The sequence below is a fragment of the Lysinibacillus sp. RC46 genome, from assembly GCF_041262385.1.
Taxonomy (GTDB): domain Bacteria; phylum Bacillota; class Bacilli; order Bacillales_A; family Planococcaceae; genus Lysinibacillus.
Map to the genome: position 1 here is coordinate 1 of NZ_JBGCCF010000007.1, position 57,671 is coordinate 57,671.

A 57,671-nucleotide genomic window follows, 5' to 3' on the forward strand; every position below is an offset into this window, starting at 1 on the left:
GCGACTATCTCCTATAGGAAATCCAACAGATTCCCCAGTTGTCCGGATCAACTGGAAATTCTATCGGAAAGAGCTCTTACTACTAATATACGAGGAGGATAACTTTGAAAATAAAAAGGAATCAACTTTTTTATCACTATTATTCTGTCTGATTTTATTTCAAGTGGGGTGTAGCGAGGCGGCAAAATAACACGAACTGAAGCGAAAATGATAGCAAGTAATAACATGGAGTTAACACAATAAAGTTAATATTCTGAAAATTCAGGTAGTAGTGTTGTTTTCGGAGTATAATAAGCGTCTCTGTTCTTATTCAACCTTCTTCTTCAACTAACGGAGTGCTTTAGTTGAAGAAGAACCAGAAGCAACGTTAGGCGAAATGAAAATGTAAAACTCCTTTATTTTCAAGTTATTTCTCGTTTGTGAATGATAAATTGTCTAATCTATCTTTTTTAATGGCTGTTTTCGAAAAGATTGTTGCTATTCAACTCCCATGAAAGAACTTAATCATCTTTCATTTTCTGTGGTGTAGCGCTGGTTTTTGCGCTACATGGATGGCTAACGGGGCAGTTTAGTTGAACAAGGAGGTAATACCTCTGCTGTTTTAAACATATCTTAGTATGAGGGAGACATTTAACCTGAAATGTGGGTTTACGAGGTGTTATTGATCAAAAAACCAATATTATACCTATCAAAGTCTTTTATAATCGAGGGAGTGGTTTGTACTGAAACCTTTAACAGAATCAAAAAGTACCTCAAGAAATCTAAAAGAAATTTTAAAATCTCATCCATTAACTTCATTCTTTGTTATGGCATATTTATTTTCGTGGATTGTATTAATTCCATTTATCTTATCTCAATGGAATATCATCCCCAAAGCTAAAATTTTCGATGTTTTCTTTGGACTTAATGCTTTCGTTGGTCCTATGTTAGCTACATATATTATGATTCGGACTCTCGAAGGAAAAGGAGCTTGGAGAGTTATTACAAAAGGAATATGGAAACTTAAAGTAGGTTTAAAATGGTACTTCTTTGCACTTATCGTCATTCCTACTGTGATATATTTGGGATTTGTAATGTTAAACGGAGGGATTCCAAATTCTAAAGGGCTTACAACGCAATTTTACGCAACATACCCGATTTATCTTGTTGTAGTCTTCTTCTTTGGTGGCCCGTTTCCAGAAGAAATCGGTTGGCGTGGTTTTGCTTTACCTCGAATGCAATCTAAGTTTGGATCATTAAAAGCAACGCTATTGCTCGGAATTCTTTGGGCGTTTTGGCATTTACCTCATTTTTTAACCGCAGCACAAAGAAGAGGTCCGGGTTCAAACATTTCTCTTCTTTATTACGATTTACCTATTTTTATCGTGCTATGCCTAGCTGCTTCCATCATTTTAACTTGGGTGTTCAACTCCAAACAAGGAAATTTGTATATTGTTATTTTGGTTCACGCTAGTTTGAATACTTTTAGTTTTATACAACCTCATTTTACTAACCCGGCTTTGAAAGAATCTGATTTATCTGTTTGTCTAGGATTAGGTCTTTTCGCTTTGATAATTCTTATTTTTACAAAGGGTAAATTGGGATATAAGAAATCTTCTCCTGAAGTGGAATTAGGTAACCAAAAAAATCTTAAACAAACGAGCGCAATTGTTGAATAAACTTTACTTTTCTCTTCAACTATGGTGCTTTAGTTGAACAAAAAAGTAAAGGTAGCCTTGTTAAAACAATCTAACAAGGCTATTTTGGTATCTCAATTAACTTTCTATTTAAACTGCTCAAAATGATTAGCAACCCATCGCTTCTGATTTTCTGCAACATATTGTTCAACTGCTATCAATCTATTTACCAATTCTTCTTTTGTAAGCTGCATATACTTCTTTTTAGCGATGTTTACATCACGTTCAGGGGAAATCTTTCTTAATGTCGCTTCATCAAATATAGGTTCTTCTGTTCCTGACACCGAAGGCATTCTTGGTTTGCCATCTCGAACACCTTTTAATTCTTCTTTATAATTATGCAAGAAAGCTTGACCATCCATTAATGGATTGCTATGTGTATATTGTTTTAAATGAATCATAGACTTATAAAAGGATTTTAACGCTGATAAAAAACGGCTAATTGTGTTTGGGCTTTTATTTGTTAAACTTACCAAACGAAACGAATCTTTATCATGAACCTTACACTTCATTTCATGCCTCAAATATTCCTCAACAACTACTCGTATCTTTTCCTCTGAATCATTCCATTCCACTCGTTGCCCTTGATAATTACTTTCTTCCTCTAACCACTTGAAAAAGGGAAGTAAACATTTCAAATAAGAAGTTGCAGAACTCTTATCGATTCTCCCTACACAATCAAAGTAATAATCCGACAAGGGAAGGAACGGTTGGTTATCTCTAAATACCAATAATTCATATTTGCTTTCAATATGTTTTGGACAATACTCATACCAATACAATTACTAACACCTCCAAAAAAAAGAACGCCTGTTCTATATTAACTTTTTTTCTTGCAATTATAAATGTTAACCCTTTTATTAAATCCTAGTAGAAATGTTAAGCAAAATAAAAATGTACACTACTAAAATTGAATTTAGTAATGTACATTTTTATAACATATTTATATAATGTGCAACATTAAAACAAGTTATGATGTAAGAAATCATCATAACTTGTTTTTAATATTACAGAGTAGAGAAATCGCTTTTTATGAAGATGCAAGAGATTGTTACCAAAGCTTATAGCCTTTAGAGCCAGGAGGGGAATTAGAAATAATATCGATAATTGGAATAGTATAGGCAAATAAAATTAATGCTACTAAAATAACAAGCCATACTTTAAAGTTCTCTAAGATAGCTGGAGTAGTACCACCGTTTTCATGTACTTCACCAACTGGGAATTCCTCTTCGCCTTTTGGTGCAAACCATGCTAATTTCACCACAATATAAAGGATGATTAAGATAGCGATGAATAGTATCGTACCACCAACAGCTTGAGCGATTTGATAAGGAATCCAATCATAAGCTTGTTGAGCACCGCCATACTCAGAGTAATCAGATCGACGAGGTGCACCGATCAGACCAGCGATATGCATAGCGGAAGACATAATTGTCATACCAGTAGCCCATAAAATAGCTGCAAAATTACCAAGATTGTTCAAAGATTTAGTCAATGTACGACCTGTTAAATATGGAATTAACCAAAATGCCGCACCAAAATAAGTTAAAACGGCTGTTGTTGCAATCGTTAAATGGAAGTGCCCTGTAACCCAAATAGTATTATGGATTAATTGGTTCATTTGGTAAGAAGCATTAATGATACCGCCTGCGCCACCAGGAATAAATGCTAACATACCGATAAATGGCACGAAGAAACGAGCATCTTTCCATGGTAATTTTTTAAACCAACCGTAAAGCCCTTTCCCACCTAATTCACGACCACGTAATTCGAACATTGCAAACATCGAGAAGGCTGTCATTAAGGATGGTACGATTACCGCAAATGTTAAAACAACTTGTATGAATTTCCATGTGCCATCAATACCTGGCTCTGTTAATTGGTGATGGATCCCAACTGGTACAGAAAAAATTAAAAACAGCATAAATGACAGTCTTGCTAAAGAATCAGAGAAAATTTTCCCTCCAATAACTTTCGGAATAACGACATACCAAACCATGTATGCTGGTAATAACCAGAAGTATACGAGAGCATGACCGAAATACCAGAACAATGTACGGGATAGTGCTACATCAACACGTTCGATAAAGCCTAAGGACCATGGAAGTAACTGGAATAGAACAGAAACAGCTACACCTAGAGTTGCTACGAACCACATTAAATTATTGACAACAACCATAAATGATAATAATGGGCTTCGTTGTCCGCTACCTTTGTTTTCTTTACGCCACTGTGCATAACGTAAAACTTGACCTGCGCCGCCAACCCAAGAACCAACAACGACTAATGTAAGGCCTAAATAGAATATCCAGTGAGCTTTCAGTGGAGCATAGAACGTATATAAAACAGATGCTTCGTTCAGTAGAACCATTACTGCAGCTGCTGCTGTACCGATAGTCATTAACCAGAAGCCGATCCAGCCAAGGCGACGTTGACCATCTGAAAAAGTCCCTGACGTACGGCTAACACTAGCAATTTGGAAACCAAAAATAAAGAATGTTGTTAAAATAAGACCGAGTAAAACACCATGTACGGTTAAAACTTGATAGTAACCAATGCCTGCTGGTAATGTAAATTGACCAGAACGAACGAAAACTTGTAATAAACCTGCAAGACCCCCTAATAACAATGCGATGAATGCCACGTAAATATGTGCCATCGCTAGCTTCGCATCACGACGATCCACTTTCGTCAAATTATTATTTAGACTCATTTGGCTTCACCACCTTTAGCATAGAGTGCATCATCGTATGTCCTGTACCACAGTATTCATTACATACGATTAAAAACTCTCCTTCTTTATTTACTGTAGTTACATATTCAGAAATGTAACCTGGTTCAAGCATCATATTAATATTTGTACCTGCAACTTCAAAACCGTGCATTACATCTGCACTCGTTGCAATAAATTTCACTTTAGCTCCAAGTGGCACTTCAATTTCTGGAGGATTGTAGTTAAATGCTGAAGCTAAAACAACTACTTCGTAATCCCAATCTTTACCTTCTACTTTATGTACACCCGGGTTATCGAAGGGTGCAAATTCTTTTACTTTCTCATAATCTAGTGTTTTTTTACCATTGTTCGGATGTGAGCCTTGATGGAATGCACCGATGCCTAGAATGATAAGGAATGCTACTAAAGTAGCGACTCCGAACACAAGCCAATACTTCTCATACTTATGTAAGTGCATATGTCTCTGTCCTTTCTTAGTAGAATCAATTATGCCTCGGCATAATTGCGTGTCATCCGCCGGAGGCTTTAATTTCTTTCAGTGGAAACCCGCTGAAAGGAAGTTAAAAACGATTGATGAACAAATCGAAGCAGTACACCCAAAGCAAGATAATGATGATTCCTACTCCAAATACCGCATAGAGTGAACCTTTTAAATTTTCATCTGACTTTTTTTTATTTGCCATTTTTGCTCCTCCTACGCTTTTATTGTGTCTTTCTTATTGCCATGATATATAAATAAATTTCTTTTTGATGTGAAAAAAATCACACATCTTGGCGAAAAATGTGAAAAAAATGTGAAAAATTGAGGAGGGAATAAAAAATAGCTACCTCAATAGTCATTGAGATAGCCACTTATTGGTTAGAATTAGAGGAATTATTATTAAAAACTCTTATTTTTCGAAAAATTTTACTAATTGAAATTTGTACTTGAGCCTAATGGAGCATCCATTGTTAATTATAGAGAATGATAAAGCATGGTCATAAATGTTTAATGTATTGGCATAGGATATATCATTTGGAACAGTTCGATATTCTAGTACTCTATTCTCCTTCAATTGTTAAAAGAACTGTCAGCGGACCAACGTTTGGAATTGTAACAGGGAGTACAAATGCCTTTTCAAAGCCGTATAACTTTGTGTTGCCAACCATCACTGTTGGCGGTGTGATATCAATTTCTAAGCTTTCTTGTCCTACAGTAGTGCATAAATTTCCTGCAATCATATTTCCGAATTCCCCTGTAAAGGATTCCAACATTTCTCCTTCAAGAGGCATACCAAACATTGTATTGCCGATGCCACTAAAAATTTCAGGAGAGGAATCAATGATTACACGGCCCTTTAAATCTCCTATTAAACCAATTAAAACACCCATTTGCTGTTGTTGAAATGGTTCAGAAATAATACTAGGTGTTTTCACCTCTATATCCATAGGTAGGATCGATTTTAAAGCGTGAATTGTCCCGTTTAAAATAGTTTGAAAGTACTTCGAATTACTCATCATTACCGCATCCTTTTTCCGACTTTTCTACATCTTACCATGTTAAATGGGTAAGATGAAAGTATGTCTTGACGAATTAATGGGAAATTTATATTATATTAATGAGAATGATTTTCAAAATCAATAAATGGACGTTAAAGTCTTTTCGAATAAAAATTTTTATATAAAAAGGAGCGGTCAGCGATGACATTTGTATTTATTGGAGCGGCAGTGGTTATCTATATTGGAGTGGGAACACACGTCATGAAACAGACGACTGCACATTTAAAATAATAGAATTTCAATTTTTTATACAGATAGAGCATGGTCCGAGTAATTTTGAGACCATGCTTTTTTTGAATAATATTTATCTTTAATCCTTTCAATGTAATAAAAAGAAAAGGATTATTTGTTTTTTTCTGAAATATATTGTAAATGAGAATAGTATTTTTGTAGAATTAAACAAAACCGTATATCAATACAAATAGGGTAAGTGATTCATTCGTTTAATCAGTAATCATTAAGGTTACAGTATCAGCTACCAGTAAATAAAAATGGATGGACGATACAGCGACGTCCTAGAGAAATTAGGTGAAGACAATGACAAAAATATTATTAACAGGATTTGTACCATTTCTTGAGTATAAAATTAATCCTACAATGCAAATTGTAGAAAATTTACATGGAGAAGTGATGGATGGCTATGAAATTGTAGGACGCATTCTGTCTGTGGATTTTCAGCAATCTGCTCAGCAACTGAAACAATATATTGCCGAGATACAACCACAAATCATTATTTCCTTAGGATTAGCTGGAGGACGTTTTAAAATAACGCCAGAGCGAATTGCGATTAATATTAAAGATGGTGAAGCGGATAACAATGGTTATACACCAGCAGATGAAAGCATTTATGATGGTGGTGAAGACGCGTATATAACGAATTTACCTATTAGAAATATGGTGAATAGATTAGGCAAAGAAGGGTATCCAGCAGAAATATCAAATACCGCGGGTACTTATTTATGCAACAATATTATGTATGAGGGGCTAGTTTACGCAAAGCAACATAAAGGGGTCCGCGCTGGATTTATTCATATTCCTGCATCATTTGATTTGGCGATTCAGCATGGGAAAATACCGGGATGGAATATTCAAGATTTAATAACTTCTATTAGGCTTTGTATCGAGGAGACAATTCGTACAACGAATGTTTGATTTTCCTCATACGATGTGAATTAGCCAACACACAAATCGTTTTGTATTTATGGATGCCCTAAAATATTTTAAGGCATCCATTTTTTTATTTATGAAACAAAGTATCTTTGATTTACTTAAGGCGATTAAAGTGTAGTCACTAATTCAACAGCCTCAACAATAATTGGTGTTCCTGCTGGTAAAGTGCCTGTAACAGTATGGAATGTTAATTCTGTTGCAGAAACTGAGTAAGAACCACCTTCCTGAAGCACCCCATTTATATATAAATTATGGTACCCATTTGTTACGATTGGGAAAGTAGTTGCAGCAGAACCGCTATCATTTAAAAAGGTAGTAGAGGCAACCGTTGTACCATCAGAGATCGTTAAGGGTGCAGCTAAAACATTGAAAAATCTAGCCGAAGTACCTGTAACATTGACATGAATATTAATAATAGAAAGTGCCACTTATTTTCACCCCCTTTCAGGTATGTTACTTACATTGTAGAAAATCCTAATGATTCTATGATGATTGGAGTACCTTTATAAATTGTTGAATTATCAGGACTTAAAGTTAAGGAGGTTGGAGTTATAGTGTAAATTCCACCTTCCTGCATTACGGCATTGATGTAAAGATTAACGTAGCCATTCGGATTAAAAATCTTAAATTCAATTGCTGTGTTCCCATCATCACCCCAAAATTGACTAGCAAATAGAGTCGCCCCATTCGTTAAATTAATATCTGATGTAGCAATATAGAAATATCTATTTACTGTTGGAATGATATTCCCATTAGGTTCAATGACTGGAGGAGGGTCTACCGGAGGAAGAGTACTAGCTTTTATACGAGGCCAAATAAACCGATCTTCACACCCACATTTTTGCTCGAGTTTTTGGTGATTCCTAAAGTTCACCATTTTTTTATCACCCCATTTAATTATTTTTTCCCCAAGTTCACTTTGTAATTTTCACTATTATTAGTACTGCAATCACACATTAAACTTTTTTAAAACTTAATTTGCCTTAACTTAAAATATGAAGAAAATTATAAATTGCTTAGTTGTGCAACCATTTTGAAATAGAAATTAGTAGTTTTTTTAAAAATATTGGCCCATCACTACAAATTGAGAATGACATTTTGTTAAAACGTATGAAATCAACCCCACGTTTTGATAGTGAGCCTGGATAAAGCATTTTTTTGGTTAAACAGGGCGATATGGATGAATATGGCGTCTGAAACCTTTATATATATGCTTTTCAAAGTAAATTAGTGTTATACTTTGTTTGTCGAATAAGGTAGAATACTATTTATGACTATCTTCATTCAGAAAAACTACCACCTCTAAAGTGGTAAGATGAATCAGGATATAGTTCCTTTCTAAACAGTACTGAATGAAGATTAAGCCTCCGGCGGATGTCACGGATTTTTAAAGGAGTGAATTGTGCTCGCACAATTCAAAATCCGGACGCATTGTTTATCTGTGCGACAGCGGCAATTACGCCAAGGCGAAATTGATTAATATAAATAAAGGGGTTACTGGTTTTATGAATGATTTTGAACAACAGTTGGAGGCGCTATTAAAGCAAGCGTCGTTACAATACATAATTTATCAGCATAATGGTGATACAGAGCGTATGGATAAGACATCACTTTTTGCACGTAAAATACAGCAAAAAGAATATGTTATCGGCTTTGCTGGTCATTTCTCTGCTGGTAAGTCGAGTATGATTAACGCGCTATCAGGTGAAGATTTACTTGCGTCAAGTCCTATTCCAACGAGTGCCAATATCGTCAAAGTCCATAAATCAGATGAAGACTTTGCGATTGTCTATATGCACAATGAAAAACCTGTAAAATTTGAAGCAGGTTATGATTTTAAAACAGTGAAAGAGCTTAGTAAAAATGGGGATCTAGTGTCTCAAATTGAAATTGGTCATAGTACATCGACATTACCATTAGGCGTCACAGTTATGGATACGCCAGGTGTCGACTCAACAGATGATGCACACCGTATGTCAACAGAGTCAGCCCTTCATATTGCTGATATCGTATTTTATACAATGGACTACAATCACGTGCAATCAGAATTGAATTTTCAATTTACAAAGCAATTAATGAAGTACAATCCAAACGTTTATTTAATTGTAAACATGATTGATAAGCATAATGAAAATGAATTAAGCTTTGAGGAATTTAAGGCAACAGTTCACAATTCCTTTGCGGCTTGGGGTGTAGTACCAAAAGGTGTATTTTTCACTTCATTAAGAGAGCCTGAGCACCCTTATAACGATTTTAAAGCTGTTAAGAAAATTGTTATGGATAGTATGAATGATTGGCAGGATCAACTTGTAAAGACAGCATCAAATACGCTGCGTTTATTACAAAGTGAGCACGACACTTATTTAACAGAAGAAAGAGAAGATCGTTTAGACATCGATGAAGATGTATTAAGTGCCGATGACTGGGCAAACCATAAAGATATTTTAGAGCAATACAATAAGCTAAATCGTCAAGTTGAATTGTTCTCGATTGAAGCATGGAATGAAACGTTCGAGGACCAACGTAAAGAACTTCTTGCGAATGCTGCCATTATGCCAGCTGATTTACGCGATAAATTACGTCTGTATTTAGAGAGTCAGCAGGATGGTTTCAAGGTAGGGGGCTTATTTACTGCTAAGAAAAAAACAGAGGAAGAGCGTAACCGCCGTAAAGAGGATGCCTATAGTGCCTATCAAAATGTTGTGCATGCACAGATTACTGGACATTTAAAAGGGCTAATGAAAAAGGTGTTAAAGGATGTTAGTGCATTAAATGAAGAACGTGCTACCGCTATTGATGCCTACGCCTTTGAATTACCATTCTCTCTTATTGAGCAGCAGGTACAAGCTGGTGCCATATTAACTGGAGATGCCGTATTAAACTTCGCTAACCGTGTAGCAGAGGCAACAAAACGCTACTTCATCCAGGAAACAGATAATTGGAAGGATGCACAAGCAACAACTTTAGAAGCAGTGGCTACTGAAACAGCTGCTCCATCTAAATTAAAAATGGCTGGGATGCAAGCGAAAGTTGATGCTATTCAGGCAGTGCTTGAAATCGAGGGCTATCAGCAATATAGTGCAAGTATTATGCACCAGGCAAGCAATGAAATACGTCAGCTAGCAAATCAACAGCTTACAAATTGGGATCAAGCCTTTAAGCGAGATTTAGCAGATATTCGATTGTTTGATGAATCGATGTTAAAGCCAAAAGAAGAAGCATTACAACAGGAAGAGGCACAGCAAGCAGTTAGCGCAACTAGCCTTCCTATTGAAGGTGTAGTGAAGCGTGCACTTCATACGGCAAACTCGGTAAAAGATGTACAAGGCTTTGCGGAAGTAGCAACTTACTTAGAAAATAAAGTAGAACGATTACAGAAAAAAGATTTCACAATCGCGCTTTTCGGTGCATTTAGTGCAGGGAAATCTTCGTTCTCTAATGCGTTAATGGGTGCTAAAGTTTTACCTGTATCACCAAACCCTACAACAGCGGCTATTAATAAAATTCGTCCTGTGACACCAGAGCATCCGCATGAAACAGCAGATGTACTATTAAAAACAGCTGACCAAATGCTAGAGGATATTCAAGCTTCATATGCAGCAGTTGGATTATCAGTTTCTTCTTTAGAAGAGGCATTTAATCGTGCAGATGAAGGACTTGCGGTACAGCTATCGGACGAACGCCTAAATGTGCATAAATCATTTATTCGTGCATATAAAGAAGGGTTCCCAACATTTAAGTCTGAGCTTGGAAAAGTATTACGTGTTAACCGTGAAGAGTTCGAAAAATTTGTTGCGCAAGAAAATAAATCATGCTTTGTCGATAATATTGATTTCTATTATGATAGTCCGTTAACACGCATGGGTGTGACACTTGTTGACACACCAGGAGCAGATTCTATTAATGCGCGTCATACAGGTGTTGCGTTTGAATATATTCGTAATGCTGATGCAATCTTGTTTATTACTTATTATAATCATGCTTTTGCTAAAGCTGACCGTGAGTTTTTAATTCAGCTAGGGCGTGTGAAGGATGCCTTCGAACTTGATAAAATGTTCTTTATCGTCAATGCGATTGATTTAGCGACAACAGAAGAAGAGCAGGAAGATGTAAAAGGTTATGTGCGTTCAGAGCTACAACGCTTTGGCATTCGCTTCCCTCGACTTTACGGTGTGTCGAGCTTATTGGCATTAAAGGAAAAAGTAGAGGGTGCTGATTTAACATCAGGTATGCCACCTTTCGAAGATGCCTTCCACACATTCTTAAATGATGAATTAAGTGCATTGGCTGTTCAGGCACTTGCAGAGGAAGTCGATAAAACGGAACAACGTTTAGGTGACTTAATAGCGCAGACAGAAGAGAACTTAAAGCGTAAGGATGAGCGTTTAGAGGAATTAACAACTCTTGAACAGCATATAACATCGAAGTTTAATACGCTTAATACAAGCATGTTAGAAAGTGAAACGAAGCAAGAGCTTGATGAATTATTGTATTATGTTCTTCAGCGTGTGTATTATCGTTACCCAGAGTTCTTTAAGGAAGGCTACAATCCTTCAACATTTTCAGCAATGCCAGCTCAGCAAGCATTAGAGCATGCTTTAAAAGAAGTAATGCAAAGTTTACGTTTTGACTTTACACAAGAAATGCGTGTAACAAACTTCCGTTTATCACAGTTTATTAGTAAGAAGATGCAATTACGCTTTAAAGATGAAGTACGTGAGCTGAAAGAATTAAACCGTAGCTTCTCATTCTTAGCGTTTGAATCTTCTGAGCCAGATTTACTTGATTTTGAAGGACCATTTACAGATATTGTGAAATATTCAGGTGTTAAATCACACTTCCGCAATCAAAAGGCATTCTTTGAGAAGAATGAAAAAGTGAAGCTAAGTGAGGCGCTTGAAGTATTAACAAAACCAGATGCGCAAAACTATTTAGATTCACAGAAAGTATCCCTCATGACATGGGCTATTACCTATATTGCTGAGGAAGCAGAGAAATTACGTCTGCATATTTACCATCAGGCACTTGAACAAATTGCAACAGAAAGACTTGCACTTCAGGAAGAAAGTCGTTTAGCTTCTTGGAAAGCTATTTACGAACAATTACAATACGCATGAGGTGATTCATTTGGGAAAAGTATTCAAATCAGTTGAGGAAATTCAGTTAGATGGAGTCCGTTTCTTAGATGCCCGCTTTGATTTACAAAACAAAGAGGCGGGGAATAAAATATTTGAAGAGGGACACGCACCAGGAGCGATTTATATCGATCTAGAGCAGGATCTATCAGATATGGGGTCTAGCGATGGCCGCCATCCTATGCCAAGTAAGGAAAAGCTATCGGCAGTATTTCAAGGATTAGGATTAAATTATGAAGATCAAATTGTCGTTTACGATCAAGGGGCAGCGCCATTTGCACCACGTGCTTGGTGGATGCTGACATATGCAGGCTTTCCAAATGTAGTGATTGTGAATGGTGGTGCACCTGCGCTCGAGGAAAAAATATCTTTCACAAAAGACATTATAAAATATCCACCGACTACGATTGAATTTGTTTGGCGAGATGAGCTATATGCTCCACGTGAAGCAGTTAAAGCTATTGTAGATGGAGAAGTCAATGCGACGTTGCTAGATGCACGTGCCGCAGCTCGCTACCGTGGTGACGTGGAGCCTCTTGATATGGTAGCTGGGCATATTCCAACAGCAAAAAACTTTGACTGGGAACAATTAAAGTCAGATGGTCGTCTACAAGCCAATGATGAGTTACGCAGCAAGGTTGCACAAGACGAGCACGTTGTTGTATATTGTGGCAGCGGTGTTACAGCATCACCATTGTATGCAGTACTAGCAGATGAAGGTTATGAAAATATTCAACTGTATGTAGGCAGCTTTAGTGACTGGATTACACAATATGATGTAGAAAAAGGAACAAATGAATAAATGATTGAGGAAGAAACGCTCACTTTGGTGGGCGTTTTTTTCTTGGAGTGAGGGCAAGAGAAGGTTTAATTGCTTTAAATGTAAGCAGACTCAAACATTTCAGAGAGAGCTTGTTTGAATAACAAATCCTAAATTCGAAATTAGAGAAAAAATATAGGGAAAATTTGAGAGGAAATGCAATTTTTATCGTTATAGTAGTAGGGAGGTGAAACAAATGGAGATGGATGAAGTAATCACACGAGTAAAGAACGGTGAAAGTCATCATTTTGCACATATTGTAAAACATTATGAGCAGAAAGTTTTTATCACTGTCATAAGAATAGTAAAAAATCAGTCGGTAGCTGAAGATATCGTACAAGATATTTTTATAAAAGTATTTTATAGCTTACATAAGTATAAAAAAACGGGCTCATTTAATGCGTGGCTATACCGAATTGTAGTCAATAATTGTTTCGATTATTTACGGGTTCATAAGTTACAAACGATACGAATCGACAGTGATGTAATGGATAATCGTTTTCCTGAAAAAATATTGTTGTTACATGAAAGAAATGAGCAGTTAGAAAAGCTTCTTCAACAGTTGGATGAAACAGAGTACATGGTATTGTTACTGAAATATGTAAATGAGCTAAGCTACGATGAAATAAGCGAAGTGCTTCAAATTTCTTTAAATGATGTTCGAAATAAGTTACACCGAAGTAAAAGAAAGCTTAGGTCAATCACAATGACAAAAGGAGGTTATTTTTATGAAATGTGATTCGAATTTGCTGGAAGATTATGTAGAAGGTTTTTTAGATGAGATTGAACAAAAGAAAATGGAAGCTCATTTGCAATTCTGTGAAAATTGTCAACGTGAATATGAGCAATTAGTAAATGAACAAAAAACATTATTTGCACAGCTCAATAAGCCAATGATGACACATAGCCAAGGTGATGCTATTATGCAACGTATTCAAACGAATACAAAGCGTAAAAAATCTTGGTATTCTTTAAAAATTACTGTAATCAGTGCAGCTATTATTATGCTAAGTTTTGCGTTTTATTATTGGAATCGTCCACCGATTGAAGTGGCACAGCCGATTGATGAGCCAACACATTTAGTAGAAACGAATAGTAGCGAGCAGGAAGAACATTTAGATGGTGAACAAGTCTTAAATTATAATGAGCCATTCTTGGATGTTTCTATTGATAAAGTTGTCGGAAATGGGGAAAACATTGATATTCAATATCGAGTTAAATTTAAAGAACAATACCAGCGAGATCAAGATAATATATATAAACATCATTTAAATAAATACCAATATATAGAAGTGGCGAACATGCCGAAATTTGACAATGCACAAGATGACTTTTTCGGTAAAGTAACAACAGACGTCCGATTTGAAATCCGAGATGAAGCAGGAAAATTAATTTTAACTACTAGACGTGATGGACGTACTGGCGAACAACCAATGATTACAGACTTTTCAGGTCCTAGTGGTTTCGACACAGATGTATTGGGCGAAATGGTATACACGATATCCGTCCCAAAGTATACTAACCCAGCAACGTTTGAAGTGTTTCAAATGGAAGCATCTGCGTTCGATTTATTTGAGACGGAAGTGAATACAAAACAATTACAGCCATTCAAATTGAATAACGTAACATATACAATTGATTCATTAGAAATCAAACAAGGTACATTACATTTACAAATTTCTACGGAAGGTGATCAAAAAGTTCGTGCAGCTGGTTGGGAGATGGTCATTAACGATCGTTTAATTATTTCTAACCGGACAAATGTAAATTATTCTGAGCGAACAAATAATCGTACCGTTTACAAATTACAGTTTGAGAATTTCGAACAAATCCCAGCTAATTTAAAATTAGTGCCGTCTACTGTAAGGATTAAAAAACAAATTGATCCAATTGTTTTGGATTTACACTAACAAAAAAGCCCTCGAGTGTTTAAACGACAGTCTAGTAATTTGATAAGATTTTAAAAATGTAATTGTGATTGTACTTATATCTAGCTAAGAATATGTGTATAAAACCATGCATTTTTTGAATTCGGGCTTCCCTTTAAAATTATAATCTCTCTATTAATAAAAGGGGCTGTTTTGATAGTAATCGTCAACTTACGATTCCTTTTCCATTTGCGTAGCATTTATTCATAAAATGACTGATTATTCATTTTATGCTACACTCTTTTTACAAAGGGGGGGGAAAGGATGTTTGAACGAGAGAAAAGTATAGAGATTCAACAAAATCGTGATGTGAAATGCGCTCACGGTAAAGTGACAGTTCAGGGGATAGGAATGAGTGTTTATAGCTTTTTTGTAGATGGCTTACTAATTGATACAGGCTCATATTCACTTTCACAGGAGTTCCAATCCTTTTTTAACGAAATACCGATTGAACAATTGGCGCTCACTCATTCGCATGAGGATCACTCAGGAAATGCAGCATGGATTCAGCAACATAAGGGTGTACCTATCTATGTTCACCGTGATTCGGTAAGTCTTTGTGCAAAGGATGGAGAGTATCCATTTTATCGACAGGCATTATGGGGGGAGCGACCAGCGTTTATTGCCCAACCAATAAGCAATACATTGCAAACGAAATCAGCTACATTGGACGTTATCGAAACACCAGGGCATACGACAGATCATGTATCATTTTACAATCGAGAAACTGGTGCTATGTTTACAGGAGATTTGTATATACAGACGAAAACTAAGGTTGTCCTTGATGAAGAAAATATCGTACATACCTTGGCGTCTTTGAAGAAAATATTAAACTATGATTTCGAAGAAGTTTATTGCTGTCATGCAGGCTTTATAGCGGATGGTCGAACGAAAATACAAGAAAAAATTGCTTATTTAGAAGATATGGAGAGTAATATAAGGCAGTTGTTTCTTAAAGGTTATTTAGTTGATGAAATTACAAAAGCTATCTTTTCTCGTGATTATCCGATTACAAAAGTATCAGGAGAACAGTGGTCTTCCAAACATATTATCACTGCTTTTATAAATCAATTTACGCATGAGTCCTTAAAATAAGGGCTCTTTTTTTGCTAATCGAGGGATTCAGTAAGGAAAAAAAGAATACTTGAGGATGCATAATAAAAAACTTTGTGAAAAAATGTGAAGAAAATGTGACGGAACCAGATGGAACAATGGATACGCTTACATTAGTTTGTGAAAAATTTCTCATTTACACAAGAAAAATACTATGTGAAAAGTTGAACAGGCTTAATGGCGGTATTTGTACATTTTTAATAAAGCTAATCGATGCGAATATTATATTATAATAATTGATTGTGAAGTTAAGAACAAAGCATAAAATTAGCGGAGATGAGAATAGATAGCGCTATTTAGATGAAAAACTAAAATTGACAGAAAATTCGTTGACTTTACTTTCACAAAGTATTATGATTCTGAAATATATAATAATTTGAAAAGAAAAGGATGGGATTGAATGGACATTATGAAAAAGGCTTTAGAAATGCACGAGTATTATAGCGGGAAATTAGAGGTGATTTCTAAGGTGCCTGTGCAAGATTCATATGATTTAAGTCTTGCGTATTCGCCAGGGGTAGCTGCGCCTTGTGTAGAGATTGAGAGAAATCCATCACTTGTTTACGACTATACAATGAAAGGTAACATGGTGGCAGTTGTTTCAGATGGAACGGCGGTATTAGGGTTAGGGGATATTGGTCCGAAGGCAGCATTACCAGTAATGGAGGGGAAGGCTATTTTATTAAAGCGTTTTGCCAATGTTGATGCTTTTCCTATTTGTTTAGATACGAAGAATACGGATGAAATCGTCAGCATTGTGAAGGCGCTTGCTCCTACTTTTGGTGCTGTAAATTTAGAAGATATTTCAGCCCCAAGATGCTTTGAAATTGAAGATCGTCTGCGCCAAGAATGTGATATTCCCGTATTCCATGATGATCAGCATGGAACGGCGATTGTAGTAGGTGCAGGGATGATTAATGCCAATCGTATTGTGAAGAAAGATGTGGCAACGATGAAGGTCGTAATTAATGGTGCAGGAGCAGCGGGTATTGCTATTTTACGTATTCTTGTGCAAATGGGCTATAAAAATATTTATATGTGCGATACAAAAGGCCTCATTTATGAAGGTCGCGCTGAAGGTATGAATCCAATTAAAGAAACAGTGGCACATTTAACAAATCCTGGAAAAATACATGGGACATTGGAAGATGCCATTAAAGGTGCTGATGTCTTTATCGGCGTATCGGTTGCTAATTTATTAACAGAAGCACATATTGCTTCAATGAATGATGATCCAGTCGTGTTTGCACTAGCAAATCCAAATCCTGAAATTACGTATGAAAATGCTAAAGCATGGGGTGTACGTATTATGGGAACAGGACGCTCCGATTATCCAAATCAAATTAACAATGTGCTTGCTTTCCCTGGTATTTTCCGTGGGGCATTGGATGTTCGAGCAACAGATATTAATGAGGCTATGAAAATAGCTGCAGTGGAAGCGATAGCCGCTCTTGTAAGTGATGAGGAATTAACGGAGGAATATATTGTACCTAAATCATTAGATGAGCGGGTTGTTGAAATTGTTTCCCAAGCTGTAAGTGGAGCAGCTGTTGAGTCTGGTGTGTCGGAGCTATTCCAACAAAATACAGTGCTTTCAGTTTAATGTGAAAAAATCTCCCACTCTCATAGAGAGAGGGGAGATTTTTTACATTGTTCCGGCTAAAATGCCGATAACTGCAAAGAGAACAATCACCAGAATAATGAGGGCAATGAGAATAATGCATGGAATATAGAGTGTAAAGAACGCTCTCCAATTGGTTATTTGGTGTGCTTCTGCAACAATTCCTACTGTAATAATGAGGTTCCAAATTGCAACCACAATCGATAATAAAATTGCAATCCAAAAAACCCAAGGGTAAGGCCCGGCGAAGTTAGGATCCATTAAAGATTCAGGTGATGTAAATAACCAAATTAAATAAAAAGGAATAAGGACTATAGATGGAATAGCCGTTAAACTTAGCCCTTTGAATAAGTGTGAGTACGTACCTGTTCCTTTAAAAAGTTTACCGAATAGCCAAGCGATGAGTGCAACAAAAGCTGTACCGATTATTCCTGAAATCGGTGATGCAATAACACAAAATAGTAAGATAAGCCAAGGAGAAAAGTCTATCACGGATATCTTATCAATAAGGTCTGAAAGTGTAACACCAATATAACCAATTGACAAAAGAAGAAGAGCAAAACCTATTGATTTTTCTTCTATCATGTAACGGGTTGTTTGCTTTGGATGCAACCAAATAGACAAAAATGGATTAATCTTTAGCCTTTCTTGTGATGTTTCATTAAAGTCATCCATTAAATTACCTCCAAAATAATAGTATAAATGCATTATGCGTATAATTAGTATACGAGTGAACGAATGAAAAGTTTCGAAGAAACATCTTACCAACAAAAAGAGCCGCAAGAAAGCGACTCTTTTTGATTACTCGTATTTAGTCAGGCATAGCATTTTAATAGAATGGTTTTTTATTCAGCTAACATAATTTTTTCAAGTTCTAATGGTTCTATGTATTGTTCGCCTTTGTAAGCACGCATATTACCACCTGAAATTTCATCGATTAATAAAATTTCATTTGTTTTAGCATCGCGGCCAAACTCAAGTTTAATATCGTAAAGTGTTAACCCTTTTTTGTCAAGCTTTGTAGCAATAAATTTAGCGATTTCAATTGTACGTTGCTTTAAAATTGCGTATTCTTCGTGTGTTAACAGGTTTAACATGGCTAAAGCATCTTCAGAAATGGGAGGATCTAGTCGATCATCATCTTTGATAGTAACTTCTACAAAAGAATCTAAGTCTTGTCCTTCTTTTACGTATGCACCATAGCGACGTAGGAAAGAGCCTACTGCCTTGAAGCGGCAAATGACCTCTAAACCTTTACCGAAAACAGTTGCAGGCTTTACTGTCATTGTTGCATCGTTGAAGTTTGCATCAACATAGTGAGTAGGAACACCTTGTTCGTTTAGTTTTGAGTAGAAATAAGAAGTTAAGCGAAGTCCAGCTAAACCAGCACCGTCGATTGTTAATCCAACAGTATTAGCACCTGGGTCGAATACGCCGTTCTCTCCAGTTACATCATCTTTAAATTTTAATAAGTAATGACCATCTTCTAATTGAAACACATTTTTCGTTTTACCTGTATACAATAATTCCACAAAAAACCCTCCAATATTTCGTAGTACTTCATTATTATAACACGAATGTTTTGAAAGTTTAATAGTAAAAATGTTCGTTTTAAACGATATTTTTCGTGTTTTTCAACTTCTTATCTAATGAAAAATAAGGTGATAACGAATGTTTGTTATCACCTTAAGTGGATTGAAAGGATTCTGAAATTATTATTAATAAACGCCTTCAGCTAGCATACCATCAGCAACTTTTATGAAGCCAGCGATGTTCGCGCCAACTACAAGGTTCCCAGGGTAACCATATTTTTCGGCAGCTGCTTTACTGTCCGCATAAATATTTTTCATAATTTCATGTAATTTAGCATCTACTTTTTCAAATGACCAGAAAACACGACTTGAATCTTGCGCCATTTCAAGAGCAGATACAGCAACACCTCCGGCATTAGCAGCTTTAGCAGGACCAAATAATACGCCAGCATTTAAGAATTCGTTAATTGCTTCAAGATCTGATGGCATGTTTGCACCTTCACCAATAGCTTTCACGCCGTTAGAGATTAAAATACGAGCTGAATCGCCATTAATTTCATTTTGTGTAGCACATGGAAGCGCGATGTCACAAGGGATCGTCCAGATACCAGTGCAGCCTTCTGTAAATGTAGCATTTGGACGATAGTTTAAGTAAGTGGAGATACGATCGCCTTTTACTTCTTTAATTTCTTTAATTGCATCAAGATCTAAACCTTCTGGGTCGTAAACATAGCCTGAAGAGTCAGAGCAAGCAATAACTTTTGCGCCATAAGCTTGTGCTTTTTCAATAGCATATGTTGAAACGTTACCAGAACCAGAAACTACAACTGTTGTACCTTCGAATGAATCGTTGACATCTTTTAGCATTTCATTTACAAAATATACAGTACCATAACCAGTTGCCTCTTTGCGGGCTAAAGAACCACCGTAGCCAGGAGTTTTACCAGTTAATACACCAGATTCGCTTGCTTTTGTTAAACGCTTATATTGGCCCCATAAAAAACCTACTTCACGAGCGCCAACACCGATATCACCTGCTGGAACATCGACATCTGGACCAATATGGCTGTATAATTCAGTCATGAATGCTTGACAGAAACGCATGATTTCCGAATCTGATTTACCTTTAGGATCGAAGTTTGAACCACCTTTACCACCACCGATTGGTTGACCTGTTAAAGCATTTTTAAAGATTTGTTCAAAGCCTAAGAATTTGATAATTGATTCATTTACCGAAGGGTGGAAGCGAAGACCGCCTTTGTATGGCCCCATTACGTTGCTGTATTGCACACGGTAACCACGGTTTACTTGAACTTCATTGTTATCATCTTGCCAAGCTACACGGAAAGAAATGATACGATCTGGCTCAACGATACGAGATAAGATATTGGCTTTAATATATTCAGGGTGTTGTGCAAATACAGGCACTAATGAAATGAAAATTTCTTCAGCTGCTTGTAAGAACTCCGCTTGATAACTATTTTGTTGTTTTAGTTGCTCGAATACGCCATCAACGTATTCTTTTGCTAATTGTTCGTTGCTTACAGTTGTAGTTGTCATAGTAAAAAACCTCCAGTTATTTGATATTTTTATCGTATATCTATTTTTCACACTATTCAATAAAATACTTTTTCCAACAGTCTAAAGTTTGTGAAAAACTGAACAAATAGGGGTGAAAATTTATTATATCGAAATAATGATGAGTTGAGTGATCTATCTAATTATGAGAAAGGAATGATGCTTTATTGTGAAGGTTTTAATTGACGCTGATGCCTGTCCAGTCGTGGATTTAGCACTATCTATATCATCTGAGTTTGAGATTGAAACAATCTTGTTTTGCGATACATCCCACCGTATCGAACGTGATAATGTAATAACAATTATGGTTCCGAAAGGTCCAGATTCGGTTGATTTTACGCTAGTGAATGCGCTTTCAAAACACGATATTGTCATTACACAGGATTACGGTTTAGCAGCTATGGTTTTGGCGAGAGGCGGTTATCCAATCGATCAAAATGGACGAGAGATGTCTAATGAAAATATCGAACGTTTGCTCGACATGCGCCATGTTGGACAAAAAATTAGACGTGCTGGGGGACGTACGAGAGGACCTAAAAAACGAACACAAGAAAACAATATTTCGTTCGAATTGAAATTTCGACAAATTTGTGAACGAGCAATTATAACTCAAAAAATGGAGGAATCTGAAGGTGGAAAATGAGCGTAAACACGAACTATTTAATCAATTTCCGAGACTAAATAAGTTAGCAAATCATAATACTGTACTTTGGGAAAATACAAATCGAGAAAAAAAGGCGCAAACAATTCTTTTTTCAATAGAGGAAGTTGAGGAGGCAGAAGAAACACTTAAACGCTTTTCTTCCTATTTAATTTTAGCATTTCCAGAGCTTTTGGAAAGCAAAGGGCTTATTGAATCATCTTTACTAGATATACCTTTCATGAAGAAAGCTCTTGAAAAGGAATTTGATGTTTTAATACCAGGTCAATTTATCTTAAAGTGCGATCATGCCTTGCCAATTTCCGGCTCTATTAAAGCCCGTGGTGGTATTTTTGAAGTATTAAGGCATGCAGAACGGCTTGCAATCGCTAGTGGCAAGCTAACAAAAGAGGATAGTTATGCCGTGTTGGCAACAGAGGACTTTCAATCGTTCTTTCAGCAATATACAATTGCCGTAGGTTCTACAGGTAATTTAGGATTGAGTATCGGCATTATGGGCAAAAAACTCGGCTTTAATGTCGTTGTACATATGTCGAGTGATGCAAAAGAGTGGAAAAAAGCATTGCTGCGTGAAAAAGGTGCGACAGTTATTGAATATGAAGCAGATTATAGCGTTGCTGTAGAACAAGGTCGTCGAGAGGCTGAACAAGATCCTATGTGTCATTTTATTGATGACGAAAATTCGAAGGACCTATTTGCCGGCTATGCAGTAGCGGCGAAGCGTTTAAAAGCACAGTTTGAAAAGACGAATATTACTGTAGATGCTGCCCATCCATTGTTCGTGTATTTACCATGTGGTGTAGGTGGAGGACCGGGGGGAGTTGCGTACGGGATACGTGAAATTTTTGGAGAACATGCCCACATCTTCTTCGCTGAGCCCGTAGCATCCCCTTGTATGACAATCGGCTTGATGACAGGTTTACATGATGAGATCAGTGTAGAAGATATTGGATTAGACAATAAAACAGAAGCAGATGGTCTAGCAGTCGGGCGTGCTTCTAAATTCGTTGGTAAAGTAATGGAGACGTATATTAGTGGTTGTTATACAGTGAAAGATGAAGAATTATTTACGTCGCTCGGTTTAGCGATGGAATCGGAAGGTCTATTTTTAGAGCCATCTGCGCATGCAGGGATGTTCGGACCAATTCATTTAATGAAAAATGGTCAAAGTTATTTAGAAAAGTATGATTTAGTTGATAAGATGGAGCAAGCTACCCATCTTGTATGGGCAACAGGTGGAAGTATGGTGCCGATGGAAATGCGTGAGGAATACATGGCAAAGGTAGTGCAAGTAGCAAGAACTAATGATTAAGGTAGTTAGTTAATAAGAAAACGCAAGAATGCTATTTGGAATTAACATTCTTGCGTTTATTACTTTTAAAGTTATTTATATAAATAGTCCAACGCTTGATAATCTTGCTGATAGCGTCCACCGTCTGCTACTTCAGCGTGATATAGAGCTTTTAAAGCATAATTTTTTTGCAAATCCATTTCGGACATTAACTCTTTTAGGCGATCATGTAATTCACGGTTTTCTTTCACAAGTTGCTGCATTTGTGGTTTAAAATATTTCATTCTTTCTAACTCCTCAATTTATAACGTGCTTATTAGTATAACACTTTTAGCTATTGAAAATGCACTCATATTCATAATTCTGGCTTTAAAAGATTATTCGGTCGATCATGCCGTGACTTATTATGCCATGATATATATTAATTGGTGTGAAAGCTGTGCGACTCCTGGCCCTCGTGAATGTAATCATAAAACCTCCAAATCATACATAGATTTGGAGGTTTTCCATTAGTTAAAGCTTTACAACTGCAATTGTTTTCGCTGAGCGGTTAAAAATACTTCCTGTGCTGCCCGTACACCTGCACCTGGCTCAAAGTCATATTCAAAGTCTTGAAGTGCAGCTTCCATTAAAGAAACGGCCTGTAAAATATCACTTGGGAAGCAGTAACCCATATGGCCGAATCTGAAAATTTTCCCTTGCAAATGACCGAGTCCTCCAGCGAAATCTAAATGATATTGTTGCTTTAAATGCGACAAGAAGTCACCGAGTGCAATCCCTTTTGGTGCCATAATCGCTGTAATGGTCGGAGAAGCATGCTCATCCGTAGTGAGAAGTTCAATATTAAGGGCATTCATAGCATGACGCACCATGTTTTTCATTAGTTCATGGCGGGCAACTGTATGTTCAAAGCCTCCTTCTTCCTCTATAAGTTTACAAACCTCATGCAGTCCAGAAATAAGTGTCACAGTAGGCGTGTTTGGAGTCATCCCTTTTTCTGCCCAGCTACGATAGCTTAATAAGTTTAAATAATAGGAAGGCGTATTATTTTCTTCAATAACTTTCCAAGCTCTATCACTAACGCTGACAAGAGAAAGTCCTGGAGGTAGCATCATCGCTTTTTGAGATCCAGTAACAAGAATATCGATTCCCCAGGCATCCATTTCTGCAGGAGCTCCACCTAGGCAACTTACACCATCGACAATACATAATGCATCCGTTTCCTCACGTACAACTTGTGCTAATTCAGCAATTGGGTTTAAGATACCAGTGGAAGTTTCATTGTATGTGACAAAAACAGCTTTAATATCTTTCAACGGCTGCAAGAATTCTCGTAACTCCTTAGCTGTGCAAGCTTGCCCCCATTCTTTTTCAAGCTTATGTACATGAAAGCCGTATTTCTCACAAATCGAAATGAAATAGTCTCCGAATGCTCCAACAGTGATGACAACTACATTTTCACCAGCAGAGACAGTGTTAACCGCCGCAGCCTCTAAAGCAGCTGTACCACCTGATGGAAGGAGTAAAATATCCTGCTTTGTCCCAAAAACAGGTTTTACTAATTCAATTGTTTCACGGTAAAGCTCTACAAATTCATTGCTTCGATGACTTATAATATCGCGACTCATCGCAAGCTGAACCTTTTTCGGAATTGGCGTAGGTCCTGGATGTCTTAAAATATTTTCATACACAATCATCAAACCCCTTTGTATTAAAAATTAGAAATTCGAAATTTTCTAACTATAATATAGCATATTTTTTCTGTTATCTAACTTCTTTTTCAAAATTTGATAGATCAAGTGTCGTAAGAGAGTAGAAAATACAACGAATAGTTCTCAATTTTTTAATATGGTAAAATTTTTATATAAGGGGGCTGAGTTATGGAATCGAAAGTAAATTATCCATATATTTATTTTTTATTGGAATCAAATATGGTTTTTGTCTATCGAATTAAAACACATCATTATCTGAACGCATCGGATTTGATAGATAGGAGTGAATGGGAGGCTTATGAATTACAGCATCATGATCAATTTGAAGCATTCAACCATGAAGAAAGTGAAGCAATTGAGGGGTGTGGGTTCTGGCTTGAGCAACATAAATTAAGCGACATAGTAGAAATTATCAATGACTGTATTCAAAAACGTCGTTTTGTGGACCATCGAATAACAACGCAGGCAGTTCATATTGTGAGCTCTGAATCTGCTGCTGGTTCAGTGAGAGTAGCACTACCACCACCTAAACATGTGATTGGATTCCCTGATTGCTTTTCAATTGGACCATTGTGGAAGCTAGAGGAGAAACGAGGTCAAACATTCCGAAATAATTGGTTATTTGAAAATATTAATGATGGACAGGAAGATGTTTATCAAAATAAGTTTATAAATACTTTGCGTGAAATAGAAGATATTTCTAATCATGTTCCAATCTATATTTGGTATGGTAATAATGCCGATGAACAATGTGGGCTTCGTTTTTTCCTCTATTTATTGCGAGATAAATCAAATGAGATTTTTCTCATTAATACAACAGAACATAGTAAGGCTAATTGTGCGACAAGTCATCTTAGTTCACAGCAATTAGCACAGCTTTTTATCAACATAGAAGAAAAAAAGCCATTAACTATCCAGGACCGTCTTATTTTCCAAAATGAATGGGAAACATTATCGCAAACTAACGATATTCTGCGCTTATGGATTAATAATGAAATAAAAGGGGTTCCAGAAAATTATTTTGATCCACTTATTATAGAGAGGATAGAAAGGCTACATAACGAACAAGCAACAAAAGATTTTATAAAGACGGGGACAGTGATTGCGGAACTATTACCTTTAATAGAAGAGCTTCCTAGTGTCTTCTTTTTAGAATGTAGAATAAGATTTTTAGTCTATAGTGGGGTACTTGCATTAAAAGGTATCCCTAAGTCCATGAGACACTATAGTGTAAAATTACGTGAATAACTAGAAAACCTCTTTACACCTTTGAAAAGTGTAAAGAGGTTTTTGTACTTGCATATGTATTATGCAACGAAAGGTTTATTCATTTTTATTAAGCCGTAAATAGCATAGAATAGTCCTAATGTGATGAACGATAAAATCGTATAAAGTACAGCTTTCCCAGTTCCGCCAGTCCAACGATAGAAGAGGCGATATGTGAAGTGGAAAATAAAGCCAAGAAGACCTATTGAAGCAATTATATCCAGAAACAGATACGGAATTAATGAAACAATTGTTAATACAGCGTAAATAATAACATTCTTTATTGCTGCTGAACGAATTGTTGCGTCATCATCACCCTTTGCTGTTAATAAGAAAAGGCTATAAACACCAGCAATTGGAATCCAAGCAATATAAGCTTGTTTGCTAAAGCCATTTGCTTTAGATGCCTGGTAATAAATAAGTGAATTAATTACATAGCTTGCGATACTTATCAATGCAATACAAATTAACATAATAAAGAGGAATGCCAAATCTAAATCATCGAAATCATTGTAATATGAAGAATCGTACATATAAAAACCTCCTTTCCAAAAAAATACTTCACAATAATAACAATACTAAAGTCATAAATCTACAGTTAATTATATCCGGAATTTAATGTTAATGATGTATTTGCACTATTTGAATAGATGTAAATATTGCATTAATGTTCATTTTTTGATAAATGATTGTTGGATCAAAAAAAGAGGTTGGCAAACTAGTAGCCAATTGTTGTAGACGTCACAAAAAATCAGTGCTTGAACAAGACAGCTTACAAATAAATTTAAATTCTACAAGAAACTATCTTGATGAATATTTGAGCACTAATGTAAAAAATGCTAAAAATATCCTCATAAGTATTGGTATAATAGTTTTAGGATTTTTGGCTTATATGAAGTAAAAGAAATAAGAGAGAGGAGAGTAAGTGATGCTAATTATAATTTTTATATTGATAGTGATAAGCTTTTACCTTATGGAAAAAAATTATCGGAAAAGTGTCTATTATAAACTGACAAAAAATAATTTCTTTGCAGTTAAACTCGATAAAGGGAGAAATGGTGAGTACTTAACATCGAAAATTATTGAGAGGCATGCCTTACAAAGTCATAGACAATTATTAAATGTATATATTCCCAAGAGAAATTCAGATGAATTAACGGAAATTGATTTGCTTTATATTGATCGAACTGGTCTATATGTGATTGAATCAAAAAACTATAGTGGCTGGATTTTTGGTAATGAAACACAACAGCAATGGACACAAACGATGCCGAATAAGAAAAAATATAAATTTTTCAATCCGATCCGGCAAAATGCTACGCATATCCGTGCAATTCAAGATTTTTTAGACCTTCCGAAAGAAGCAATTCATTCAGTCATTGTCTTTAGCGAACGCTGTACATTGAAAAAAGTGGGAGTAACTTCCCAAAATGTACATGTTATAAAACGAGAGGATTTAAGGCGTTTTATCCAAACGCAAAAGCAAACTGCAAAACAGTTTTTCTCACAAGAAGATATTCAAGCAATTTACAATAAGCTTGTACCTCAAATGCAAGTATCTAATGAAATCAAAAAACAACATATTCAAACGATTCAGCAGAAATATGGAAAATAATCGTGTGTTAAAAGGGGACTATAAGCATGCCAATATACAATAAATTAGTACGTGATTTAACTTCTTTCAGCAGAAGTCACCTACCTTTATAGGCGGTGAGATGAATGCGGTTTTAATTCACTTTTTAGCGGGTGTCCAAACATCCGCTGAAAGAAGTTAAAGCCTCTGGCGGATGTCACGGAATCGGGAAGGAGTTCTTTGTGCAAGCACAAAGCCGATTCCGGACGCAATTATGCCGAGGCATAATTGATTTCCTCAAGTAATTGAAGAAGAGGGTAAAACATGTAGCATAAGAGTATTAGAACAAGGAGAACACTTAGAGGAAATAAAAGTGAAAATGCAAGAAGAAGCATTAGAATTTCTAGAGGCAGCCTCACCAAAAGAGGCCGTTGAGGAACTTGCGGATATTTTAGAATTAGTACATACAGCTATACAAATGTACGACGTGTCCTACGAACAATTAGAACAAATACGTACTCAGAAGAAGAGCCAACGCGGAGGATTTTCGAAAGGTATATATTTAATTGAGGTGAAGGAGTAGGGGGAAGCAGTATGTCGCATGATTTAAAGGTCGGTGAAATACGTGAACAATATGTAACTGAGGATCAGATTTGGCAACATCTGAATAATTTTTACTATCGTTCATCAGTCGCAACTTCTTATAAATATGTGTTTTTTAAAGCATTGCTTGAAAATTTATACAATGTAGACGAGAAGTTAGTACTCAGTTATGATCAAATATTTTATTCTTTCACAAATATATATTGGAATCTGGTAATTCATCACAAGTTAGCACAATCACCTAATAAAAATAAACCTGCTCGTGCCCAAACCATCTTACAGAAATATGCTAATGACAATGCTATCCCTCCAGAATGGCAATTCGATCAGCTTTTAGATTCGTTGCAACTAAAAATCGTCAATGAGGTGAAGCGTGATTGTAAGCAGAACGTTATCGGCGCATTTTACGGAGATACAGCAGGGGTATTCTATGAATTTGACATCAAACATGCACATTTTCGTTTCAACAATCCTGTCTATCAATTCATGAAAAAATACCAGCGGGTTTTAATAAATCTAACAAATTATCATTTAGCCAAATATCTTGAAAAAGTGAATGAAGTCACAAGTACAATGGCGTTGCTTTCGAAAGTAGAAGTCATTTCAAAGCGCAGTTCTTTAGAAACATTTTACAAGGTTCTTACACAATTTGAACAAAATCGATGCTTCTATTGTAATTGTGATTTATCAACTAATCGTCGAAAAACACACGTCGATCACTTCATTCCGTGGAGCTTTATTCAAAATGATAATTTATGGAATTTAGTGTTGGCGTGTAATGATTGTAACTTGCATAAAAGTGACAAAATCACAACTAGATTTTATTTAGAGTCCATGTTCGAAAGAAACTATAATTTAGTGTCAATTGTTAGAGAACCAACTTATTTTTATACATATGAAAATAGCAAACTTGTGGATTTATATGATTACTCAATAATGAACGGATATACGACGTTATGGGAGCCGAGGAAGGTACATAAGTTAAAAAATTAATTTGATTTTATTATGGAAGAACATAGAATAACTCTGACGGATTTTACGTTTCTTAGGAAGTGTAATTATTTCAAGTGTTGTCACGTTTGATTATCCTATTATTTCAATATATAGTTCTTATTACAGATAAAATAAGGAGGAATAAATATGGCAGAAGTTAAATACGAAATTGTTGAAACAGTTGCGGTATTATCGGAAGGCAATAAAGGCTGGAAAAAAGAATTGAATTTAATTAGCTGGAATGGTCGTGAACCGAAATACGATATTAGAGATTGGTCGGAGGATCATACAAAGATGGGGAAGGGTGTTACGTTGTCACTGTCTGAGCTACAGCTTTTGAAAGAGTCATTAGCTAAATTGTCAGGCTTAGATTAATGTACAAAACTATTCTTTAGAGTTGTTTTAGAATAATTACGCAAATGAGTAGCAATATTAAATTTTCTGAGGATTTTTCATAGAATATATTTCGTAAAATTGTTAGACTAACAATAGCAACAATTCATAATGCAGGTGGCGGCTGAACTCCCTTTTGAAAGGGGGTGAGGCGGATGACAGTATTTGAAGCATTCAGTTTGATTGTGCAGTGTAGCCTTTTGCTAATTGCGGTACTGACACTGATGGTTAGCATTATTGTCTCTCAAAATAAAAAGAAATAGCCACCCTGCCGGCTAAGTAAGGTGGCGATAGCTACAACTTTAACTTGGTCAGCCGCTATGATTGCGGCATGATTGTTGCTTTGACTGGATGTTGACGCATCCAGTCTTTTTTATTCTATATATAGTGTATCATATTTATTCGAAAAAGAACATTTTTCTTCATTCAGTGGGCATTTCAAGCCAAGCGTAATTGATACAGTCTTTCTCTCTCGATTAAATGAATTTTGCAATGTCATTTAGCGCTAAACGAGAAGAGCCATAAGCTGGTGATGCTGCTTTTCCGATGGCGATTAAGACGATCGGCACTAGATTATCTGTTAATTCAAAGTGCTTCGCAAAAGCCTCTTTATTGAAGCCACCCATTGTAACCGTATCATAGCCCATTTCTTTTGCTAAAAGCATGATTTGCATAGAAATTAAGCCTGCATCAAATGTAGCTATATTTTTTAGAACTTCTTTAGGAAGATTAGAATAAATCTTTAATGAATTTTCGATCATCATGTTTTTTGTTGCTTCATCCATATAGCCAAGCTCGAAGTTTTTTGTATAGACTTCTTCAACATTATTGTACATTGCTGTATCGCCTAATACCGCAATGATGGCAGACGCAGTTTCTACTTGCTCCTGGTTATTAGCAATTAAACGTAGTTCTTTTTTTACTGCCTCATCTTGGATCACTAAAAAGCGCCAAGGTTGTAAATTACTTGATGAAGGAGCGGTTGTTGCCTCGACAAGTAATTCCTCTATATCTGATTGAGGAATTTTATAATTTGCCTCATACTTACGCACAGATTTACGATCGTGCATTACTTTATTTATATAACTTTTAGTTGTAGTCATCGTTAAAAAATCTCCTTTATATTTATGATATTTTACTATACGATATTCTTTTTAGAATTCCAAGTAAATCGCTCGCCTTAGAGAGTTTTGATTAACTTCTTTCAGCGGATGTCGCGGAATTATGCCGAGGCATAATTGATAATCCGAGGCATAATTGATTATTATTACTTAAATTTAAATGCCTCGAAGTCAACGCTTATATCTTTATTGCGGGATTTCAATTGCTTGGCAAAATGTTTTAGCATTTTTTCAGGGCCACACATAAAAATACTTGTTTGCGGGGGCACTGCAAAATTTTTAAATGAAAGCCTGTCCATTTGGGTAGTATCAATAAAGTTCACTTTGAATTGTTGATTAGTTTCTGCATACTCCTGTAAAAAATCTTTATAGATAGCATCATTTTGACCATGATAAGTGTAAAATAACTCAATATCACGATTTACGGGCTGTGATTGCAAATAAGATAAAAATGGAGTAATGCCTATACCACCAGCTATCCAAACTTGTTGTTGTGTTCCGTTTTCAAAGTTTAAATGACCATAAGGACCATCAAGTGTAACTGGTGTATTCAGCTGAACTGAATCATATACTTTTTTTGTGAAATCACCAATCGCCTTTATAGTGACAAATAATATTTTTCCATCGCCACCTGAAATTGAAAAGGGATGAGGCGCCTTTTCTATGCCATCTTGCAAAATCTTGATAAAAATAAATTGTCCATGACGAAATGGTAATTTTTTATCAAGTGTTAGCTCCAGTTCAATAACATTGGAGCCCAATTTTTTAATCCCCGTAATGTTGCCTTTATATTTAAAAAACATATCCTGATACATCGTCAGCATATATAATGCTGACATAAATCCAATAGTTGCAGTTATTGCTGTAAAAATTCCTAAAGGTGTAGGCTGTAATAAATCGTATCTGCTTGAAAAATAGGCATGATAAATTCCAAATGTATAAGGGATAAGCATTAACCGATGAAAGATCCGCCAGTGCTCATATTTTAGAAATTTAGCAAAAAGCGCAATTACAATTAGCGCTATGAAACCATATTGCCCAAGTGATCCTAGCTCTTTCGCAAATTCGCTGAGTGAAGTTCTTTGTACTTTATCCCAGTGGGGGACCAGACCTTGTAATTGACCATGAATAACCACTAATACTAGTGAAAGTATTGCTACATATTTATGATAAAAATAAACATTTTCTAGTCCATGAAACCAACGTTCAAAAATTTTCATTCTTGTTGCTAACAAAAAGACAAGAAAGAAGCCTGTGATGGCCATGCCTCCAATGATGTGGCTGAGCCTGTTAACTGCCTGGATAGGCTCTATAGGTGTAGCAAAATACCACAGTAAAGCACTACTACTCATTATTAGTATGATAAACAAAATTCCTTTGATAGATTTCATAAATAACCTCCACTATTCATTTTTATCTCTAAGTATCCTATATATACAATAAGAACCTGAAATGTTTCTGATATTTTTAATTTGATATGAAAGTTAATTTCGTCAATAAAAAAGGGATTATACGTTCGGAATATATGTTCCCTTTTGCGCTGAGGTGTGTTAAATTAAGAAGGGTAAAAATATAGAGATATAAGGAGCAGAAGTAAATAATGCAAGGGAATACACATATTATCGGGGGCATCACTGCAAGTCTTGCTTTTGCACAAATTTCTAATGATAATCCGCTTGTTTTAGTAGGGGCGGGCGTTATCGGTGCATTACTTCCAGATATTTGCCATGGAGGCAGCAAAATCGGGAGGAAGTTTCCCATCATATCAAAAACTGTGAATTCGCTGTTTGGACATCGTTCCTTTACACATAGTTTGCTTTTTTTATTTTTGATTTGGATGCTACTACATACATTTATACCTTACGAATCCATTTCGCTAGGTATTTTATTAGGGATGGCAAGTCATATTTTCCTTGATATGGGGACGAAGAAGGGTGTTAAGCTGTTCTTCCCAGTATCCATCTCAGTACGTCTACCCATTACTACAAAAACGGGCAGTAAAGCTGAAAAGGTAGTGTTTATGTTGTTAACGATGCTTTCAGTCTTTTTTAGTTATGAAATGATTGTTAATCTAGTCCAGTCCGTATAACTAAAACAGCCCCAGGATGAGAGTTTCTCATACTGAGGCTGTTTTTAAATGGTGAAAGTTTTAGTCAGCCTGTACTTCTTCGACTGTTTGTTCTACTTCTGCTCGTGACATTTTTTCACGACCTTCTTGCATGGCCTTCAATGTTTTATGGGCTAATGCAAGTGGTAAACGACAGAATAATAATACCGTACGTTTATTAATATCTTTCATATAAAGATCAGCTTTTGCGAGATTTTCCTCCGCATATGCAAATAAATCTTCACGAGTCCAACCATCAGGAACGAAACTTACTCCGCGCTCATCCATATCCTCATGCTGATTGCGTAAAATATTGACTGCTTGGAGACCGCGGCCATAGCCAATAGCTAAATCGCGATCTGTTTGAATGTCAGCACCCCACGCCCAAAGCTCGGACAGCATTGTCCCAACAAGCCCTGCAACGTAGTATGTATAATCATCTAAATCCTCTCGCGTATGCACCTGCCAGTTTGCTTTTGCCCATTTTGCCATCCCAAACGCCATTTCACTTGTTGAAGCTTGGACAATTTTACGTGAGCCTTCAGGACAAAACGTTAGCCAATCTGCTAAACGAAGAGATACTTCAGGTAGCTGATCTGCATATGGCGCTAATAATGCTTCATAAGCTTCAGCATTAAATGATTCCTTTAATAACTCGCTTGTTGCATTAAGTAAATCGAATTTCACGTCATTAGATAGGTTTTCATGATCCTCAATTTCGTCTATAGCACGCATTGCTAAATATGCGGCTGCCACAGACAATTTTAAATCATTTTTTAAAAAAGTAATCGGTATATAAAAAGTGCGACTAGTTTCCTTTAAAACCTGCATCGCTTCTTTATAAAGTTTTTTTTGATCTTTCACTTGTATTCCTCCGTTCAAATGGTAACACATCTATAGTATATCGTATCGTAAAAGTGATGAAAGATAAAACAGATTGTTCAATTTATATTCAACTATTTTCAATTGGTAAAGATTAAGACAAAGAGAGGGGAGATAATCGGGTTGCAATTTCACATGACATTTATCGGAACACTTTCAGCAATTATCGCCCAACTTTTAATTTTTAACGACACCCACTTGCTAGAATCGATGATGCATCGAGTATCATTGCATTTTCACTTCTTTTGTGTTTTTATAGTAGAATAATGTTAAAGTTATAAAAATGCGACGAAAATCGTGTGATTATATAGAAAAAAATTGATATTTTTCGTCTTTTTTTCATGAAAGTTTGCTAAGTTATTGCACATTTATTTCAACAGCGTTAAAGTTTAGGAAGGACAGAGATACAACTTCACTTTTCGAGTAATTGCTGCTGACGCTTCGCTTTCGCGCAGAAGACATTTGTTGCTGCCGCTGCGCTTTCGCACAGAAAACATTTGCTGCTGACGCTTCGCTTTCGCACAGAAGACATTTGTAGCTGTTGATTTGCTTTCGGTATTGAAATACAATACATCGGATTTTGGCACAATAACTCCTTGCAAAATCCGTGACATTTGTGGAGGCATGAACGTTATTCAACTGGCTTTTAAACGCCTCTTGAATACAAGCAAAATCTAGTATATATCTCACCATCTGAAATAGAGATTGTACGTAAAGTCAAAGGAGAATGGTATGCCAAAGGCTATAGGTATTGACGCAGGCGGAACATTGACAAAAGTTGCTTATTTAGATGAGCATAATGAGCTCGTTTTAATAACTTTCCCGTCAAATGATTTGCTAGCAGTGCAGAATTGGATTATTAATCATCCAGATATTGAGGATATTGGTGTTACGGGAGGGCGTACAGAACAATTACTGGATGTCATCAAAACAATGAAATCGATTCATTATATAGTAGAGTTTGAAGCCACATTGAAGGGCGTTCGATTTTTATTGCATAAAGAGGGCTACTTCTTCGAAAGAAGTATGATTACTAATATTGGTACTGGTACTTCAATTCATTATATGGAAGATAATACGCATATTCGTGTTGGTGGAACAGGTGTAGGTGGTGGAACATTGATTGGATTGTCAGCGCTTACAACTGGCATCACGGATTATAATGAAATAAGAGAACTGGCCACTAAAGGTAATCGAGAAGAAATTGATTTACTAGTAAAGGATATTTATCAAGGGATGGACACACCTATTGATGGGCAATTGACAGCTAGTAATTTTGGGAAAGTTGGTATTACTGAATCTGTCAAACATCCAAAAGAAGATATTATTGCAACTGTACAAGGGCTTGTAGGTGAGGTTATTACAACACTTAGTATTCAATATGCTGAAGAAAAAAATGCTCAACATATCGTTTATATCGGTTCAACTTTAAGTAATAACGATCAACTTACACGTGTTATTGCCAATTACACACGTACGAAAAAACATACACCAGTCTTTATAAATGACCACGGTTTTTCAGGTGCAGTCGGTGCATTATTAAATATAACTGAATATACAATTGTCTAACTATAATGTAGATTAACGCTCTTTTGAGAAATTTGTGAGCGATTAGAAGCTAAAGGATTTGCATCAACAAATGTAGTTTATGGTATCGGTTCTTATACATTCCAATACAATACACGAGATTCTTTTGGATTTGCAATGAAGGCTACTTATGCAGTTATTAATGGTGAAGAAAAGTTATTATTCAAAGATCCTAAGACAGATGATGGAACTAAACGTAGTCTGCGCGGCAAAGTTAAAGTTTATGAATCAAACGGAAGTATTTCTTACGTTGATGGATTATACAATGAATCAATCTACGATGATGATTTATTAGAAGATGTATTCGTAAATGGTAAATTGGTTCGTGATCAGTCATTATCTGAAATTAGAGCAATATTAAACAAATAGAATCAAATTGAGAGAGTCTTGTTGACTCTCTTTTTTTAATTACCATAAGTACCTTGTATTTCTTATGTTTTTGAACGTTCAATCATGAGATAATTATAGATAAGGAGATGATACAATGTTGTTTACTCCAATAAAACCTATGTTGCTCTCGATGGGTAACAATAATGAAATAATGGATGATCCTGAATGGATTTACGATATAAAATGGGATGGTTGGCGCATCCTTTTGCATAAACAAAATGATCGAATAGAAGCGTATACTCGTCATGGAAATAATGTAACTGCTAATTACAAGCTGCAGGACAATCAATTCAGGAACATGAAGCAATCATTGATTGTGAAGGTGTAGTTTTACGAAATGGGGTATCTGTATTTGATGATTTTGCATATCGAGGTAGACTTTCTAATAAAGAAAAAATTGAACAAGCTGCGATAACTCATCCTACTACGTTTATCGCATTCGACATATTATCGACTGATAAATCCGTTATGAATAAACCATTGGCAGAACGGAAAGAAATGCTTTCATCGATAATTGCACCTTCAAATAATTTGTTGATTACACCTTCAGTTATGGGTAACGGTAATGATATCTTTCAGTTGACCAAAGAAAAGGGTATGGAAGGTATCGTAGGAAAGCGAAGCAATTCTACCTACAAAGCTAAGCATCGTTCGCATAGTTGGTTAAAATATAAACACTTTAAAGTAATGGACACTATTATATTAGGCTATAAAGAAAATCCATTTACAATGATAGTAGGTACGCAATTAAGAAATGGTAATTATAGACCTGTTGCGAATGTGGAGTTTGGCTTTAAACCTGATGAAAAAAGAGCATTTAGAGAAATAGCTAAACAGATAATAGGTAGCGTGGAACGAGATGTAATGTGGCTAGAACCAAGATTATTCTGTAAGGTACAGTATCTTGAGAAAACAAGCACAGGATCATTAAGAATCGTTTCATTTAAAGGATTTAATTTTGAAGTTAATGAGCTTTAAAATACAAAATTAAATAACCACTTAAAAAAGTAGAGAAAAAGCGTATTATAAAAAAAGTTTTGGAACACGCTTTTTCTCTATTTAAATGAATTGAAGATTTAACATATTTTATTTAGTTATTGAATTCTATTCTAGCATCATTAAAAATACTTTCAATTAATTTCAGTTCTGAATCATCTAAGTTTTCTTCATAAATTTCTAATTCATTAGAGTCCAATGGGACTTTACCAACTGTAACACCACTTGTAGCAAATACTTCATCTTGTTCGTCTGTTAGAAATAGTAAATATTCATCACCTTTATTCATTTTTTCATACCCATTAACGCTGTAAATAGTACCTTCTGATTCAAAATTTAATTCTGCAATAGGAATAGTTTGCTCTAGATTAATTTTATCATTGGTAGTCGCATTTTTTACAACTTCAGTAATTTCAAAATCTGCAACTGTATATCCACCAATTACGGCTTCATCTATTTTAGATTTAAATACTTCTGTTCGCACATCCTCTAGTTTAGTTCCTTTAACAATAATAGGTGATTTTTCCGCTAATTCATTCAAATCAATGAAGCCATTCGTTTTAGCTTCGCCATCAATTCTTTTAGGCTTTGAAGGAGAATCTTCTGAAATAATTTTATTTTCATTAGTATCTTCTATAGAAAATCCTTCTGAAATAAGAAAACTACCACTAAATAAAACTATTAATCCGGCACTAATCATGAAAAAATTTTTCTTCATTTTTTAACCTTCCTTTCAATATTTTTTTGCGATTCCAGCTTTGTCATCTTTTAAAGGATAAGCTTTGTTATTAAAGCCTAATTTTCTCATAACTGCTATTTCATCATTTTTTTCTTGTGTGTGACCTAATCCTGCCTCATGACCAACTTCATGAACTACAGTTTCAATTCTTTGAGTTGAATTTAACTCTTCACGCCATTTTTTATAAATAGTGATTCGCCCACTACCAAAACTTTGACCATAAGTATCTCCATTATATTTATCCAAGTATTCAACACTTGCTTCTACACCAGATGCAGTAGCTACTTTTTTTGTAAAATTGATTTCAGGGAGCGCATTCCACGCTAAAATTCCACTTTTAACTTCACCACCTAATTTGTAACTATCAAAAGTAGGGTCTATCCAATAAAATGCATCTTTTGGATTACTAAATTTTTTGCTATTTAATTCATAAGCTTGTCCTTCAGGTACTTGAAAACAAAAAAAGATTCCAAAACATAAAGCTAAAAACGAAAATTTCCTCTTCATACAATCATCTCCTGTTTACATAATATAACAACAATACCATATTAATGTAAATTGAGAATAAAAGTCAATAGTGTTAAAATTTAATAAGAAATACAATTAGAAGGGGGGGATTTTTGTGTTAAAAAAAATAATTATTATTTCATTTGCATTGATTTTTTTATGTGTTGGATGTTCTAATGATGCAAAGAAAATTATTTTAGAGATAGCTAATGAAAATGGGGATTTTAAAGAGAGTTTAGAAATCCTAGATAAAGATCAAGTTTCGATAATAAATAAAATTCTAAATAAAGTTAAATGGAAAGAAAAAAGTGAAGAATCATTTGGACTATTAAAGTACAGAATGTCTTTTGATTTTATAGACTCTGATAAGGAATTGAAGTCTTCTTATTATTTAATCTATGTAAATTCAAATGAACAAGTGATTCTGGTAGAAAATGATGTGAAATATACTAAATTATCAAAAGGAGAATCAAAAGAATTACTTGATATACTACCAAATAAATAACAAAAAGGAAAATATTACAATTTAATGACGACTTAACAAGCTTCATAGATAGAAAAATCAAAACATTTTTAATTAAGAACTTATATTGAAGAAATACTTGAATAAAAGAAATACTAGGTTTTCAAAACTAAATATTCACAACTATTGAGAGAGTCTTAAAGACTCTTTTATGTGCGCCCGGCATGCGTATGAACTATAGGGTGCAAGTCCCGAACCCCGAAGACAGAAGTAGAGGTTAGCCAAGAGCAAGGGTGTCCGTGGCGAAGCGGAATCTGGAGGCAAAACACCGGTCCGAGGAACACGAATCTCATATAAGGCTAGGTATGATTGGATGAGTGTGCATAACAACACAAAGTCCATTCTGTCGAAGGTCATATCGAGTAAATGAGGCGGATAGATGGTGTGAAAGTGCATACGCTTACCCGGGGAGTTCTGATGGAAATGCAAAGTACACTTTGTAACCTACTTAGCGATAAGTAGCTGAACCATCAGAAGTCAGCAGAGGTCATAGTACCGTTTACATGGGAAGGACCGAACTATGAAGAAGTGTGGAATAAACTCGAATTTCACTTGTTCGATGAAGCAGACAATCCAAAGAAGGACTTACTTAGTGGAAGAAATGGTGAATCCCATAGGAGACACTAAGAGGGCTGAGAATACAAGTGGCAAGGAGAGACAGAAAAGCATAACGGACAGGGAGATACAAAATCGCTGTCCGTCAGACTTCATGGAACAAGTGACCCGTTTAAGGGAATTGGCAAAAGATGCCCAGTATTATCGAGTTGTAGTTGAAATCTTGTATACTACAGGCATACGAATTAGTGAATTATCTGCCATGAAAAAGGAAGACATTAACTGGTCCGAACGGTCAATTGTAATTACAAAAGGTAAACGTAAAAAGTCTCGAATTGTTCTTTTTACACGAGAATGTGGGGAACAACTATCCAGGTATCTAAAAGGGAGAGAAGACGATATGCCCAATGTATTCGTGAATACAACTGGAAAAGGACCAATCTGCCATAGGACTGTCCAAAAAAAATTAGCCGAGTATGGAGACCAGTTAGGTATGAAAATTACCCCCCACACATTGCGACATACCTTTGCATCTCATTTAGCTATGAAGGGAATGCTGCTCTCATGCATCGAGGTTCTCCTCGGCCATGAGGAAATGCAGCATACGCAACTATATGCAAGGCTCTATGATCATGCTCGTAAGGAAACCTATGATCAATTTATGTGAAAAAGGGAGAATATGATTGTTCACAAAATATAAATTAACGCAAATAATCCACTTCTCTAAACCACCCGAAACCCTTGATATATATAGGTTTCGGGTTTATTTCTTTTTCTAGGAAGTTAATGAAATGTACATTACTAATTAATATTAGTGATGTACATTTTTTTATACTGTAAAAGTTTTAGCAATGTCTGTAGTAATCCCCAAAGCATAAAACCTTCTATCCTGAGCACATTACATGTAGGAGGTGAAGATCCGTGGCCAATAGAAACACCAATGAAAACAACAAAAACAACAATAAAACAATGAATGTTAGAACGCAAAATCCCTTTGATACCTACAAAAAAATAGACCTCGATAAATCAAATAGTAATAACAATAACCCGAATGACAATCTCAATGAAGAATTCGCTGCAGAATTTGATGCGAAAGCAAAAAATAAAGATAATAAAACGAACCATAAGAAAAATCAGCAGTCCAACAAAAACAAATAACCAAAGTATGGAGGCTTAAATAATGGCAAAGAAGAATAAAACGAGCTTTAAAAAGAAAAAGAAAGAAGATACACATAAAAGAAATGATCGTGAAGAATATTCAGCAGAATTTAATCAAGTAATTCATAACAATCCTCAACAACCAAAACAATCCAGTAAAAAATAACAAAAACTGCTCCTTAAGGTTGAGAATACTTAAGGAGCACTTATTTTTTGCAGTTTTGGCTACTTTATACCAAAAGAATATGAAAGGTTGATTAACTTGTGGAAATTTTGTGTGAAACTTGGCATTTTTCTTGTATTGTTTGCTGCATTCATAAACACCCCAACAATTACTTATGCTCAACAGGGGATACCAGCTCATGCTCAATGGGGAAAAGTAGCGATAAAAGAGACACATGCAAAGTACCCTCAAGCAAAAATCCTCGATTATTTGCATGAGGGAAGCGAGGTTGTTGAAGACTCCACTATTGAAAAATTTAAACTTTGGCTAAAACAAAGTGACAAGGAATTCGGTGTACATGTTCGAATCAAATATGTAACCAATACAAATAAAGTAGTGAAAATTGAATTCCAAGAAACCACTCCATAAAATACGAGGATGCCTACTTTCGGGCATCCTCATTCCGTTAGCTTTCTAGCTTTTTAATAAATTCTCGCATTAATCCAGGTAAATCTGGCCATGCATGACCACTAATTAAATTGCCGTCTGTGTGAAGATTAGTATCGATATACGTCGCTCCAGCTACTTGAACTTCGGGCTTGCATGCAATATAGGCTGTTAGTTCACGTCCTTTCAGAACTTCTGGAATGGTCGCGAAAATTTGAGCTGCGTGACATACAGCAGCGATTGGTTTATTTGTTTCAAAGAAATGGCTCACTAGTGCTGGAACATGTTCATTTAAACGAATGTACTCTGGCGCTCGTCCACCAGGAATGATGAGCCCGTCAAATTGTGCTGGATCTACTTCTGCAAAGGATGCGTGTGCTTCTAAGCCATATGCTGTACGCTCGATGTATGTATCGACACCATCAACAAAATCGTGCAATACAGTCTGTAATTTCTTCGCGGATGGTGCTGCAATCGTTACATCATAGCCAGCCTCAAGACAACGGTAATAAGGATAAAAAATTTCTAAAGCTTCAACTGCGTCTCCTGCAAGTATTAATACCTTTTTCCCCATGCTTCCATCTCCTTTTATTTGTAATCTATTAGCTTAATTCGACACTTTCAAAAAATTCCCTTCTGATATTTAGTACATCGGAGAGAATCGCTGATAATAATGAATCATACGACAGTCGGCTGGGGATCATTGCTCCTACAATGCACCTTCAAACAACTTGCTTTACAACGAAAAAAATGAAGAGTATAGTATTTATTTAGCTAGGTAAATAAATTAGGAGGTTGCTAACATGAATCCTATCTTTCATGCTTTATTCCAAAAAAGTCGTTATTTAACGAATTGTTTAAATGAAGTACTGAAACAGCATAACTTGTATAGCTCACAATGGGCTATTTTATATTGCTTACATAATCATGGGCCAATGACATTAACACAAATTTGGAAGTATTTAAACGTTGAGGCACCGAGTATAACTAGAGCAATTACTCGACTCGAGACTTTAGGTTGGGTGCTTAGAATTGAAGGTGAAGATAAACGTGAAAAAATCGTTACTTTATCACCATTTGCAGAGGAACATTTGCCTGCTATCACTAAAACCATCTTAGTTTTTGAGGAAGAAATGGTAGGGGCATTGACTGTCGAGGAACAACAGCAATTTATAATTTTATTGGAAAAAATGAAAGGTTGATAGACGTGCAGCAAGAGGGGAATACAAAAATATGGACGAAGCGGTTTATTAGTCTCTTTTTAACAAATATCTCGGTCTTTTTTGTTTTTTATGGATTGGTAACGACTTTGCCGCTATATGCGATTGGTGAGTTGCACCAGACAGACAAGGAAGCGGGATTGTTAATATCAGGATTTTTATTATCAGCCATTTTCGTTCGTCCTTTTTCGGGTAAACTATTAGATGTTTTTGGGAAGAAAAAGCTTTTAGTTATTTCAATTATAGGGTATTTTTTATGTACAGTTTTATATTTATTTATTCATCCTTTTGGACTTTTACTAGGACTACGTTTTATTCAAGGGATTTTCTTTAGTATTATTACAACAGCTGCTGGCTCTTTAGCTGCAGATATAGTGCCAGCCAATCGAAAAGGTACAGGTCTAGGCTATTTCGCAATGTCTACTAACTTAGCAGTAGTTATTGGACCATTTATCGGTTTGCTACTTATTCAATATAGTAGCTTCAATGTATTATTTATTGTGATGAGTATTTGTATATTAGCAGGGGGCATCCTAGCTGTAACGATAAAAACTGATGATTTATCCAAGCCTGAACATCAGGGTAAATTGACATTTAAATTTGATGATTTATTTGAACGTCGTGCACTTCCAGTTGCGGCGATTGCTAGTTTAGTAGCTTTTTCATATTCGAGTATTTTATCGTTTTTATCAGTCTACGCACAGCAAAAAGATTTAATGGCTGTAGCGAGTCTATTTTATGCAGTATTTGCAGCAGCAATGCTTATTACACGTCCATATACAGGTAAACTTTATGATACAAAAGGGCCGCAGTTTGTTATTATACCTGGTATTATACTCTTTGCTATCGGTCTTGTTATGCTCGCATTTGTCTCAGGACCAGCATTATTTTTATTTGCAGCCATCTTTATTGGATTAGGCTATGGGGCAGTAACTACAAGCTTACAAGCATTAGCTATACAATCTACATCACATACACGCAGTGGTTATGCAACAGCAACGTTCTTTACGATGTTTGACCTTGGCATTGCGCTTGGCTCATACATTTTAGGAATGGTGGCCGTGCAAGCAGGCTATTCTTCTGTTTATCTAACTGGAGCAGGCTTGCTAGTTGTAGTCTTTATCATTTATTTACTACGTTTAGCAAAAATAAAATCGAAAAAAGTAGCACATGTATAAAGAAAAAACAGTTGGGGAATCCCAACTGTTTTTTTTATTCACTATATACGACCATATCCAGCAAAGTGTGTTTTCCAATAAGAGCTATTAATGTTAGCAATAGAAACACCACCGTCACTTGCGCTAATCATTTGACCATTTCCAATATAAATGCCTACATGTGAAATACCAGCTTTATATGTATTAGCGAAGAATACTAGATCACCTACTTGAGGTGAACTTACTTTTTTAGCTGTACTGTAAAAACCTGCTGCAGACTTACGAGCTGTCGAAATACCAGCATTATTATATACGTAAGTGACGTAGCCTGAGCAATCAAAACCTGTACTCGGTTTACTTCCACCAAATGTATATTTTACGCCTAATTGTTTTTTAGCAACTTGCACTAGGTTAGTTGTTGGTTTAGGTGTAACTGTTGGTTTAGCTGCAGCTGTTGGTTTAGGTGTAGGTGTTGATATTGTTGCTGATGTGAGTGGGGTATTGAGGTTTAACTTTTGTCCAACGCGAATTGTCGTAGAAGATAAGTTATTCCATTTCATCAATGTTTGATAAGTAACACCATACTGATTGGCAATCTTCCATAAAGAATCACCAGATTTTACTGTATAAGTTGCCGCTGATGCTGTGTCAATTGTTGAAAAAAGTACAGATGAACTTAAAGCCAATGTAGCTAATTTCAATCCCCATCTATACTTTTTATTCTTTTTCATAATATGTATCCTCCTAATAACTTTAAAAACTTAATACATATATGATATTAACATTGTAATATTACAATAGTATGTCAATAAAATAACATTGAGGATACAAATTATACTAATAATAATTGGAAAATATATTGATTTATGGCTTATCATCAAAAATCAGGGGAGATATTTATATATATATGCCAAGTATGTAAGTTAATTGGATGAGGACTTGGCGATTCCTTATGAGCATGGCATATATTTTGTTTATATATGAAAATGAAGATGATAAAAATTAAAATATTGGGGGATATTAAGTATCTGAATGAAGTGAAAGGAGGAGACCGACTCTTGGTAAGACAAGAGGCAGTCCCTATAAATTAATTTTTTTCATTTTGAATCGCTTTACGTGCAAGTGCATCTGCTGCTTTGTTTTGCGTATCTGGAATCCATTTGATGAAAAATAAATCGAAGCTACTCACAAGTGTAAGTGCCTGCTCAAGATAAGGTTTAAATTCCTCATTTTTCACATATTCTTTTTCCATAGAGGCAACAACAATTTTTGAATCTGAGCGCACTGAGACTAGGTTTGAACCAAGCTTTCGTGCTTCCTCAAGACCGCGAACTAAGGCAGTAAACTCGGCAATGTGGTTATTAGTTTGCCCTATATACTCACTGATTTGTATATGATGGCCTTCTCCTTTAATAAATATCCCAATACCACTTGGGCCAGGATTACCTGCACTAGCAGCATCTATATATACTTCTAACATAAAATCCCTACTTTTTGATTTAGATTATACATTAATTGTACATCAATAGTGCTTTTTCACAATATCTTAGTTGATGATCAATTATGCCTCGGCATAATTGCGTCCGGAATCGGCTTTGTCTTGCCTGCACGAGGGCCGACACGATGTCGGTCATTTCGGTAATGCCACAAGACGTGGCGTTTTTACCGATGCAGGTCAGTTAGCCGTTATCGCATGGATGCGATGGTTTTAGGCTAACATCCTCTAAGAACTCCTTTCCGATTCCGTGACATCCGCCGGAGGCTTTGGATCACCTGCTGAAAAGAAAAGTAGCTCAAATCCGCTTTTATCTCACTACCTATAGAGGTGGGGAACTTATTTACCTGTCGCTACAAAAGAGATTTGCTAAATGGTTAAACAAAATAGTTGCTTGTTCAAAATGTTCACTTCATAATAGTAAGAAGCGAAATTTGGACGTGAAAGGAGCGAGAGTTCAATTTGGATAAAGTGACGGTTATGAAAGATATTGATGAACTACATGATACGTATTGTGCTGATTGCTTAGTCATAAAGCAATTACGAAAAGATCGTGGTAAACCTGGAGCTCACCGTTTCTGTATTGAAGCTTGCACTGTAGGAGAGCGACTACAATTTCTCGGAGAAGAGCTCTTGAAGGTGTATAGTAAATAATGTTTTAAACCATTACAGAAATGTTTTACAACTATGGCAAAGTAATCATAGGAACTAAACAGACTATGTTTAAATAAAATAAAGCTTATTTCATTTTTGCTCAATAAATAATCATATTTACTAAATTCGATGCATAAATAACAATATGTTCGGAAATGATAGTGATGGTTGGTTACCGTGGAAAAAGCTACCTTTATTGTTGGCTCATTGCCGATAATAAAGGTAGCTTTTTTCTATGTAAACTAAAATGCGCAACACACTCTAAAATTGCATAGAGTGTGTTGCGCTATTTTAAGCATTATTTAGTTGCAGCATAGCTACTTAAGTCTTGGTAGTATTTTGTGAGAGAGGAAGCTGAAATATCGAACGTCGCCGCAATTTCTTTTACAGTCAGTGATAACGGCTCGAATAGCTCTTTTTCTTGACCATATCGAATTGCGCCGGCAGCAATGGCCGCCTCTTTGCGCGCAGATGGTTGTCCTTCAATTAAATAGTCCTCTAAAAGCTCTAACATAGGAGCTGTTTCACGCTCATTTTGCTCAAGGAAATCTTTTACCTGTGTGATTACATTGCTCTCAAAGTTCGTGAACTCCTCGCCTTTATAACCGTTTGACACAAGTAATTCCCAGAAGGATAAATGCTCTTCTTTTAAGAATGCTCCAGCCTTTTTCTCAGAAGCCTCAAAATTTTTCTTGAATTGCTCAAATACTTTAGCATGATCTTCTGGGAAGAAGATAAGCGTTGAGACAGCTAAATAATGCTCTGATTTTTTTGTACCATCTGGTAAGATGAATGCAAAGACATGCATACCTTCAGGGATTGGTTTGTCATTTTCACGACGAATATTAATCTCTTCATTTGTTAACACATGTGTAGCCTTGAAATATTTTTCTTCTACAACTGACACGGAACCAACAAATAGACGAGGTTGTGACCAGCCTTCTAACACTTTTACCGTAGAAGGTCTTACCGTTTTTTTCTTTGTTTTCTTTAAGTAACCTTTCCAAATAGAGGGGTCTTGGTGGAAGAAGAAGTCGTCTAACGCGATCGCCTCAATCAGCTCTCTTTGCAGTACGCTCTCTAATTTAGGTTGCCATGTACCTACATGCTCTATATAGGCACGAACATCTTTACGTTCAGGATATTCTAAGTAAAATGTTTGTAGTACACGCTCTAATTCTTCGATTGCTACAGCTTCTACGGTAACCTGTTGTTTACCTTCACAACATTTTTTATATTTTTTGCCGCTACCGCATGGGCATGGATCATTACGTTTTACCATAATTAGAAACACTTCCTTTGAAAATTGTTAGTAGAATTTTGCTAAATAAATTGCATACAATTAATAATAACGGTACATTTGTACGAAGAAAAATGATTGTCTATTTAGAAATATCAAAAAACATAGAAGGACGGCCTGATTCTAGTATATGTATGTATTTTCCTGCTTAGAACCTAAAAAAAAGAAAACCATCTACGCTTTAGAAATAGCGTAGATGGTTCTCGCTTTGTTTAGCCTTTGACAGCTTCCATTTCAGTCGTCAATCGTTCTAGTTCATCAATAAGTTGACCAATATAAGCAATCGTATCTCGTAGCGGCTGGTCTGTTGTAACATCGACACCTGCCATTTGAGCTAGCTCTACAGGTGATTTCGTACCTCCAGCTTGAAGGACTGCTAGCCATTCATCTACAGCAGTCTTACCTTCTTTTAAGATACGCTTAGATACTTGTGTAGAAATTGTTAAGCCAGCGCTATATGTGTATGGATATAGGCCCATATAATAGTGCGGTTGACGCATCCAAGTAAGCTCTGCACCCTCAGTAATATCGACAGTGTCACCCCAGAAATCTTCTAATACAGAGCGTTTTAATTGATTTAAAACAGTAGCATTCACAGCTTCTCCAGCGTCGATTAATTCATATACTTTTCGTTGATAAGCTGCCTCAAGTAAATGTGTGACGAAGTTATGATAATACGTTTTGGATACAATATTTGAAATTACCCAACGTTTGAAGCGAAGATCATCGTTATGGGTTAATAAATAATTAGCTAGTAGCATTTCATTCATTGTTGATGGTGCCTCGATAAAGTATAACGAAGGACGACTGTTAAAATAAGATTGATTGGCATGTGCATTCACAAAATGCCCTGCGTGCCCAAGCTCATGAATTAAAGTAAATACCTCATTCATACGTTCATTCCAAGACATTAAAATATACGGATGACTACCATATGGACTTGAACAGAATGCCCCAGTCGATTTACCTTTGTTAGGTGCATAATCAATCCAGCGTTCGTTAAACGCCTTTTCGAGCATCTCTTTGTAATCTTCACCCAAAACGTCTAATGCTTTTTCAACATATTCTTTTGCTTCAGCCATTGTTAATTTCGGATCATAGTCTGAATCAAGGGCAATCTTTAAATCAGCAAATGTCATTTTTTCAATGCCGTTTGCTTGTTGAATAAGCTTTGCGTAGCGGCGCATATGCGGAGAAAGCTCTTTCGTAATCAGATCTATTTGACGATTATAAAGCGTACGATCAACATCTTGATCAAATAATAAATAGTCAATGACAGAATCAAAACCTCGTAAATCAGCCATAGTTTTTTCTTGTTGAATGTGAGTGTTATAAATTTTTGCAGTTGTGTGCTGATAATCGCGCAACTTATTCGAAAATGCTTGGAAAGCTGCACGGCGAACATTTGTATCAGCGTCAAACTCCCAATCATTTTCGTATAATACAAAACTAAGTGGATGTTTTTCGCCATTGGCCTCAAACTCTCCAAAATGCATATCTACAAGCTTTGTCGTATTATACGTTTCATATGGTGCATCAAAAGTAGAGCTAAATGCAGCTAGTGCTTTTTCTACCTCTGGATGTAGCTGATGAGGCTTTTGTTTTAATAATTCCTCTATATAGACTTTATATTTAGGGCTTAATGTAGCAGCTTCTTCTAAAATAGACTCATCTAGTGCTAGTAATTCACTGCGTACAAAAGAAATTGTACTACTTATTTTTCCGACTGCTGTACCATATTTTGCAGCACGCATTTGGGCTTCATTATCTGTATGATCAGCTTGATTATTTAAGCTTGCATAAGTACCAATAGGAACTATGCTTTCATATAGTGCTTCATAAGCTGTTAAAACATCAATTACCTTTTGAGCATCCGTAATTGTACCTTGATGCGTGCTTTCGAAATTTTTTGCATCTTCCACAAGCTTCGCTAGAGCAGGTTCAAAATCCGCGTCATTTTCAAGTAAAACTGTTAAATCCCATGTTTGTTCTACTGGTACATCTTTTCGTAATGGCAATACCTCCATTAATTAACACCCCTTTTTAGTAAGTGATTCCATTATAACGAAACTATTTCGGAAAGTGAAATAATTATAGAAAATAGTTTCAATGTTCTTAAAAATATAACAATAGAGTGGAAACTTTGTTCGTAATAGCTATAATAGATTTAAAGTTAAAGGGGGGATGTAGTTATAATGCAGCTAGTTTGGGAGAAACCAGATGTATATAAGCTTAGTCAAGTGAATCAAGATAATCTATGGAAGAAGTTAATTGCGGATTTGTTTGAAGATTTTTTGTTGTTCTTTTTGCCAGACTTACATGCAGAAGTTGATTTTTCTAAGCAAGTGGAGTTTTTACAGCAAGAGCTTTTCAAAGAAATAATTGAACATCGTCAAGGGCGCAAGGTAGCTGATCAAATTGCGAAGGTTCATCTAAAGAGTGGGGCAGAGCAATGGATTCTTGTCCATACAGAGATACAAGCAGTAGATGAAGTGCATTTTGCGAAGCGAATGTTTGAGTATTTTTATCGTATCAGTGATCGTTATGGTAAGAAGATTGTGGCCATTGCAATCTTTACAGATACGAGTACCAAAAGCACGAATCAGTATCATGAAAGATATTATGGTACAGAAATAACTTATACATTTAACAAGTTTGTCGTGTCAGATTTTGATGAAGAAGAATTGAAAAAATCACCGAAGCTGTTTAGTAAAGCTTTACTAGCATCAATTTATTTAAATCAAACAAAAAACGAAATGAGCCATCGTAGTGCTTACAAAAGAGCATTACTAAGAGAAGTATGGTTATTAAGTAATGTTGAACGGACAGAGATACGTGCGCTTCTTTACTTCATTGATTATTTATTAAAGCTACCAAAATCTATGTCTGAGCAGCTTTTAAGAGATGTAAAAGACGAAATTAAAGGGGAGGAAGAAATTTTGCATCTAAATAAAGAAGGTTTACCGCCGACACTTGCTGGAGTTTTGGAATTAGAAAGACAGGAAGGAATTGAACAAGGAATTGAACAAGCCATTAAACAAATAATCAGCGGTTTGATTGAAACGGGTGCTGACGATGAATGGATTGCTGAAGTTTCAAAGCTTCCAGTGACAAAGATAAAAGAAATTCGTAAGGAACTGAAATAATTAAAAAGTATTAGATCTAGACACTAATGTTGAAAGACAAATGAAACTACAAAAAATATGTTTGGGTAGCTTGGAAGAGATATGAAAGGTAAAAGAGGGGGAGGAAGAGATTTTGCATCTATTTAAAGAAGATCTACCGCCGACACTTGCTGGAGTATTGGAAATAGTCAGGCAAGAAGGATTTGAGCAAGGTTTCAAAGAAGGTTTCAAGCAAGGATTTGAGCAAGGGAGGAAACAAATAATTACTGGTTTGATTGAAACAGGTGCTGACGATGAGTGGATTGCAAAAGTTTCAAAGCTTTCAATAACAAAGATAAAAGAAATTCGTAAGGAACTGAAGTAGTCAAATTGTATGATAATCTCTTATAGGTTTGTTGTGATTTTTAAACGTCCAATTAATGTAATCCATCTGTTTTTTAGGGCTGGCTATGTAGTGGAAAATGTTTTGGTTTTGTATTTTTTGTATCTACAGATGACCTTAGAATTTTTTTCAATGAAAAAATGTGTGTATAGCAAGCATACTTTGCAACGCATACTAAAGGCTAGAACAACTGGCACATTGGAGGAGAAATAATGTCACAAAACTTAAACAAACAATTGAATAAACTTGTAGCTACATGGTCTGTACTTTATACGAAATTGCACAATTATCATTGGTATGTAACGGGGAATGCTTTCTTTACACTACATGCAAAATTTGAAGAATTATATAATGAAACAACGTTAAATCTAGATGAAATTGCAGAACGTATTCTTTCGAAAGATGGAAAACCAGTTGCTACGTTAAAAGAACATCTTGAGCTGTCCTTTGTAGAGGAAGCAAAAGGGAATGAGACGACAGAGGAAATGGTGGCTACAACCATTGCCGATTTCCAAACACTTATGAAAGCTTTAAATTCAACAATGGAGCTTGCGGCAGAAGAAGGGGACGATCGAACAGAGGATATACTAAATGCTATGTATCAGTCCCTAGAAAAGCATACATGGATGCTGAAAGCCTTCCTCGGACATTAATAACCACAAGTAAATGATAGGCGATGGGACTTCTTAATTCACTTCCGTTGCCTATTTTTTGATATTTGAAAGTTTAAGACCATTGTTTCAAAAGGTGAATATGTATTACAGAGATATTACAAATATTACAGTTCGTTAAAAGAATAGGTAAAAAGGTTTTTTTCTTGAATAGGAAGGGTAGATACCAAGTAAGCCATACAAATTAGGAGGAATTGAGCATGATAAATGAACAAAACCAAAAAATTGAAGTGGCCCATACAAGGGAAGAAATGCTTCATATTTTAGAAAGTATGCAATTAGATGCATATCAAATAGAGGATATTTACGTTATTGCAAAGGATCCAAGTAAATTTGAAGGTGTGAAATGGGATGCTAATGTTAAAACACATGAGGTTGGGAATTGGGTTGATCAAATTAAGTCTTGGTTTACCGGTGAATCGGCTGTAAAAGAAGGATTTAAGCGATTTGATCTTACGGAAGGTCAAACAGCTTACTATGCTCATCTCGTTGAACAGGGTGTCATCGTATTATTTGCTGAGCATTCAACTGAACCTATGACGACATAATGTATAGTAAGATGATTGTTATTCGTCTTGATTCACGTGTGACAGGGAGAGTTTCCTTTTGAACAATAAGTAAGTTATAAAATAAACAGAGTGAGTGCACATGCATCACTCTGTTTATTTTTGTTGTAAGAATTAATTTATAGCTTTTTCATGTTCATGTTTTTTAATAAAGCGTAAAACATGGAGATGCTCTAATTGGGCAACAAGATTACCAATTAGAATAAAGCTACCACCAATTACTATTTTTACCGTTATTCCTTCACCAATAAACATCATGGCAAACATCGCTGCGAAAATTGGCTCTAAGGAAAATATTAGTCCTGTATGTGTAGCAGAGGTAAACTGTTGTGCAACAGTTTGACCTACGAAGCAAAATGCACTACAAATGACACCAAGTCCTATAATAGCAATCCAAGAAGTCGTTGTATTTGGAAGTGTTGGCGTTTCGAAAATGAATGTTAATACAAGTGCATAAAGTCCAGCAAAACCAAGCTGGTAAATGCCATAAGAAATTGATTCAACGCTCCGTGTAAATGAACTGTTTAACAGTAAATAAAACGAATAACATAGTGCGGCGATGGCTATTAAAATATCCCCTTTTTGAAAGGTAAATGAACCATGTGCCGTTAAAACTGTAATCCCAATCATTGTGCAAATAATCGCAAAGCTAACTGCTCTTGAAGGTAATTTCTTTTCAATAAAACTGCTGAAAATAGGCACTAAGATAACTGTTAGACTTAAAATAAAACCAGCATTTGATACCGATGTAGTTTCTAGTCCGAATAAACTTAGAACGAACACAATGAATAATAGAAACCCTTGTATAGCTGCATATTTTAATGTTTTAACATCGACTTTAATCATACGTTTATAAAAGATAATACCAGCTACGAAAAATGCGATGATACAACGCAATGCCACCACATTATAAACAGCCAATGTTTCAAGCCCCATTACCATAAAAGTATAAGATAAGCCCCAGAACATTGTCACTATAACCATCAATAAATTTGCTTTTCCTTGGATACTCATTATGCTCACCTACAATCTGTGTACTAAAACAGTTTTTATACTAAAATTTACTATATATCTTGTGTTGTGATTAGTAAAACGAATGTTTATAATGGTTAGTATTAAAAAAATTCATGTATATAGAGGACAAGGCGATGAGTTTAGTCAAATATGAGATTTTGAATAAAGTGGCTGAGGTAGCTAGCTTTACAAAAGCAGCGGAAGCATTGGGATTAACCCAATCTGCTGTAAGTCATGCTGTTTCAAGCTTAGAAAAGGATTTCGGCTTTCCACTCATTCACAGAAGTCGAGCAGGTGTCACGTTAACAAGTGAAGGTAATGTAATGCTAAGAGCAATGAGACATGTCCTCGATGCACAAGAACTGTTACAGCAAGAAGCTGCACATATACTTGGCGTTACTCGAGGGAAAGTGAGAATTGGTGTAATTTCAAGTATTTCTTCAAACTGGATGCCGGAAATTGTTCGTATTATGGACAATCAATTTCCTGGTATCCAAGTCGAATTGCGCGAGGGAGATTATTATGAAATTGAACAATGGCTATTGAGTGGAGAGGTTGATGCGGGATTTTTAAATGGTCAAAAATCTAAGCAGTTTCAGTTTACCGAACTTCAGCAGGATCCATTGCTGTGTATTGTCTCCGATAAAAGTCCACTTTATAATAAAGCCGAAATTGATATTGTTGAACTAGAAGACATGCCATTTATCATGACTTCATATAAAGGCACTAATGATGTAAAAGAACTGTTAGAGCAATATCACGTAAAGCCAAATATTCGCTTTGAACTATCAGAAGAGGTAGGGATCATTTCGATGATTGCTCACCAGCTTGGAATTAGTATTTTACCGAAATTAGTGACGTATAACTTGCCTCCTACGATAAAAGCTATACCTTTAAAACAAGGTGGCTATCGCACAATAGGAATAGCTATGAAAAATCAGGCATCACCAGTGACCAAGAAATTTGCTGAGATATTAAGTTCCTGGTTAAAAGAGCAAAATATGAAATAGTATTAATTTAACTCCAACCTTATAAAAACAACATTGAAGCATAACATAGCATTACGTTAAAATAGTATTTGTATATTTATCTTCAGCAGATCTTTTTTGTACCGAAAGCGTAGCGACAGGTACAGAAGATTCCCACCTCTAAAGGTGGTGAGATGAATGCAATTTTGATTACTTTTTCAGTGTGTGTCCAAACACTTACTGAAATAGAGGAACTTAGCCTAAGAGAGCCACGTCCTGTGGCAATTTATCTGTGCGAAAGCGAAGCGTCAGCAACAACACACGACTGATTGACCAACATTACGCTGCTGATGCTGCGTTAGTACTACGCTTTCGCGCGAAAAACATGTTGGCCCAAAGCCTCCGGCGGATGTCACGGATTTTCAAAGGAATGAATATAAGGATGTTAGCCTAAAATCTTCGCATCCTGCGAAAACGGCTAACTGACCTGCATCGGTAAAAACGCCACGTCCTGTGGCATTACCGAAATGACCGACATCGTGTCGGCCCTCGTGCAGGCCTAGGCACAATTCAAAATCCGGTCGCATTGTTTATCTGTAGCGAAAGCAAAGCGACAGCTACAATTACGCCAAGGTGAAATTGATTAGAAAAAAGGTGAGTGTATGGGGACATTACGAGGTAAGACCGTACTCATTACAAGTGGGGGAACACTTGAAAAATGGGATCGTGTGCGTGGGCATACGAATTTATCGAAAGGGTCGATGGGCTGTTATTTAGCTGAAGCAGCACTAGAGGCTGGGGCAAACGTATTGTATATGCATGGTTATTTTGCACAGCTTCCTGAGAACAAAGATAAAATGCGTAACATTCGATTTGAAGGTATTGAAGATTTAGGTGAGAAAATTCGACATGCTGTTCAGGAAGAACAAGTAGATATCGTTATTATGGCAGCTGCAGGTTCTGATTGGCTCATTGACAAAGTGTATGATCAATCTGGGAATTTAATGGAGGAAGTAGGTAAAATGCCATCTGATGAGCCACCTATCATTCACTTTAAAAAGGCACCTAAAGTATTAGGTCAAATTAAAGGGTGGCAGCCAAAAGTTACATTAGTGGGCTTTAAACTTGAGGCAACAGATGACGAGGAATTTTTACTGTCCCGTGCACGCCTACGAATGGAATCGGCCAACGCTCAGTTTATGGTAGCAAATAGCTCACAGTCTTTATATGGTGGAGATGAGCCACACTGGATTGTACCGGCTAAAGGCGAACCGATAAAGGTTATGGGCAAGCAAAAGACAGCGAAAGCATTAATGGATCTTTTATAAAATGATTAAAACAAAAACTGTGTAGAGGCAAATTGATCTGCGCAGTTTTTATTTTTTCCCCCGTAAAGTCTATAGTGATACTTACTGGCATAACTATAGACATACTTCATATTCCTTTATTTCTTAGTAAACAACTAAGTTTTGTAATATTTATATTGACAATGGGTTTTCTGAATTATAGAATTATTTGCATGAAACGAAATACCGACAACTAGGCCTAAAAAGAAGCTTTGACAACAAATATTGTAGGTCAAATCCAACAGAGCTATCTAAGGGATAAGTGGGCTATGATTGATGAGTTGGCCTCAAAATATGTTAAAAGAAGGGGTGTATCGGATGACTCAACAGGTAAAGGTAGATGACAAAAAACTAGAGGCAATTGCAAAGGCGATTCAAAATTTGGAGTTTGGAGAAGTACACATTACGATTCAAGATGGTGTCATTGTGCAAATTAACAGACTTGAAAAGCAAAGATTTCCACAGAAAAAGTAAACTGTATAGAAGGCCACAAAAATTATTTCCTTCGTTTTATGTGGCCATTTTCGCAACAGCATAGGTTATTTTATAGAGTTAGCTATTTTAATTAATGTGTAAGGTGTATCGGTATTAGATATTTCTTTATAAATACCGAGTAAATATTGCAAATTATTTATTTCGAAAACAAAAAAGTTAAATAGTTGGTTTTCAAAATAAATAGCTTTTGTACCATCTTGAAGAGTATATTCTTTACCTTTAAAGTTCAATTTGTCTTTGAAGTTTATTTTATTTTCTATTGATCGAATCTCAATTTTGTAAATATTTCCTTTTATTTCTTTATTAACAAACATAAGACTCAATGCATCATTCATATTATATTTTTTATCTTCGTAAAATTTCCCAAATTGATGTGTGAAGGAAATCGGTGGCATAATTTGGGGTAACTTTACCGCACATTTACAATGATTTTCAAATTCCTTAACGGACTCTTCTACGGATTTATATCCACCTTCAGCGAATTTTTCCTCAAAGGAAGGAGGAGGGTTTTCGAAATTTGCAGTTACCCATTCATTTGTAGAAAATAAAAAAATAATAGATATCATGAAAAGGATTTTTTTAAACATTTGTAATACACCTCATCTCTTACTTTTTCATCAATCAAACTTATTATTTCGATAAAGAGCGGAAAGATACGTCAAAAAAACAGGATGATTACGACCAATCATCCTGTTTTTTGCGTATATATTTTTGCCAAAGCCTAATCATAAAAACTATTTGGGATTTCACCAATATGTCTGCGATGGTAAAGTAAGGGTTCCTTCTGTGCATTCTCAATTTCTAGGACCTGCCCGATAAATATCGTATGATCTCCAGCATCGATTTGCTGAGATGTTTTGCATTGTAAAATGGCCGCAGTATCATGTAAAACCGGTAGACCTAAAGCTGAGTTTGACCATTTAGCCTGGGCGAAACGATCTGGGATTTTACTTGAAAATAGCGTACATAATTGTTCTTGATTGCTCGCTAAAATATTTACAGCAAACTTTTGAGCCACTGTAAAATATGGATGTAGCTGTGATTTTTTATCGAGCGACCATAAAATAAGGAGTGGATCTATGGAAACTGACGCAAAGGAATTGACAGTTAAGCCAATAGGTTCACCTATGTCATTACAAGCAGTGACAACCGTAACACCTGTTGGATAATTACCTAATGCTAGTTTAAAAGCAGCTACTTTGTCTGTCATTCTAATCACCTCTTCATTGATTTACGAAAATAAAAAATCTTTTTTGATGAACTACTAGCATTGAAATCCTTTTGTTGCCGGGCATTTTAAAAAAGATATCATAAAATATAGTAAGTTCTAATAATTATAATATTCTAAATTTTATTTTAAACCAACAAAACTAACAGGTAAAGTATATAATAGAGAAAAAAGGGGGTTCAGTCATGACTTTATATTTTGACCATCTAGTTCATCAAGTTCAATCACCAGAAAATACAAAGATTTTCTTAAATAAACGTAATATCCATACAGTTAACGGTGGTCAACATACAATGTGGGGGACATACAATACGTTAAGCTATTTTGGATTAAACTATATTGAGCAAATAGCAATTTATGATCGTAATTTATTTGAAAATGCAGTGAAATCACCTTATTCCTTACATTATACGTTTAAACGTGCTAACGAGCGCTATGGTTTTTCAAGAATTGCATTACGTACAAAAAATATTGAAGAAGAGGCACAACGTTTACGTTCACTTGGATTTGAAGTATATGGACCAGATGCTTGTAGTCGTACAAGACCAGATGGCTCTGTAGTAGAATGGAAGCTATTGCATTTTGGGAAGCCAGAGCAGGCAATTGATTTTCCATTTTTGATTGAGTGGACTGATACAGATGAGGAACGTATTGCACAATTAAAAGCAAATGGAGCCATTGATACGAATCAAACTATATCGATGGAATCTGTCCAATTTTATGTGAAAGATGTGCAAGCAACAGTGAATTTATGGAGGAAAGTATTACAACTACCAGAGCCTGAACAACAAGAACAGTTTATCTCCTTACATTTACCAAATATTCGCCTGGATTTTTATGACAAAGTCGCTGCAGCTACTATGACACTAGGTCATTTAAATGAAGGGGCGTTTGGGGTAACACTTATGGATACTGACAGAACGAAGGAAACGCTAGTTTTTCCCGGAGCTTTTTATTGGATCAATCGCTGAAGTTATAGTGTTTATAGCGATAGTACATTTAAGAGCATTTGAAAAAAGGAGCCGTTCATCCATCGAACAGCTCCTTTGAGTTTATACTTTTACAACATTTGACGCCTGTGGCCCTCGATTGCCTTCCACCACTTCAAATGATACCTTTTGACCTTCTTCAAGTGTACGGAAGCCTTCCTCTTGGATTCCCGTAAAATGTACAAATACATCTTCTCCATCATCACATTCTATAAAGCCATAACCTTTTTCATTATTGAACCACTTTACGATTCCCTGTTGCATAAGCATTCGCCTCCCATGCGCTTGAATGTAGAATAAAATCAATTAAGTCGTGACATAAATTGTGAAAATGTGAAAAAATGCATTTTCATTTAGAACATACATGAATTGAGCAATGTTGTCAATTGATTGTCGAAATACTTGAATAACTTACTATGATTTTTTTTACAATAAAGTCTATAATGGAATTAACTTCTTTCAGCAAGAAGTTAAGGCCTCCGGCGGATGTCACAGAATCGGAAAGGAATTCTTTGTGTACGCACAAAGCCGATTCCGGACGCAATTAT

The 57,671-nt window shown here is 35.8% G+C and carries 65 protein-coding genes; 38 read left to right on the forward strand and 27 right to left on the reverse strand.

What is annotated here, in order from left to right; genetic code table 11:
* The coding region (locus ABH966_RS08030; protein WP_370077363.1) for a hypothetical protein at positions 1-190 on the forward strand (190 nt) is incomplete at its 5' end.
* 616 nt (positions 191-806) lie between these two features.
* Entirely contained in the window at positions 807-1,658 is an 852-nt protein-coding gene (locus ABH966_RS08035; RefSeq protein ID WP_370077364.1) for a CPBP family intramembrane glutamic endopeptidase, read from the forward strand.
* Positions 1,659-1,762: 104 nt separating this feature from the next.
* Here ABH966_RS08035 and ABH966_RS08040 read toward each other — a convergent pair whose 3' ends face one another.
* The 5 genes from ABH966_RS08040 to ABH966_RS08060 form a co-directional block, all read right to left on the reverse strand.
* A complete protein-coding gene (locus ABH966_RS08040) occupies positions 1,763-2,458 on the reverse strand; it encodes a hypothetical protein (RefSeq protein WP_370077365.1) in 696 nt (231 codons plus the stop codon).
* Positions 2,459-2,727: 269 nt separating this feature from the next.
* Positions 2,728-4,389, reverse strand: a complete 1,662-nt coding sequence (locus ABH966_RS08045; protein ID WP_370077366.1) for a b(o/a)3-type cytochrome-c oxidase subunit 1 — start codon at positions 4,387-4,389, stop codon at positions 2,728-2,730.
* Positions 4,376-4,867 carry a cytochrome c oxidase subunit II gene (locus ABH966_RS08050; RefSeq protein ID WP_370077367.1) on the reverse strand — a complete coding sequence of 164 codons (492 nt, stop codon included), beginning with the start codon at positions 4,865-4,867 and terminating at the stop codon, positions 4,376-4,378. The genes ABH966_RS08045 and ABH966_RS08050 overlap by 14 nt, the downstream gene beginning before the upstream one ends.
* Before the next feature lie 103 nt (positions 4,868-4,970).
* Entirely contained in the window at positions 4,971-5,093 is a 123-nt protein-coding gene (locus ABH966_RS08055; RefSeq protein ID WP_255505077.1) for a hypothetical protein, read from the reverse strand.
* A gap of 358 nt (positions 5,094-5,451) precedes the next feature.
* Positions 5,452-5,907 carry a chemotaxis protein CheX gene (locus ABH966_RS08060; protein ID WP_370077368.1) on the reverse strand — a complete coding sequence of 152 codons (456 nt, stop codon included), beginning with the start codon at positions 5,905-5,907 and terminating at the stop codon, positions 5,452-5,454.
* Between the two features lie 579 nt (positions 5,908-6,486).
* Here ABH966_RS08060 and ABH966_RS08065 point away from each other — a divergent pair.
* Positions 6,487-7,101, forward strand: coding sequence for a pyroglutamyl-peptidase I (locus tag ABH966_RS08065; protein WP_370077369.1), 615 nt, complete (start codon positions 6,487-6,489; stop codon positions 7,099-7,101).
* A gap of 125 nt (positions 7,102-7,226) precedes the next feature.
* Here ABH966_RS08065 and ABH966_RS08070 read toward each other — a convergent pair whose 3' ends face one another.
* Together ABH966_RS08070 and ABH966_RS08075 are read right to left on the reverse strand one after the other, a co-directional pair.
* Positions 7,227-7,547 carry a DUF4183 domain-containing protein gene (locus tag ABH966_RS08070; RefSeq protein ID WP_370077370.1) on the reverse strand — a complete coding sequence of 107 codons (321 nt, stop codon included), beginning with the start codon at positions 7,545-7,547 and terminating at the stop codon, positions 7,227-7,229.
* A gap of 29 nt (positions 7,548-7,576) precedes the next feature.
* Entirely contained in the window at positions 7,577-7,996 is a 420-nt protein-coding gene (locus tag ABH966_RS08075; RefSeq protein ID WP_370077371.1) for a DUF4183 domain-containing protein, read from the reverse strand.
* Between the two features lie 628 nt (positions 7,997-8,624).
* Here ABH966_RS08075 and ABH966_RS08080 point away from each other — a divergent pair.
* The 6 genes from ABH966_RS08080 (at position 8,625) to ABH966_RS08105 (ending at position 17,718) form a co-directional block, all read left to right on the forward strand.
* The gene (locus ABH966_RS08080; protein WP_370077372.1) at positions 8,625-12,236 is read left to right on the forward strand and encodes a dynamin family protein; all 3,612 of its coding nucleotides are present in this window, start codon (positions 8,625-8,627) and stop codon (positions 12,234-12,236) included.
* A 10-nt stretch (positions 12,237-12,246) separates the two neighbouring features.
* A complete protein-coding gene (locus tag ABH966_RS08085) occupies positions 12,247-13,056 on the forward strand; it encodes a sulfurtransferase (RefSeq protein WP_370077373.1) in 810 nt (269 codons plus the stop codon).
* A gap of 214 nt (positions 13,057-13,270) precedes the next feature.
* On the forward strand, positions 13,271-13,813 hold the full coding sequence (locus ABH966_RS08090; RefSeq protein WP_370077374.1) for an RNA polymerase sigma factor: 543 nt from the start codon (positions 13,271-13,273) through the stop codon (positions 13,811-13,813).
* The gene (locus ABH966_RS08095; RefSeq protein ID WP_370077375.1) at positions 13,803-14,984 is read left to right on the forward strand and encodes an anti-sigma factor family protein; all 1,182 of its coding nucleotides are present in this window, start codon (positions 13,803-13,805) and stop codon (positions 14,982-14,984) included. The genes ABH966_RS08090 and ABH966_RS08095 overlap by 11 nt, the downstream gene beginning before the upstream one ends.
* 282 nt (positions 14,985-15,266) lie before the next feature.
* Complete coding sequence (locus tag ABH966_RS08100; protein WP_370077376.1) at positions 15,267-16,097, forward strand: MBL fold metallo-hydrolase; 831 nt, start codon at positions 15,267-15,269, stop codon at positions 16,095-16,097.
* A gap of 418 nt (positions 16,098-16,515) precedes the next feature.
* Positions 16,516-17,718 (forward strand): NAD(P)-dependent malic enzyme, encoded by a 1,203-nt coding sequence (locus ABH966_RS08105; RefSeq protein WP_370077377.1) that lies wholly within the window; start codon positions 16,516-16,518, stop codon positions 17,716-17,718.
* Positions 17,719-17,760: 42 nt separating this feature from the next.
* Here the strand turns inward: ABH966_RS08105 and ABH966_RS08110 are convergent, their stop codons facing one another.
* The 3 genes from ABH966_RS08110 to gdhA all read right to left on the reverse strand — a co-directional run bounded on the left by ABH966_RS08110 (position 17,761) and on the right by gdhA (position 20,828).
* Complete coding sequence (locus ABH966_RS08110) at positions 17,761-18,411, reverse strand: YIP1 family protein (protein WP_370077378.1); 651 nt, start codon at positions 18,409-18,411, stop codon at positions 17,761-17,763.
* Positions 18,412-18,581: 170 nt separating this feature from the next.
* Positions 18,582-19,268, reverse strand: coding sequence for a phosphoribosylaminoimidazolesuccinocarboxamide synthase (locus tag ABH966_RS08115; protein ID WP_370077379.1), 687 nt, complete (start codon positions 19,266-19,268; stop codon positions 18,582-18,584).
* Between the two features lie 186 nt (positions 19,269-19,454).
* On the reverse strand, positions 19,455-20,828 hold the full coding sequence (gdhA, locus tag ABH966_RS08120) for an NADP-specific glutamate dehydrogenase (protein ID WP_370077380.1): 1,374 nt from the start codon (positions 20,826-20,828) through the stop codon (positions 19,455-19,457).
* 187 nt (positions 20,829-21,015) lie between these two features.
* Between gdhA and ABH966_RS08125 the strand changes: the two genes are divergently transcribed.
* Both ABH966_RS08125 and ABH966_RS08130 read left to right on the forward strand, forming a co-directional pair.
* Positions 21,016-21,489, forward strand: a complete 474-nt coding sequence (locus tag ABH966_RS08125; RefSeq protein ID WP_370077381.1) for a YaiI/YqxD family protein — start codon at positions 21,016-21,018, stop codon at positions 21,487-21,489.
* Positions 21,479-22,819: a D-serine ammonia-lyase gene (locus ABH966_RS08130; protein ID WP_370077382.1), complete on the forward strand. Its 1,341-nt coding sequence runs from the start codon at positions 21,479-21,481 to the stop codon at positions 22,817-22,819. Before ABH966_RS08125 ends, ABH966_RS08130 begins: the two co-directional genes overlap by 11 nt.
* A 71-nt stretch (positions 22,820-22,890) precedes the next feature.
* On the opposite strand, the gene ABH966_RS08135 is transcribed toward ABH966_RS08130, so the two are convergent.
* Positions 22,891-23,082, reverse strand: coding sequence for a hypothetical protein (locus tag ABH966_RS08135; RefSeq protein WP_049666523.1), 192 nt, complete (start codon positions 23,080-23,082; stop codon positions 22,891-22,893).
* Positions 23,083-23,319: 237 nt separating this feature from the next.
* Positions 23,320-24,489 (reverse strand): pyridoxal-phosphate-dependent aminotransferase family protein, encoded by a 1,170-nt coding sequence (locus ABH966_RS08140; RefSeq protein ID WP_370077383.1) that lies wholly within the window; start codon positions 24,487-24,489, stop codon positions 23,320-23,322.
* Between the two features lie 189 nt (positions 24,490-24,678).
* Between ABH966_RS08140 and ABH966_RS08145 the strand changes: the two genes are divergently transcribed.
* Positions 24,679-25,758, forward strand: a complete 1,080-nt coding sequence (locus ABH966_RS08145; RefSeq protein WP_370077384.1) for a DUF1835 domain-containing protein — start codon at positions 24,679-24,681, stop codon at positions 25,756-25,758.
* A gap of 59 nt (positions 25,759-25,817) precedes the next feature.
* On the opposite strand, the gene ABH966_RS08150 is transcribed toward ABH966_RS08145, so the two are convergent.
* On the reverse strand, positions 25,818-26,309 hold the full coding sequence (locus ABH966_RS08150; protein ID WP_370077385.1) for a hypothetical protein: 492 nt from the start codon (positions 26,307-26,309) through the stop codon (positions 25,818-25,820).
* 395 nt (positions 26,310-26,704) lie between these two features.
* Between ABH966_RS08150 and ABH966_RS08155 the strand changes: the two genes are divergently transcribed.
* From ABH966_RS08155 to ABH966_RS08175, 5 genes are all read left to right on the forward strand, one after another.
* Entirely contained in the window at positions 26,705-27,391 is a 687-nt protein-coding gene (locus ABH966_RS08155) for an NERD domain-containing protein (protein WP_370077386.1), read from the forward strand.
* Positions 27,392-27,722: 331 nt separating this feature from the next.
* A complete protein-coding gene (locus tag ABH966_RS08160) occupies positions 27,723-27,932 on the forward strand; it encodes a pyrophosphohydrolase domain-containing protein (RefSeq protein WP_427445990.1) in 210 nt (69 codons plus the stop codon).
* 11 nt (positions 27,933-27,943) lie between these two features.
* On the forward strand, positions 27,944-28,945 hold the full coding sequence (locus tag ABH966_RS08165; protein ID WP_370077387.1) for an HNH endonuclease: 1,002 nt from the start codon (positions 27,944-27,946) through the stop codon (positions 28,943-28,945).
* A gap of 147 nt (positions 28,946-29,092) precedes the next feature.
* On the forward strand, positions 29,093-29,320 hold the full coding sequence (locus ABH966_RS08170; RefSeq protein WP_370077388.1) for a YdbC family protein: 228 nt from the start codon (positions 29,093-29,095) through the stop codon (positions 29,318-29,320).
* 173 nt (positions 29,321-29,493) lie between these two features.
* Positions 29,494-29,601: a putative holin-like toxin gene (locus tag ABH966_RS08175; protein ID WP_370077389.1), complete on the forward strand. Its 108-nt coding sequence runs from the start codon at positions 29,494-29,496 to the stop codon at positions 29,599-29,601.
* 213 nt (positions 29,602-29,814) lie between these two features.
* On the opposite strand, the gene ABH966_RS08180 is transcribed toward ABH966_RS08175, so the two are convergent.
* Positions 29,815-30,441, reverse strand: coding sequence for a nitroreductase family protein (locus tag ABH966_RS08180; protein ID WP_370077390.1), 627 nt, complete (start codon positions 30,439-30,441; stop codon positions 29,815-29,817).
* Between the two features lie 164 nt (positions 30,442-30,605).
* A complete protein-coding gene (locus tag ABH966_RS08185; RefSeq protein WP_370077391.1) occupies positions 30,606-31,850 on the reverse strand; it encodes a ferredoxin reductase family protein in 1,245 nt (414 codons plus the stop codon).
* 209 nt (positions 31,851-32,059) lie between these two features.
* On the opposite strand from ABH966_RS08185, the gene ABH966_RS08190 reads away from it, so the two are divergent.
* Entirely contained in the window at positions 32,060-32,548 is a 489-nt protein-coding gene (locus ABH966_RS08190; RefSeq protein ID WP_370077392.1) for a metal-dependent hydrolase, read from the forward strand.
* Between the two features lie 60 nt (positions 32,549-32,608).
* Here ABH966_RS08190 and ABH966_RS08195 read toward each other — a convergent pair whose 3' ends face one another.
* A complete protein-coding gene (locus ABH966_RS08195; RefSeq protein WP_370077393.1) occupies positions 32,609-33,430 on the reverse strand; it encodes a squalene/phytoene synthase family protein in 822 nt (273 codons plus the stop codon).
* A gap of 750 nt (positions 33,431-34,180) precedes the next feature.
* Between ABH966_RS08195 and coaW the strand changes: the two genes are divergently transcribed.
* The 4 genes from coaW to ABH966_RS08215 all read left to right on the forward strand — a co-directional run bounded on the left by coaW (position 34,181) and on the right by ABH966_RS08215 (position 36,403).
* Positions 34,181-35,017, forward strand: a complete 837-nt coding sequence (gene coaW, locus ABH966_RS08200; protein WP_370077394.1) for a type II pantothenate kinase — start codon at positions 34,181-34,183, stop codon at positions 35,015-35,017.
* Positions 35,018-35,101: 84 nt separating this feature from the next.
* Positions 35,102-35,404 carry a hypothetical protein gene (locus tag ABH966_RS08205; protein ID WP_370077670.1) on the forward strand — a complete coding sequence of 101 codons (303 nt, stop codon included), beginning with the start codon at positions 35,102-35,104 and terminating at the stop codon, positions 35,402-35,404.
* Between the two features lie 115 nt (positions 35,405-35,519).
* Positions 35,520-35,753 carry an ATP-dependent DNA ligase gene (locus ABH966_RS08210; RefSeq protein WP_370077395.1) on the forward strand — a complete coding sequence of 78 codons (234 nt, stop codon included), beginning with the start codon at positions 35,520-35,522 and terminating at the stop codon, positions 35,751-35,753.
* The gene (locus tag ABH966_RS08215) at positions 35,735-36,403 is read left to right on the forward strand and encodes an ATP-dependent DNA ligase (protein WP_370077672.1); all 669 of its coding nucleotides are present in this window, start codon (positions 35,735-35,737) and stop codon (positions 36,401-36,403) included. The genes ABH966_RS08210 and ABH966_RS08215 overlap by 19 nt, the downstream gene beginning before the upstream one ends.
* 112 nt (positions 36,404-36,515) lie before the next feature.
* On the opposite strand, the gene ABH966_RS08220 is transcribed toward ABH966_RS08215, so the two are convergent.
* Entirely contained in the window at positions 36,516-37,139 is a 624-nt protein-coding gene (locus tag ABH966_RS08220; RefSeq protein WP_370077396.1) for a hypothetical protein, read from the reverse strand.
* 15 nt (positions 37,140-37,154) lie between these two features.
* On the reverse strand, positions 37,155-37,667 hold the full coding sequence (locus tag ABH966_RS08225) for a matrixin family metalloprotease (RefSeq protein WP_370077397.1): 513 nt from the start codon (positions 37,665-37,667) through the stop codon (positions 37,155-37,157).
* Positions 37,668-37,782: 115 nt separating this feature from the next.
* On the opposite strand from ABH966_RS08225, the gene ABH966_RS08230 reads away from it, so the two are divergent.
* The 5 genes from ABH966_RS08230 to ABH966_RS08250 all read left to right on the forward strand — a co-directional run bounded on the left by ABH966_RS08230 (position 37,783) and on the right by ABH966_RS08250 (position 40,495).
* Positions 37,783-38,172, forward strand: coding sequence for a hypothetical protein (locus ABH966_RS08230; protein ID WP_370077398.1), 390 nt, complete (start codon positions 37,783-37,785; stop codon positions 38,170-38,172).
* A gap of 619 nt (positions 38,173-38,791) precedes the next feature.
* Positions 38,792-39,412 (forward strand): tyrosine-type recombinase/integrase, encoded by a 621-nt coding sequence (locus tag ABH966_RS08235; protein WP_370077674.1) that lies wholly within the window; start codon positions 38,792-38,794, stop codon positions 39,410-39,412.
* Positions 39,413-39,666: 254 nt separating this feature from the next.
* Positions 39,667-39,903 (forward strand): hypothetical protein, encoded by a 237-nt coding sequence (locus ABH966_RS08240; protein ID WP_370077399.1) that lies wholly within the window; start codon positions 39,667-39,669, stop codon positions 39,901-39,903.
* A gap of 22 nt (positions 39,904-39,925) precedes the next feature.
* On the forward strand, positions 39,926-40,069 hold the full coding sequence (locus ABH966_RS08245; protein ID WP_323656514.1) for a hypothetical protein: 144 nt from the start codon (positions 39,926-39,928) through the stop codon (positions 40,067-40,069).
* Positions 40,070-40,165: 96 nt separating this feature from the next.
* Positions 40,166-40,495, forward strand: coding sequence for a DUF3889 domain-containing protein (locus tag ABH966_RS08250; RefSeq protein WP_370077400.1), 330 nt, complete (start codon positions 40,166-40,168; stop codon positions 40,493-40,495).
* Positions 40,496-40,532: 37 nt separating this feature from the next.
* On the opposite strand, the gene ABH966_RS08255 is transcribed toward ABH966_RS08250, so the two are convergent.
* Positions 40,533-41,087 carry a DJ-1/PfpI family protein gene (locus tag ABH966_RS08255; protein WP_370077401.1) on the reverse strand — a complete coding sequence of 185 codons (555 nt, stop codon included), beginning with the start codon at positions 41,085-41,087 and terminating at the stop codon, positions 40,533-40,535.
* Between the two features lie 229 nt (positions 41,088-41,316).
* Between ABH966_RS08255 and ABH966_RS08260 the strand changes: the two genes are divergently transcribed.
* A complete protein-coding gene (locus tag ABH966_RS08260) occupies positions 41,317-41,715 on the forward strand; it encodes a MarR family winged helix-turn-helix transcriptional regulator (RefSeq protein WP_370077402.1) in 399 nt (132 codons plus the stop codon).
* On the forward strand, positions 41,715-42,911 hold the full coding sequence (locus ABH966_RS08265; RefSeq protein ID WP_370077676.1) for an MFS transporter: 1,197 nt from the start codon (positions 41,715-41,717) through the stop codon (positions 42,909-42,911). Before ABH966_RS08260 ends, ABH966_RS08265 begins: the two co-directional genes overlap by 1 nt.
* 41 nt (positions 42,912-42,952) lie before the next feature.
* Here ABH966_RS08265 and ABH966_RS08270 read toward each other — a convergent pair whose 3' ends face one another.
* Together ABH966_RS08270 and ABH966_RS08275 are read right to left on the reverse strand one after the other, a co-directional pair.
* Positions 42,953-43,621 (reverse strand): C40 family peptidase, encoded by a 669-nt coding sequence (locus tag ABH966_RS08270; RefSeq protein ID WP_370077403.1) that lies wholly within the window; start codon positions 43,619-43,621, stop codon positions 42,953-42,955.
* A gap of 356 nt (positions 43,622-43,977) precedes the next feature.
* Positions 43,978-44,370 carry a ribonuclease HI family protein gene (locus ABH966_RS08275; protein ID WP_370077404.1) on the reverse strand — a complete coding sequence of 131 codons (393 nt, stop codon included), beginning with the start codon at positions 44,368-44,370 and terminating at the stop codon, positions 43,978-43,980.
* Between the two features lie 477 nt (positions 44,371-44,847).
* Between ABH966_RS08275 and ABH966_RS08280 the strand changes: the two genes are divergently transcribed.
* Positions 44,848-45,039: a zinc-finger domain-containing protein gene (locus tag ABH966_RS08280; protein WP_132358910.1), complete on the forward strand. Its 192-nt coding sequence runs from the start codon at positions 44,848-44,850 to the stop codon at positions 45,037-45,039.
* A gap of 298 nt (positions 45,040-45,337) precedes the next feature.
* Here ABH966_RS08280 and ABH966_RS08285 read toward each other — a convergent pair whose 3' ends face one another.
* Together ABH966_RS08285 and pepF are read right to left on the reverse strand one after the other, a co-directional pair.
* Entirely contained in the window at positions 45,338-46,321 is a 984-nt protein-coding gene (locus tag ABH966_RS08285) for an SEC-C domain-containing protein (protein ID WP_370077405.1), read from the reverse strand.
* A 230-nt stretch (positions 46,322-46,551) separates the two neighbouring features.
* Complete coding sequence (pepF, locus tag ABH966_RS08290; RefSeq protein WP_370077406.1) at positions 46,552-48,366, reverse strand: oligoendopeptidase F; 1,815 nt, start codon at positions 48,364-48,366, stop codon at positions 46,552-46,554.
* Between the two features lie 168 nt (positions 48,367-48,534).
* Here pepF and ABH966_RS08295 point away from each other — a divergent pair, with 168 nt between their 5' ends.
* The 4 genes from ABH966_RS08295 to ABH966_RS08310 all read left to right on the forward strand — a co-directional run bounded on the left by ABH966_RS08295 (position 48,535) and on the right by ABH966_RS08310 (position 51,065).
* A complete protein-coding gene (locus ABH966_RS08295; RefSeq protein ID WP_370077407.1) occupies positions 48,535-49,485 on the forward strand; it encodes an RpnC/YadD family protein in 951 nt (316 codons plus the stop codon).
* 112 nt (positions 49,486-49,597) lie between these two features.
* A complete protein-coding gene (locus tag ABH966_RS08300) occupies positions 49,598-49,828 on the forward strand; it encodes a hypothetical protein (protein WP_370077408.1) in 231 nt (76 codons plus the stop codon).
* Positions 49,829-50,058: 230 nt separating this feature from the next.
* Complete coding sequence (locus tag ABH966_RS08305; RefSeq protein WP_370077409.1) at positions 50,059-50,499, forward strand: Dps family protein; 441 nt, start codon at positions 50,059-50,061, stop codon at positions 50,497-50,499.
* A 218-nt stretch (positions 50,500-50,717) separates the two neighbouring features.
* Entirely contained in the window at positions 50,718-51,065 is a 348-nt protein-coding gene (locus ABH966_RS08310) for a general stress protein (protein WP_370077410.1), read from the forward strand.
* Between the two features lie 132 nt (positions 51,066-51,197).
* Here ABH966_RS08310 and ABH966_RS08315 read toward each other — a convergent pair whose 3' ends face one another.
* Positions 51,198-52,097 (reverse strand): DMT family transporter, encoded by a 900-nt coding sequence (locus tag ABH966_RS08315; RefSeq protein WP_370077411.1) that lies wholly within the window; start codon positions 52,095-52,097, stop codon positions 51,198-51,200.
* Between the two features lie 134 nt (positions 52,098-52,231).
* Between ABH966_RS08315 and ABH966_RS08320 the strand changes: the two genes are divergently transcribed.
* The 3 genes from ABH966_RS08320 (at position 52,232) to ABH966_RS08330 (ending at position 54,885) form a co-directional block, all read left to right on the forward strand.
* On the forward strand, positions 52,232-53,107 hold the full coding sequence (locus ABH966_RS08320; RefSeq protein ID WP_370077412.1) for a LysR family transcriptional regulator: 876 nt from the start codon (positions 52,232-52,234) through the stop codon (positions 53,105-53,107).
* A 620-nt stretch (positions 53,108-53,727) separates the two neighbouring features.
* Complete coding sequence (locus ABH966_RS08325) at positions 53,728-54,393, forward strand: phosphopantothenoylcysteine decarboxylase domain-containing protein (RefSeq protein ID WP_370077413.1); 666 nt, start codon at positions 53,728-53,730, stop codon at positions 54,391-54,393.
* Between the two features lie 336 nt (positions 54,394-54,729).
* Positions 54,730-54,885 carry a YezD family protein gene (locus ABH966_RS08330; protein ID WP_370077414.1) on the forward strand — a complete coding sequence of 52 codons (156 nt, stop codon included), beginning with the start codon at positions 54,730-54,732 and terminating at the stop codon, positions 54,883-54,885.
* Between the two features lie 65 nt (positions 54,886-54,950).
* On the opposite strand, the gene ABH966_RS08335 is transcribed toward ABH966_RS08330, so the two are convergent.
* Together ABH966_RS08335 and ABH966_RS08340 are read right to left on the reverse strand one after the other, a co-directional pair.
* On the reverse strand, positions 54,951-55,493 hold the full coding sequence (locus ABH966_RS08335; RefSeq protein ID WP_370077415.1) for a carbon monoxide dehydrogenase: 543 nt from the start codon (positions 55,491-55,493) through the stop codon (positions 54,951-54,953).
* Between the two features lie 134 nt (positions 55,494-55,627).
* Positions 55,628-56,116 carry a flavin reductase family protein gene (locus ABH966_RS08340; protein WP_370077416.1) on the reverse strand — a complete coding sequence of 163 codons (489 nt, stop codon included), beginning with the start codon at positions 56,114-56,116 and terminating at the stop codon, positions 55,628-55,630.
* A gap of 203 nt (positions 56,117-56,319) precedes the next feature.
* Here ABH966_RS08340 and ABH966_RS08345 point away from each other — a divergent pair, with 203 nt between their 5' ends.
* Positions 56,320-57,105 carry a VOC family protein gene (locus ABH966_RS08345; protein ID WP_370077417.1) on the forward strand — a complete coding sequence of 262 codons (786 nt, stop codon included), beginning with the start codon at positions 56,320-56,322 and terminating at the stop codon, positions 57,103-57,105.
* 81 nt (positions 57,106-57,186) lie between these two features.
* Here the strand turns inward: ABH966_RS08345 and ABH966_RS08350 are convergent, their stop codons facing one another.
* Positions 57,187-57,387: a cold-shock protein gene (locus ABH966_RS08350; RefSeq protein WP_132358884.1), complete on the reverse strand. Its 201-nt coding sequence runs from the start codon at positions 57,385-57,387 to the stop codon at positions 57,187-57,189.
* Positions 57,388-57,671: the final 284 nt, after the last annotated feature.

Excerpts from the sequence above, each read along its gene's own strand:
- ABH966_RS08320 (WP_370077412.1), top strand. The coding sequence starts at position 52,232 with ATGAGTTTAGTCAAATATGAGATTTTGAATAAAGTGGCTGAGGTAGCT.
- ABH966_RS08105 (WP_370077377.1), top strand. The coding sequence starts at position 16,516 with ATGGACATTATGAAAAAGGCTTTAGAAATGCACGAGTATTATAGCGGG.
- ABH966_RS08165 (WP_370077387.1), top strand. The coding sequence starts at position 27,944 with ATGTCGCATGATTTAAAGGTCGGTGAAATACGTGAACAATATGTAACT.
- ABH966_RS08035 (WP_370077364.1), top strand. The coding sequence starts at position 807 with ATGGCATATTTATTTTCGTGGATTGTATTAATTCCATTTATCTTATCT.
- ABH966_RS08190 (WP_370077392.1), top strand. The coding sequence starts at position 32,060 with ATGCAAGGGAATACACATATTATCGGGGGCATCACTGCAAGTCTTGCT.
- ABH966_RS08150 (WP_370077385.1), bottom strand. The coding sequence starts at position 26,309 with ATGTACGATTCTTCATATTACAATGATTTCGATGATTTAGATTTGGCA.
- ABH966_RS08090 (WP_370077374.1), top strand. The coding sequence starts at position 13,271 with ATGGAGATGGATGAAGTAATCACACGAGTAAAGAACGGTGAAAGTCAT.
- ABH966_RS08345 (WP_370077417.1), top strand. The coding sequence starts at position 56,320 with ATGACTTTATATTTTGACCATCTAGTTCATCAAGTTCAATCACCAGAA.
- ABH966_RS08235 (WP_370077674.1), top strand. The coding sequence starts at position 38,792 with ATGGTGAATCCCATAGGAGACACTAAGAGGGCTGAGAATACAAGTGGC.
- ABH966_RS08180 (WP_370077390.1), bottom strand. The coding sequence starts at position 30,441 with ATGACTACAACTAAAAGTTATATAAATAAAGTAATGCACGATCGTAAA.
- ABH966_RS08080 (WP_370077372.1), top strand. The coding sequence starts at position 8,625 with ATGAATGATTTTGAACAACAGTTGGAGGCGCTATTAAAGCAAGCGTCG.
- ABH966_RS08315 (WP_370077411.1), bottom strand. The coding sequence starts at position 52,097 with ATGAGTATCCAAGGAAAAGCAAATTTATTGATGGTTATAGTGACAATG.
- ABH966_RS08255 (WP_370077401.1), bottom strand. The coding sequence starts at position 41,087 with ATGGGGAAAAAGGTATTAATACTTGCAGGAGACGCAGTTGAAGCTTTA.
- ABH966_RS08060 (WP_370077368.1), bottom strand. The coding sequence starts at position 5,907 with ATGAGTAATTCGAAGTACTTTCAAACTATTTTAAACGGGACAATTCAC.
- ABH966_RS08350 (WP_132358884.1), bottom strand. The coding sequence starts at position 57,387 with ATGCAACAGGGAATCGTAAAGTGGTTCAATAATGAAAAAGGTTATGGC.
- gdhA (WP_370077380.1), bottom strand. The coding sequence starts at position 20,828 with ATGACAACTACAACTGTAAGCAACGAACAATTAGCAAAAGAATACGTT.
- ABH966_RS08310 (WP_370077410.1), top strand. The coding sequence starts at position 50,718 with ATGATAAATGAACAAAACCAAAAAATTGAAGTGGCCCATACAAGGGAA.
- ABH966_RS08245 (WP_323656514.1), top strand. The coding sequence starts at position 39,926 with ATGGCAAAGAAGAATAAAACGAGCTTTAAAAAGAAAAAGAAAGAAGAT.
- ABH966_RS08145 (WP_370077384.1), top strand. The coding sequence starts at position 24,679 with ATGGAATCGAAAGTAAATTATCCATATATTTATTTTTTATTGGAATCA.
- coaW (WP_370077394.1), top strand. The coding sequence starts at position 34,181 with ATGCCAAAGGCTATAGGTATTGACGCAGGCGGAACATTGACAAAAGTT.
- ABH966_RS08050 (WP_370077367.1), bottom strand. The coding sequence starts at position 4,867 with ATGCACTTACATAAGTATGAGAAGTATTGGCTTGTGTTCGGAGTCGCT.
- ABH966_RS08220 (WP_370077396.1), bottom strand. The coding sequence starts at position 37,139 with ATGAAGAAAAATTTTTTCATGATTAGTGCCGGATTAATAGTTTTATTT.
- ABH966_RS08270 (WP_370077403.1), bottom strand. The coding sequence starts at position 43,621 with ATGAAAAAGAATAAAAAGTATAGATGGGGATTGAAATTAGCTACATTG.
- ABH966_RS08185 (WP_370077391.1), bottom strand. The coding sequence starts at position 31,850 with ATGAAATCTATCAAAGGAATTTTGTTTATCATACTAATAATGAGTAGT.
- ABH966_RS08055 (WP_255505077.1), bottom strand. The coding sequence starts at position 5,093 with ATGGCAAATAAAAAAAAGTCAGATGAAAATTTAAAAGGTTCACTCTAT.
- ABH966_RS08340 (WP_370077416.1), bottom strand. The coding sequence starts at position 56,116 with ATGACAGACAAAGTAGCTGCTTTTAAACTAGCATTAGGTAATTATCCA.
- ABH966_RS08225 (WP_370077397.1), bottom strand. The coding sequence starts at position 37,667 with ATGAAGAGGAAATTTTCGTTTTTAGCTTTATGTTTTGGAATCTTTTTT.
- ABH966_RS08285 (WP_370077405.1), bottom strand. The coding sequence starts at position 46,321 with ATGGTAAAACGTAATGATCCATGCCCATGCGGTAGCGGCAAAAAATAT.
- ABH966_RS08075 (WP_370077371.1), bottom strand. The coding sequence starts at position 7,996 with ATGGTGAACTTTAGGAATCACCAAAAACTCGAGCAAAAATGTGGGTGT.
- ABH966_RS08335 (WP_370077415.1), bottom strand. The coding sequence starts at position 55,493 with ATGTTTAAAAAAATCCTTTTCATGATATCTATTATTTTTTTATTTTCT.
- ABH966_RS08295 (WP_370077407.1), top strand. The coding sequence starts at position 48,535 with ATGCAGCTAGTTTGGGAGAAACCAGATGTATATAAGCTTAGTCAAGTG.
- ABH966_RS08330 (WP_370077414.1), top strand. The coding sequence starts at position 54,730 with ATGACTCAACAGGTAAAGGTAGATGACAAAAAACTAGAGGCAATTGCA.
- ABH966_RS08110 (WP_370077378.1), bottom strand. The coding sequence starts at position 18,411 with ATGGATGACTTTAATGAAACATCACAAGAAAGGCTAAAGATTAATCCA.
- ABH966_RS08065 (WP_370077369.1), top strand. The coding sequence starts at position 6,487 with ATGACAAAAATATTATTAACAGGATTTGTACCATTTCTTGAGTATAAA.
- ABH966_RS08210 (WP_370077395.1), top strand. The coding sequence starts at position 35,520 with ATGTTGTTTACTCCAATAAAACCTATGTTGCTCTCGATGGGTAACAAT.
- ABH966_RS08325 (WP_370077413.1), top strand. The coding sequence starts at position 53,728 with ATGGGGACATTACGAGGTAAGACCGTACTCATTACAAGTGGGGGAACA.
- ABH966_RS08305 (WP_370077409.1), top strand. The coding sequence starts at position 50,059 with ATGTCACAAAACTTAAACAAACAATTGAATAAACTTGTAGCTACATGG.
- ABH966_RS08275 (WP_370077404.1), bottom strand. The coding sequence starts at position 44,370 with ATGTTAGAAGTATATATAGATGCTGCTAGTGCAGGTAATCCTGGCCCA.
- ABH966_RS08175 (WP_370077389.1), top strand. The coding sequence starts at position 29,494 with ATGACAGTATTTGAAGCATTCAGTTTGATTGTGCAGTGTAGCCTTTTG.
- ABH966_RS08155 (WP_370077386.1), top strand. The coding sequence starts at position 26,705 with ATGCTAATTATAATTTTTATATTGATAGTGATAAGCTTTTACCTTATG.
- ABH966_RS08100 (WP_370077376.1), top strand. The coding sequence starts at position 15,267 with ATGTTTGAACGAGAGAAAAGTATAGAGATTCAACAAAATCGTGATGTG.
- ABH966_RS08045 (WP_370077366.1), bottom strand. The coding sequence starts at position 4,389 with ATGAGTCTAAATAATAATTTGACGAAAGTGGATCGTCGTGATGCGAAG.
- ABH966_RS08260 (WP_370077402.1), top strand. The coding sequence starts at position 41,317 with ATGAATCCTATCTTTCATGCTTTATTCCAAAAAAGTCGTTATTTAACG.
- ABH966_RS08170 (WP_370077388.1), top strand. The coding sequence starts at position 29,093 with ATGGCAGAAGTTAAATACGAAATTGTTGAAACAGTTGCGGTATTATCG.
- ABH966_RS08135 (WP_049666523.1), bottom strand. The coding sequence starts at position 23,082 with ATGAAATATTTTAAACCACAAATGCAGCAACTTGTGAAAGAAAACCGT.
- pepF (WP_370077406.1), bottom strand. The coding sequence starts at position 48,366 with ATGGAGGTATTGCCATTACGAAAAGATGTACCAGTAGAACAAACATGG.
- ABH966_RS08095 (WP_370077375.1), top strand. The coding sequence starts at position 13,803 with ATGAAATGTGATTCGAATTTGCTGGAAGATTATGTAGAAGGTTTTTTA.